Here is a 53857-nt window from a genome sequence, read left to right as displayed (position 1 = left end):
TGGCTTGCTGGTGGGACACGACACCCACTGCCAGGGCGTAGTAGCCCAACACACCCTGCGCTGGATCGGCCGCCACAAAGGTGCGGCTGGCGCCGCTGACCTGCTTGACCATCGCGCGACGCTTGAGCCATTCATCCAGCACCGGCTCGCCGCAATGCCCAGCAATTGCGCCGCGTGTTCGATGAGGTCACGTTGCTCGGGCAGTGCACGGAGATTGATGGCAGCGACACGCATGGCAGCTTTCTGGTGTCATCACAACAGAAATACAAATGCTGGCTGGAGCGTGTATCTGTTGTCAATACAAGTGAGATGGGCCTGAGTGGGTGACGAGCGGTGCGCGCGACCGCCCTACGCCACTGTGCGTATGGCCTCCCTTCAGGGTTCCCCCTAGGCTTGAGCCTGTTGATGTCAGACCTCAGCAGACCTCTTGTCCTCACTCTTGGAGCCCTCCTCATCATGATCAAGCTGTCCCGTCGTTCCCTCACCACCCTGGCCGCTGCCGCTTGCACCCTGGGGTTCACCTCGCTGGCCCAGGCGGCCGACACCATCAAGGTTGGCGTGCTGCACTCGCTGTCCGGCACCATGGCCATCTCGGAGACGGTGTTGAAGGACACCGTGTTGATGGCGATTGATGAGATCAATGCCAAGGGCGGTGTGCTGGGCAAAAAGCTCGAACCCGTGGTGGTGGACCCGGCGTCCAACTGGCCGTTGTTTGCCGAGAAGGCCAAGCAGCTGATCGACCAAGACAAGGTGGCTGTGGTGTTTGGCTGCTGGACCTCGGTGTCGCGCAAGAGCGTGCTGCCGGTGTTTGAAGAAAAGAACTCGCTGCTGTTCTACCCTGTGCAGTACGAAGGTGAAGAGCTGAGCAAGAACGTGTTCTACACCGGTGCGGCGCCCAACCAGCAGGCCATTCCCGCGGTGGAATACCTGATGAGCAAAGACGGCGGCTCGGCCAAGCGCTTTGTGCTGCTGGGCACCGACTATGTCTACCCCCGCACCACCAACAAAATCTTGCGCGCCTTTTTGAAGAGCAAGGGCGTGGTGGAGGCCGACATCATCGAGGAGTACACGCCCTTCGGCCACTCCGACTATCAATCCATCATCGCCAAGGTCAAGAAGTTTGCCTCTGAAGGCAAGAAGACGGCGGTGATCTCCACCATCAACGGCGACTCCAACGTGCCCTTCTACAAGGAGCTGGGCAACCAAGGCCTGAAGGCCACCGATGTGCCCGTGGTGGCCTTCAGCGTGGGTGAAGAAGAGCTGCGCGGCGTGGACACCAAGCCCCTGGTCGGCCACCTCGCAGCCTGGAACTACTTCATGAGCGTGAAGAACCCGGCCAACACCGAGTTCGTCAAGAAGTGGAGTGCCTATGCCAAAGCCAAGGGCATTGCGGGCCACAAGGACAAGCCGCTGACCAATGACCCGATGGAGGCCACCTACATCGGCATCAATATGTGGGCGCAGGCCGTGACCAAGGCCAAGAGCACCGACACCGACAAGGTCATCGCCGCGATGGCCGGCCAGACCTTCACCGCCCCCGGCGGCTTCACCTCCACCATGGACAAAGAAAACCACCACCTGCACAAGCCCGTGTTCATCGGCGAGGTGAAGGCCGATGGCCAGTTCAACGTGGTCTGGAAGACCCCAGGCCCCGTGGTGGCGGACCCTTGGAGCGACTACATCGCCGAGAACAAGGGCAAGAAGAACGTTCCGGAAAAGAAGTAAGTCGTCACCACTGGCCCTGAGTCTGTCCCGCCTCCGTTCGCCCTGAGCTTGTCGAAGGGCAGGGCTTCGACAGGCTCAGCCCGGAACGGCCCCACGACGCTTCACTGGATCATTCATGTTCAAACGACTTGTGTGGGCCGCCGCCTTGCTGTTGGCGGCCTGGGCCCCCGCGCAGGCCCTGACCCCCGACCAAGCCCGCGCCATCGCGGCAGGCGACACCGACAGCCGCCTGGCCGCGCTGGCCGAGGCCTCGGCCCAAGCCGATGCGGGCCTGCCCCGCTTGGTGCAGGCCTTGCTGGACGATGCGGTCAAGCTCACACCCACGCAGGTGCTGATCGTCAAGCCCGACGGGCAAGCGGTGGAGGCCAGCAGCGGTGCGCCTGCCAGCCTCCCCGCTGATGCCCAAGACGTGATCAACAACAACCGCCTGCGCTCGGCTCTGCAAGCCGTGCAGGCTGCGCTGCAACTGCTGGCGCCAGACCTGGCTCAGCGGCGCGCTGCCTTGACCTCTTTGCAAGGGGAAGCTTTGACCCCCGCGCAAGCGCCCCTGATCGATAAAGCCTGGGCCCAAGAAACCAACCCTGCGCAGAAGGCGGAGTTGGCCGAGCTGCGTGCGGCCCTGCAGCTCAGCGACCCTGCCCCCGAGCTGCGCAAGGCGGCCATCGCCACCTTGGCCCTGAGCGACCGAGCCCAGGTGCGCAGCCTGCTGCAAGAGCGCTTGGACCCGAGCGCAGAGAGCCTGCCCGAGCTGCGCTCGGCGCTGCGCCGGGCCATTTCAGACATTGAAGATCGCCTGGCCTGGGGCGAGCGTTTGGGCGTCTTGTTCACCGGCCTCTCGCTAGGCTCCATCTTGCTGCTGGTGGCGCTGGGCCTGGCCATCACCTACGGGCTGATGGGTGTGATCAATATGGCCCATGGCGAGCTGATGATGATTGGCGCCTACGCCACCTATGTGGTGCAAAACCTGACCCGCCAATTCGCACCGGCGGCCTTTGACCACTACCTCTGGCTGGCCGTGCCGGCCTCCTTTTTGACGGCCGCCCTGGTGGGCGCGGTGCTGGAGCGCACGGTGATCCGCTGGCTCTATGGTCGCCCCTTAGAAACGCTGTTAGCCACCTGGGGCATCAGCCTGGTGCTGATGCAGGCCGTGCGCTCGCTGTTTGGGGCCCAAAACGTGCCCGTGGAAAACCCCGCTTGGCTCAGCGGCGGTGTCGCCGTGGCCAGCAACCTGACGCTGCCCTACAACCGCATCGCCATCATCGTGTTTGCGGTGGGGGTGCTGGCGGGTGTGGCGCTGCTGATGGCCAAGACACGCTTGGGCCTGTTTGTGCGCGGCGTCACCCAGAACCGCCGCATGGCGGCCTGCGTGGGCATTCCCACCGCGCGCATCGACACCTATGCCTTTGCGCTGGGGGCGGGCCTGGCCGGCTTGGCGGGCTGCGCCCTGAGCCAAGTAGGCAATGTCGGGCCTGATCTGGGCCAGACCTACATCGTCGACAGCTTCATGGTCGTGGTGCTGGGCGGCGTGGGCCAACTCGCAGGCACGGTGGTGGCGGCGCTGGGCTTGGGCGTGATCAACAAGGTGCTGGAAGGTTTGGCCGGTGCGGTGCTGGCCAAGATCATGGTGCTGGTGTTCATCGTGATCTTCATTCAAAAACGTCCGCAAGGCTTGTTTGCCATGACGGGCCGCAGCGCCGAGGGCCATTGAGATGATGCCAACCCAACCTTTTCTCTCCCGCCCGGCTTGGGGCGCGGTGGTGGCGGCTGTGCTGTGCACCTCGGTGCTGGCGCCGCTGCTGCACCTGGTGGTGCCCGAGGGCAGCGTGTTTCACCTCAGCGACTATGCGCTGGGCCTGACGGCCAAGATCATGTGCTACGCCATCTGCGCGCTGGCCATGGACTTGATTTGGGGCTTCACCGGCATCTTGTCGCTGGGCCATGGCCTGTTCTTTGCGTTGGGTGGCTATGCCATGGGCATGGGCCTGATGCGCGAGATTGGCCGCGAGGGCAATTACAAGAGCGACTTGCCCGACTTCATGGTCTTTCTCGATTGGAAAGAAATGCCCTGGCATTGGGCCTGGTCTGACAGCTTTGCATTGCAGCTGCTGCTGGCGGTGGCCGTGCCCGGCGCGCTGGCCTGGGTGTTTGGCTATTTCGCCTTTCGCTCGCGCATCAAGGGCGTGTACTTCAGCATCATCACCCAGGCCATGACCTTTGCGGCCATGCTGCTGTTCTTCCGCAATGAAACCGGTTTTGGCGGCAACAACGGCTTCACCGACTTCAAGCGCATCCTGGGCTTCTCGCTGTCGCACCCGGGCACCCGCACCGTGCTGTTTGTGCTGACGGGGCTCACGCTGGTGGGCTTCTTCTTGCTGGCCCGCTGGCTCACGCGCAGCAAGTTTGGCCGGGTGCTGCAGGCCATTCGTGATGCCGAGACGCGGGTCATGTTCACCGGCTACGACCCCATCGCCTACAAGCTGGCCATTTGGACCTTGAGTGCGGTGATGTGCGGCATTGCCGGCGCGCTGTATGTGCCGCAGGTCGGCATCATCAACCCCAGTGAGATGAGCCCGGCCGCCAGCATCGAGATGGCCATTTGGGCGGCAGTGGGGGGGCGCGGCACCTTGATCGGCCCCATTGTGGGCGCCTTCTTCGTCAATGGCGCCAAGAGCTGGTTCACCCAAGTGGTGCCTGAATTCTGGCTGTATTTCTTGGGGGCCTTGTTCATTGCCGTGACCTTGTTCTTGCCACAGGGATTGATGGGCTTGTGGCAGAGCCTGCAGCACAAGTGGCGAGGCCGATCTGCGGCCAGCGCTGAGCCCGCAAGGACCGACGCCAGCCCGGAGAGCCGCGCATGACCCCCGAACTCTTGGAAGCCGGTGCCCGCCAGCGCGAGGCCCATTCGGCGGCCATGCCGCCCAAAGCCACGCGCTCGGGTGACCGCGAGGCCGCCTTTGGCCGCGTGCTGGCCAGCGGGCAGCCTGACTTTGCGCATGGTGTGGCGCTCTACCTGGAAGACATCACCGTCAGCTTCGACGGCTTCAAGGCGCTGAACCAACTGAGCCTGACGGTGGACGTGGGCGAGCTGCGTTGCATCATCGGCCCCAATGGCGCGGGCAAGACCACGATGATGGATGTGATCACCGGCAAGACTCGGCCCCAACAAGGCAGTGCCAGCTTCGGCGCCAACATCGATTTGCTGCGCTTGCGCGAGAACGAGATCGCGCAGATCGGCATTGGCCGCAAGTTTCAGAAGCCCACGGTCTTTGAGCCACTCAGTGTGTTTGAGAACCTGGAGCTGGCCCTCAAAGCCGACCGTCGTGCGCGGGCCAGCTTGCGCGCCAAGCTCAACAGTGCGGATCTCGACCGCATGGCCGAGGTGCTGCAGCTCACCCACCTGCGCCGCTTGGCGGACCTGCAAGCCGGACTCTTGAGCCACGGCCAAAAGCAGTGGCTGGAGATCGGCATGCTGCTGATGCAAGAGCCCAAGCTGCTGCTGCTGGATGAGCCGGTGGCTGGCATGACCGATGAAGAAACCGAACGCACGGCCGAGCTGTTCTTGACCCTGGAAGGCAAGCACTCCTTGGTGGTGGTGGAGCACGACATGAGCTTTGTCGCCACGCTGACCCAGGGCTTCAAAAAGGTCACGGTGCTGCACGAGGGCAGCGTGCTGGCCGAGGGGCGGTTGGACCAAGTGCAGGCCAACGACAAGGTCGTCGAAGTCTATTTGGGGAGATGACGCAGCATGCTCAAGGTCGAACAACTTCACCAGTATTACGGCGGCTCGCACATCCTGCGTGGTGTGAGCCTGGAGGCCCCGGCCGGCGCCATCACCGTCATTTTGGGCCGCAATGGCGTGGGCAAAACCACGCTGCTCAAAAGCCTGATGGGCGTGGTGCCCGTCAAGAGCGGCAGTGTGCGCTTAGGCCAACGCGACATCACCCATGCGCCACCCTATGAGCGCGCCCGCGCCGGTGTGGGCTATGTGCCCCAAGGCCGCGAGATCTTTGGCCGCCTCACGGTCGAAGAGAACCTGCGCATGGGCCTGGCCCCCAAGTCAGGCCGCGAGCCGATTCCGCATGAGCTGTTTGAGCTGTTCCCGGTGTTGAAGCAGATGTTGCACCGCCGCGGCGGCGATCTCTCTGGCGGCCAGCAGCAGCAGCTCGCCATTGCCCGCGCCTTGGCCGCCGGGCCCCGGGTGTTGATCTTGGATGAGCCCACCGAAGGCATCCAGCCCAGCATCATCAAGGACATCGGCCGCGTGCTGCGCCGCTTGGCCGATGTGGGCTGGCGCGGCGAGCGCATGGCCGTGGTGCTGGTGGAGCAGTTCTACGACTTCGCCGCCGAGCTGGCCGACCACTACCTGGTGATGGAGCGTGGCGAGGTGGTGCAGCGCGGCCGGGGCCGGGACATGGAGGCCGAAGGGGTGCGGGGGCGCTTGGCAATTTGAAGGGCGAGATCCCTTAAGGCGGGGTGTAGGCGGGCAAAATCACCACTCCAAAACAGAGGAGGTTGGTGATGAGGTTTTCGTTTGTTGCGTTGGGCGTGTCTGTCGTGTTGATGGGAGGGTGTGCCAGCCTTGGCGGCCCGATGAATGACAGCAATCGTCCGGGTTGTCGTGCCGGGACGATCAATGATGTGGCCTTAGAGGAAAGCTTGGCCAAGTCGAAGCCTTGCTGTACGTCTTATGCAGGCATGAGCTTCACCAAGCCCAAGCCGTCCGAGCCCCTGACAGTCGGGCCTGAAGCGCCCAGCTATGACTTTCCAACGGGCCGCAGCCGCTTTGCAGCGCTCGATCTGACCGAGTTCAAGCAGAAGCAGCTCGTCTTGATGCCGGCCAATGCGGGGGACGGGCATCGGCGTGACTCTGAGTGCCGCACAGGCATCTATTCACCTCAATCGCCCTTTGGTGAGAAACGGGTGATTGCGCCGCGCTTGGTCTGGTTGGATGCCGCTAAACAAGTGCTGGCCGAGGGTGTGGCGGCGCGGCCGGTGGTGTTTCGCGAAGGCGGCGAGTTTCAGGAGGTGGGCTGGGTCGCCCGGCGGCCTGCGGGGGCGAGCTATGCCGTGCTCTATGCCGATGCCAGCCAGTTTGGCATGCCGGTGACGATCAATGCGCGCAAGGGCAAGACGCTGGTGATGGTGGGTGTTGGACTGATGGTCCCCGCTGACGCGGGTGGGCCGCGGACGTTTTTGCAGTCCTCAACAGGTCAGTTTGACCCCTTGATGTATGCCCCCAACAGCGGCTTAGTGGCTGCGCAATGCCGTGCGAACCCGGGGTCACCGGCCTGTGAAAACCGTCCTGAGTTCACCTGGGCAGAGGCTCAAGGCGTGAAGGAGCCCTGAGGGGGCACCGGCTTTTCACATCCGCCACACCCGCGGCTCCACCGCCGCCCGCCCCAGCGCCATGGGCCGCCAGGCCAGGCGCACGGCGCGCAGGGCGTTCATCAGGGGCTCGACTTGGTGAGCCACGGCGCGCAGCACGATGAGGCGCGGGTCGGGCGAGGTGGCGCCACACAGAAGGCTGCTGTGCGGCGCTTGGCCCAACACGCTGCGGGCAGCGTCCAACAGGGCTTCGCGCTCGGCCTCGGTCCAGGGGCTGCCGCTGGCCAGCCACAAGGTGCCCAGGGTGCTGTGGCCGGCCAAGCCGGTGGGGCCGTGCATCAGGGCCTGGTCCTGGGCGTTGATCTGGCCATGCTCCAGCCACACGCCGGGCCACTGCAGATGCTGGTGGATGTCGCCGTGGAGAAAGGGCTGCTCGGCGGCCGGCAGGCCCAGGGCCAGCACGTCCCAGCCCAGCAGGCGCGCACCGGGGGCCAGGTGCATGGTCAGCGCGTTGCGGCCCTTGCAGCCAGGGTAGGCCAGGGTCTCCATGGGCAGCCACTCCAGCTGCGCGCCCTCGGCCAGGTGCAGGTGCACGGCTTGCAGGGCGGGCTCGCCCTCGCTGCGATAAAAACGCGCCGCCCCTGGCGTCGTGATCAGCGCTTGGCTCTGGGCGGCCAGGTGCACGCTCAGGGTCAGGCTGTCGCCTGCCACCAGGCCGCCGGGCGGGTGCAGCAGCACATGCTGGGCCAGGGCCGGGCCTTCTGGGTAGAGGCGTTGCAACACCCGCATCGGGCCGCTGTGTTGCTCTTGGCTGATGGTGCGGCCTTGGGCGTCCAGGGTGTAGCGCAGGTCGAGGGTGGCGAGCCAGGGCATAGAGGTCAGCGCAGGGGCCGGAGGGAATCGTTGAAGAACTTGGGCATGGGAAGCTCAGGCCATTAGAATCCTATGCAACTTTCGTGCCTTACCCATTTTCATGACCCGCCCATCCTCTCGCTTGTTGCTGGCCTTGGCTGTCTGGACCGCTGCTGCGGGCTCAGCCTGGGCTGAAAAGGCCGACCGCACCAAGCCCTTGGTGGTGGAGAGCGACAACCAGAAGGCCGTGTCGGTGGACTTGGCCAAGAAGACCACCACCTTGCAGGGCAATGTCTCGGTCAGCCAAGGCACGCTCTTGATCCGTGCAGACCGCATGGAAATCAAAGAAGACGCCGCCGGGCGCTACCTGGCCACCGCCCAAGCAGGCTCGGGCCGTTTGGCGGTGTTCCGCCAAAAGCGCGACAAGGTTGAAGAGTTCATCGAAGGCCAGGCCGACCGCATTGAATACGACGGCGCCACCGAGCGCGTGCGCCTGATCGGCAATGCCAAGCTGCGTCTGCTGCGCGCTGGGGCGGCGTCGGACGAGGCCAGTGCCTCGGCCATCGTCTATGACCAGCGGGCCGACACCATCACCTTTGAAGGCGGCACCACGGCCACAGGCGCACCGGGCCGAGCCCGGTTGGTGTTTGTGCCGCGGGAGTCTCCCGCCGAGCCTGCGGCCTCTGCAGCCTCTGGGGCCTCACGATGAGCACCGCGCCGGCAGCAGCCCCCAGCCTCTTGCGGGCCGAGGGGCTGAGGAAGAGCTATGGCGCCCGCACGGTGGTGCAAAAGGTGCATCTGGAAGTGGGTGCGGGTGAGGTGGTTGGCTTGCTGGGCCCCAACGGCGCAGGCAAGACCACCACCTTCTACATGGTGGTGGGCTTGGTGCGCTGTGATGCCGGCACCATCCATATTGACGGCACGCCGGTGCACCGCATGCCCATCCACCAGCGCTCGCGCTTGGGGCTGTCTTACCTGCCGCAAGAGGCCTCGATCTTTCGCAAGCTGACGGTGGATGAAAACATCCGCGCGGTGCTGGAGTTGCAGATTGGCCCCAATGGCCGGCCGCTGCCCGCGGCTGAGATTCAAGCCCAGTTGGATGGCCTGCTCCACGACCTGAGCCTGACGGGCCTGCGCGACTCCCCCGCGCCTGCGCTCTCTGGTGGTGAGCGCCGCCGCGTGGAGATTGCCCGGGCGCTCGCCACCCAGCCGCGCTTCATCTTGCTGGACGAGCCTTTTGCCGGCGTCGACCCGATTGCGGTGATCGAGATCCAACGCATCATCGGCTTTCTCAAAGCGCGCGGCATTGGCGTGCTGATCACCGACCACAACGTGCGCGAGACCCTGGGCATCTGCGACCGCGCCTACATCATCAGCGAAGGCGCGGTGCTGGCCGAGGGCACGCCGGACGTCATCATCGAGAACCCGGACGTGCGCCGCGTGTACCTCGGTGAACACTTCCGCATGTGACATGAGCGCCCCCCGGTCCAACCTTGTTGTCCCGGCCCCCCGAGGGGGCCAGCGCCTTGCTTGGGGGCGGCCCGGCGCTGCGGCGCTGTTGTCTGCCCCCCGCTTCAACGCTGTGGCATCTGACCTCGCTGTTTGTAGGTCGCATCGCTCATGAAGCCCACCTTACAGGTCCGCCTGTCTCAGCATCTGGCGCTGACGCCGCAGTTGCAGCAGTCGATTCGGCTGTTGCAGCTCAGCACGCTGGAGCTGCACCAAGAGGTGGAGCAGATGCTGGAGCAAAACCCGTTTTTGGAGCCGGACGACGAAGGCCCGGTGCAAGACTACACGCCTGCCGCGCCCAGCGCCCCCAGCAGCGAAGAGCGGCGCGATGAAAGCGCGGGCGAGGCCGTGGGCAGCGAGCCCACCGCCAGCGGCAGCGACGATGGCGGCATTGACAGCGCCGACTTTGGCACCACCAGCCGCGACGACTGGGAAAACGGCACCGAGCGCGACGACTTTGATGGCATTCGCGAGCTGCCCAGCAACGCTGGCAGCGGCTCGGGTGATGACGACTTCGAGCCCACCGAGCGCGACCATTCAGGCCCCACGCTGCAAGACCATCTGCGCCTGCAGCTGCGCGGCATGCGCCTGGATGCTGAAGACGCCGCCGCGGTGGAGGTGCTGATTGAGTCGCTCGATGAAGACGGCTACTTAGATGGATCGTTAGAAGACATTGCCGAGCGCGTCGCCAACTACTTGGAGATTACCGACGAAGAGGGCCGCGACAACCTCCTGAGCCAATTGCGCTGCGGCCTGAAGTGGCTGCAAAGCATGGAGCCCTGCGGCGTGGGCGCGGCTAACCTGGCCGAGTGCTTGAAGCTGCAACTGTTGCAACACCCGCCCAGCGGGCCGCGTGCCTGTGCGCTGAAGATTGCGGCCGAACACTTGGAGCTGCTGGCCCGCCGCGACTTGAAAAAGCTGGCCGCCGCCACCGGCGTGGACGAGGCCACCGTGAAGGCCGCGCAGCAGCTCATCGTGCATTGCGAGCCCAAGCCCGGCCGCCCCTTTGTGCCGGCCGAAAGCTTGGTGGTCATCCCGGACGTGATCGTGGTCAAGGCCGGCCGCCAGTGGCGCGTGATGCTCAACCCCGACGTGATGCCCAAGCTTCGCATCAGCGACCTCTATGCCCAGGCCATCCGCGGCCAGCGCGGCGGCAACAACAGCGGCTTGGCCACGCGCTTGCAAGAAGCACGCTGGTTCATCCGCAATATCCAGCAGCGTTTTGAGACCATTCAGCGCGTCAGCCAAGCCATTGTCGAGCGGCAGAAGAACTTCTTCACCCATGGCGAAATCGCCATGAAGCCCCTGGTGCTGCGCGAGATTGCCGATGAGCTGGGCCTGCATGAGTCCACCGTCTCGCGCGTGACCACGGCCAAATACATGGCCACGCCTCAAGGCACGTTTGAGCTGAAGTACTTCTTCGGCTCTTCGCTCAACACCGAGGCCGGTGGCAATGCGTCCAGCACGGCGGTGCGGGCGCTGATCAAGCAGTTCGTGGCCTCCGAGTCGCCCACCAAGCCGCTCTCCGACAGCCAGATCGCCGACATGCTCGAAGAGCAAGGCATCCAGGTCGCCCGCCGCACCGTGGCCAAATACCGCGAGGCGCTGAAGATTGCGCCCGCCAACCTGCGCAAGGCTCTTTGAGCCACGCTACCTCGACATGACCGCACCTCCTACCCGCCCGCCCGGTGGCCCCCGCCGCATTCCCCGCGAGGCTAACGCGCCCGGCTCCTACCGCCCAGAGCGGGTCGAGCCGCCGCCCGGGGGCTCGCTGTTCCTGCCCTGTGCGGCCGGTGTCGAGCCTTTCTTGGCGGAAGAGTGCGCGCGCCTCTTGCCCCAAGGCATGGTGATCGAAGCCAGCCGGGGCGGGGTCTACATCGACCCACCCGCCAGCGCGGCCGTTGAGACCGCCATGCGCCTGAACCTCGGCAGCCGCCTGGCCCAGCGCGTGCTGTGGCAAGTGGCTTCGGGCCGCTATGAAGACGAGCACCACCTCTACGACATCGCGCGTGGTGTGCGCTGGGAGGCCTGGATCACCCCGCGCCAAACCCTGCGTGTGGACACCTCGGCCTATCGCTCGCCGCTGCGCAGCCTGAACTTTGCGTCGCTGCGCATCAAAGACGCGGTCTGCGACCACCTGCGCGAGCTGTGCGGCGAGCGCCCCAGCGTGGACACCTACCGGCCCGATTTATCGCTGGTGCTGCACCTCGGCCCCGAGCACGCCACCTTGAGCGTGGACCTCTCAGGCGAGGCCTTGTTCAAGCGAGGCTGGCGCGAAGTCAAAGGCGAGGCCCCACTCAAAGAAACCCTGGCTGCCGCCATGCTGGCTGCGGCGGGCTGGCACGGCCGCGAACAAGACGGCGGCCTGCTCGACCCCTGCTGCGGTGCCGGCACCATTGCCATCGAAGCCGCCCAAGTGGCCTGCGGCATTGCCCCCGGCCTGAACCGCGCTTTCGCGTTTGAGCGCCTGCTGCCCTTCCGCGAGCACCTGCCCGCCTGGCGACGCCTGCGCGAGCAAGCGCAAGACGCCATCCACGCCCCCGCCGTGCCCATCTGGGCCGGTGATGTCAGCTTCCGCATGACCGACTTTGCCACCCGCAACGCCGAGCGCGCTGGGGTAGCCGGGGCCATCGAGTTCAAAACGGCCGACGCCTTGCAGCGCCCCTGCCCTGCCGAGCGCGGCACCCTGCTGATGAACCCACCCTACGGCGAGCGCATTGCGCCCAAGGGCCAAGGCTCACAAGCCTATGCGCCGCGTGAAGAGGATCGTTATGGCGACCGCTATGCCCGCGAGCGCCAACCCGCACCGCGTCAAGACGGCGGCGAAGCCTTCGAAGGCGCAGCCGACGCCAGCGACTTCTACGCCCGCCTTGCGGCCCACTGGAAAAAGCAATACACCGGCTGGACCGCGTGGGTGCTGACGCCAGAGCCCAAGCTGCCCAGCCTGATGCGCCTCAAAGAAAGCCGCCGCGTGCCCTTGTGGAACGGCGCCATCGAATGCCGCATGTTCCGCTTTGACATGGTGGCGGGGGGCAATCGCAAGGGTGGAGAAGACGGGGCGCAGTGAAGGGCGCTCAGCGTCCGTGTCTTCATGCTGGGGTGGAGCAGCGCAGTAGCGCTGCGTAAACGGCCCCTTTATCCCGACACGCCTTAGCGACACGCATCCAAAGGGTCTTGCAGGGGACTGTCTTCAAAGCCTGTTGCGATTCAATGGTGTTCAGTCCCCTTGTGCCACGAGGACATCCCAGCGTTGGGTGCGGATCAGCATCTCTAGCTGATCAGCAGCAGCTTCCACGGTGGTCTGCTGAGCTTCTGGCAGTTCGTTGGCGGTGAAGCATCTGAAGAATCCGATGCACCGCCGCGTTCTCCGGTAGTTCAACATTTGCTCTAGGCCAAAGCGGGCCATGAGTGCGTCGCCAATGAAGGACACGGCACCAGTCGGCACCCCGATGTTCTTTGCTACTTTTGAGAAGCCCGGAGAGTCGAGCCATCGGTCGAATTGGGCTGGGTATTGGCTCGGTGAGGCCAACATCTGTGTAAGCGCTTGGATATGCTGTTGCCTATACAGCCCATCCGCATTGTTCAGTCCCTCAATCCGCGTCATGATGATCCCGGTCGACGGTGCCCCTGGTTTGCTGAGATTCTTCAGCGCATCAAAGAAGCCGCTTGCGTCACCCGTGCTGCAAAGCCTTTTCATCTGACTTCTCGCTGCCGTCCGGCGCTCCAATATCTTCTTGGCCTGATCAGCTTGTAAACCATAGGAGGTCATCAAGTCCTCCTCAGACACTGGAGCATTCGCCTCGCCGAATGCGAATCCCGAGCAATGCGAGCCTACCCAGAAAGCTAACGCTCGATCATCTGGGTTCTTGGCCTCTAGCGCCTGCCGGAACAACTCTGCCAGGTTCTCATTGAGCAGGTCTTTGCGGCCGCCCTGCGTAGGAGGTGCCGTTGGTGTACTCGGGGTGGGGCCTGTTGTCAGCGCCAGGTCCGTTGCGCTTGCAGTCGGAACAGGGGACGGTCTCACATCAAGAGAAGGTTCAATGGATGGGCTGCTTTGCGGCAGCGTGGTCGATGCCGTCCCGCTGGGTCTCGTTGCAAGATATGCGACGGTAAGGCAGCCAAAAAGCAAGGCCACAAGGGCTAGTCGGACCCATGGTTTCGTTTTTGCACGCTGTTGTGTCTGCATAGACCGCTTCAATCTTTGTGACATCGCTTATGCGTAGTGCGGGGGGCCATTCATCAGGGTGGGGATGACGCGGCTCCATGAGCGTCGCTCAGTGATAGTCCTCTTCACGCTGATGCCGCAGCGCCAAGATGCTCACCGTGTGAGCGTCTTCAATCTCAAATAGAGCGACATAGCCTCCGCGCCGAAACGGGATAATCAGTTCCCTTAAAAACGGGTTATCTCCGACTTTGCGGCAGATAAAGGGGTGATGACTCAAGTGCTGCTCCACCTCTCGGCGCAAGGCGTCGATGGTGGATTGGGCGGCGTCGAAGTCTTCAGCCGTTTGGGCGCGGTCCAGCAAGAAGTCGTAGAGCCTGAACAGGTCGTCGCGCGCTGCGGCGCTGTAGCGCACCGCAATGGGGCCCTTCATCCCAGCACCTTTTTGCGCCGTGCGTCCAAGCGCTCTTGCAGCGCTTGGTGCACCTCGGCCGCTTCAAAGTAAAGGCCGCTGCCGCGAGCCTCTTCACGCGCTTGCAGCCCCCTTGCAATGAAGGCGGCCTGAGCCTGCCGACGGTAGATGGTCTCTCGCACGGCGGTTTCGATCAGGCTGCTGAGCGACTCACCTTCTTGCAGCACGCCTTCGGCCGCTTCACGCAAGGCGGCATCGACGCGCAAGGAGGGCAGGGTGGCGGATTTCATGGCGTTGCGTTGCAATTGCGATGCATCACTGTAGCGGCTCGCGACCGTTGAGGCAAGGTGCCCATGGGCCAAATCCAGCTATCCTGAGGCGCCCATCAAGTTTCAATCCTGTGCCTCTCAACACCCACCTCAGCCCCGCCTTCGCCCGCCTGCTCTGGAGCGACGCGCTGATGGTGCTGGCCCTGATGGTGGGGCCGGTGGTCATTCCGTGGTGGATCGTGCATGAAGGCGGCGCGGCAGACCTCGCCACTTATGGCGTGGTGGTCTCGGCGGTGTCCTTGCTGGCCATTCCTTTGCTCTCGCCCTTGGGTGACCGTTATGAAAAGCGGCGGCTCATTGCCTGGGGCTTGGCAGCCTTTGCCCTGGCGGCCGCAGGCACGGCCAGCTTGGCCAGCCTGGGCCACTACCAGTTGTGGGCGCTGCTGGGCTTTGAGGTGGTGCCCGTGATGGCCATGGCGGTGATTGCGCCGGCCTCGGCCAGCTTTGTGGCCGAGTTGGTGCCGCCCACGCGCATGGCCGAAGCGCTGTCGCGCCAGCAAACCGCTCAGGCCTTGGGTCGCATGGTCGGCCCGGCTTTAGGCGGCATGGTCTTGGCCGCCACCAGCACGGCCCTGACCTTGTGGATGTATTGCGGCTTGCTGGTGAGCGCAGCGGCTTTGGCTCGGCAGTTGCCTGCCAGCGGCGTGCAGCACCAACAGCCCGCCACGCGCGCGCAATGGTGGGCCGACATGCGCGCCGGTGTGCGGGCCAACTGGGCGGTGCCGGTGGAGCGTGGCTGGACCTTGGTCAACGCCGTCTCATGGGTCTTCCTCTTTCCGACCTTTACGCTCTTGGTGCCGCTCAAAGTGCAGTCGCTGGGCCTGTCGGCCCTGTGGTTGGGCTTGTGCGAGGCCTCATTGTCTTTGGGCATGTTGCTGGGCTCGCTGTGGCTGGCCAAGCACTGGGTGGCTTGGCAAGGCCGCTATGCCACCCGCATCACCGCGGCCCTGGTGCAAGGCCTCGCTTTGGCCCTGGCAGGCTGGGCCAGCGAGCCGCTGCTCCTGCTGCCAGCCTTTGCGGTGGCTGGCCTGTGCAATGCCGCCATGGTGCTGGTGGGCATGACCCACCGCATGCTGGCACGGCCCGTGGCCTTCCGCGCCCGCATGACCGCCGGCGCCATGATGACCACCAAGTTGGCTGCCACCTTGGGCCCGGCCTTGGCCGGCATCGCCCTGCTGCAATGGAGCGTGGCCACGGTCTACATCAGCTTCGGCCTGATGGGTGCGCTGGCCTCGCTGGCGCTGATGGCCGTGCCGGGCTACAAAGCCTTTATGGCGCTGGAGCACCACGAGATTGAAGGCTGGTATCAGCGGGCATATCCAAAGGCGTTTGAGACGGCTTCATCATGACCACCTTCCACACCCCAGGCTTCTTGGCCCGCCCACTGCGGCGTGACGAGATCCCCACGCTGCAAGCGCTGTTCGACGCCAGCCCTGAGTACTTTCAGACCGTCAATGGTCGAAACGCCAACCCCGATGAAGCCGCTGAAGAGTTTGACGAGTTGCCGCCCCCCGACATGCCGTTCGGGGGCCGTTGGTGCCTAGGCCTCTATACCGACAAAGATGAGCTGATCGGCGTAGCCATTGGCCTGTCGGACTTTTTGGCGCCCCAAGTGTGGCACCTGAGCTTGTTTTGGTTGGCAACGCCATGCCACGGCCGCGGCGTCGCCGCTGCGCTCTACAGCGCCTTGGAAGCCTGGGCTCAAAGCAGTGGTGCCTGCTGGATGCGCTTGGGCGCCGTGGTGGGCAACGCCCGCGCCGAAGCCTTTTGGCTGCGCATGGGCTATGTGGAGGTCAGGCGCCGCGAGGCAGTGGACACCGGCGGGCGGCTGAATGATCTGCGAGTGATGGTGAAGCCGCTGGCGGAGGGGGCGACGCTGGTGGACTATCTTGAACGGGTGGCGCGCGACCGTCCAGAGGGTTGGGGAACGCCGTCCATCTGCCCTTGAAACTCTGACCTCCACGCACTCGGCGTCACCCCAAACCGCTGCCTGAAATGCTGCCGCAAGGACAGCGCGGTGCCAAAGCCGGCCAAGGTGGCGATGTGTTCGATGGGTTGCTGGGTTTGTTCCAGCAGGCGCTGGGCCAGGCTCAAGCGTTCGGCCAGCAGCCAGTCGAGCACGCTGGTGCCGGTCAGGGCTTTGAAGTGGCGGGTCAGGCTGCGGCGGCTCATGGCGGCGTGTTGAGCCAGACTGTCGAGGCTGTGGGGCGCGTCCAAGTGCGCACGCACATGGTCGATCAGCGCGGTGAGGCGGTGGCCGCTGGCGGTTTGCGGCAGCGGCTGTTCAATGAACTGGGCCTGGCCGCCTTGGCGGTGCGGCGGCACCACCAGGCGGCGGGCCACGCGGTTGGCCACCTCAGCGCCTAAGCGCTCGCGCAGCAGGTGCAAGCAGCAGTCGATGCCGGCGGCGGTGCCGGCCGAGGTGAGCAAGCGGCCTTGCTGCACGTAGAGCACGTCGGGGTCGAGGTCGACGGCGGGGAAGCGCTTGGCAAAGTCAGCGGCGGCGCTCCAGTGGGTGGTGGCGCGCAGGCCATCCAGCAGGCCGGCCGCGGCCAGCACATAGGCGCCCAGGCACAGGCCCACGATGTGGGCGCCGCGGGCATGAGCGGCGCGCAGCGCCCGCAGCAAGGCGGCGGGTGGCGGCTCATTCACATCGCGCCAACTCGGCACGATGATGGCGTCGGCCTGCTGCAGGGCGCGCAAGCTGGCCAAGCCCGAAATCTCGAAGCCGGCGGTGCTGCGCAAGGGCTGGGGGTCGGCGCTGCAGACCTGCACTTGGAAGTGACCGGGCTCGGGCAAGGCCTCACCAAACACCACGCAGGGCACGGAGAGGTGAAAGGGGCTGATGCGGTCGAAAGCGACTACGGCGATGCGGCAGGGGCGGGCGCTGTTGGGGGCCATGGCAACGATGAGAGTTTGGCCCGATGTTATCGAGGTTGGTTGTTCAGGCCACTGGTTGATCCAGCACCTGAAGCCAAGAATTCGTCCATCGCAACCCCTTTTGAATTGGAGCTTTGGATGAGCCACCCCGCTTTGATCGTGATCGACCTGCAGAACGACTATTTCCCCGGCGGCGCTTTTGCGCTGGCCAACACCGAGGCCACCCTGGACCAGGTTGAAGCGGCGATTGCCGCTGCCCGTGCCAAGGGCGTGCCCGTGGTGCATGTGCAGCATGTGGCCGACCCGGCAGCGGGTTTGTCGCCCTTCTTCAATGCCGACACACCGGGGGTACAGATTCACCCTCGCGTGCTGGCCGCAGCCCCCGAGGCGCCGGTGGTGGTGAAGCACTTTGCCGACAGCTTTGAGCGCACCACGCTCAAGGCCACGCTGGACAAGCTGGGCGTGGACGAGTTGATCGTCTGCGGCATGATGACCCAGAACTGCGTCACCCACACGGCCATCAGCAAGCAGGCGGAAGGCTATGCCCAGGTCACGGTCTTGGGTGACGCCAGCACCACCGTCAGCGAGATGCTGCATGCCATTGCGCTGCATGCTCTGTCGACCCGGGTGCGGGTGGCCACGGTGGCTGAAGCGCTGGGCTGAGGCCTTTCAGCAGGGCTTCATCGGCAGCGGGTCTAATAGCGTTTGCCGCCATGAGACCCTGCCATGAACATCACCCCGCCTTTTGACGAACCCGAAGACGACGAGCACAGCCCGGCCGAGCGCGCAGCAGCGGCCTCGCGCAGCACCTGGATCAGCGTCTGGGTGAACCTGGTGCTGACGGCCGTGCAGATCACCGCCGGCGTGATGACCAAGTCGCAAGCCTTGGTGGCTGACGGTATCCACTCGCTGTCCGACTTGGTGGCGGACTTTGTGGTGCTGTTCGCCAGCCACCATGCCAAGAAGGACGCCGACGAGGACCATCCTTATGGCCACCACCGCTACGAGACAGCGGCCTCGCTGGTGCTGGGCGGCCTGCTGCTGGCGGTGGGTGTGGGCATGGTCTGGTCGGCCGCGCAGAAGCTGCAGCACCCCGAGGCGGCCCAGACCGTGCATATCGCGGCACTGTGGGTGGCCGGGGGCACGCTGGTGGCCAAGGAATTGCTGTTCCGCTACATGCTGGCTGTGGCCAAGCGGGTGCGCTCCAGCATGTTGGTGGCCAATGCTTGGCATGCTCGCTCAGACGCGGCCTCGTCCTTGGTGGTAGGTTTGGGTTTGATCGGCAACCTGGCGGGCTACCCCATCCTCGACCCGGTGGCGGCCTTGATCGTCGGCTTCATGGTCGGCAAGATGGGCTGGGAGTTCGGCTGGGACGCGCTGCACGACCTGATGGACCGTGCGGCCGATGACGAAGAGGTCGCCGCGATCCGTGCCACTTTGCTGGAGACCCCCGGCGTGCGCGGCGTGCATGACCTGCACACCCGCAAGATGGGCGACATGATCGTGGTCGATGCCCACCTGGAGGTGGATGCCGAGCTGACCATTGAGGCTGGCCATGACATTGCTGTGGAGGCCCGCCACCGTGTGATGCAGCGCCACCGCGTGCTCAATTTGATGACCCACTTGGACCCCTGGCAGAAACATGATGGGGATCATGTGACACCCCCGTTACCGGTTTAAGGTGAATCTCCCCTGGGGGTATGCGCCAATAGGGCTTTAGGAGGGAAGTTCATGAAGTCCATCGTATTGACGGCTGCCTTGCTGGCTGCACCCTTGGCCGCCTCGGCGGTGCAAGAGACCTTTACCGACGCCGGCCCGCTCAATTGCACGGCCCTCAAGACCTGCACCCAGACCACCTCAGATGGTCTGTTCGCGCTGCGCTTCAAGCCGGCTTTTCCGTGGTCGGCGCCCTCGCCCAACGGCTTTGAAGTGCGCCAGCCCAGCGTCGAGCTGCGCAATGCCAACGGCGGCCTGCTGGATCTGGGCAGCATGAGCGTCAGCCTGAGTGGCTCCAACAGCTACAACGGCAGCAACTTCATCGGCGCGGTGCGCCTGGATGTGCAAGATGCCAGCGGCGCCTGGAGCACCGCGTCGCAGTGGTCCTCCTGGATCAATTCGCCCATGGGCATCTATGTGATCTTCAATGGCAACAACGCCCAATCTCCCCTGGTGCGTAACGTCAAAGCCATTCGGCTCACCGGGGTCAACGGCACCACCGGGTTTCGCATCGGCATGATGAACCTCACGGCGCACTGAGCGCCTGCGGCCCGCCCAGCTTTGGGGCAACAATAGCGGTCTCTGCCGCCCTGCTTGCCCCATGCGTTGTCTGACCCTCTTCATCCTTTGTTGCTGCTGCTGGGGCGCGCCACGCAGCCTGCTGGCCCAAACCGCCACAGCGCCTGCAGTGCAGCGCTTTGGCCTGGTCTTGCTGCAGCCCGATGCGCAGATGCAAGAGCGCGTGCAGAACATGGATGCGATGGCCAGCTACCTCAAAGCGGTGGAGGCGGCGGTGGCCCGCGTCACCGCGCAGGCCGGGTGGGCCCCGAATGCCGGCTTCGTGGTGCTGGTGGTGCGGCCCGGGCCTGAGGCTCGGGTGTGGTGGGATGGGCAGCAGCCCTTGCCCGCAGCGCAGCAGCAAGCCTTGGTGGCGGCCGTGGCCGCGCTGCAGCCCTTTGTGGTGCGCCGAGGGCCGGTGGTGGTGGCGCTCAAGCTGGGTTGGGGCGGTGCGCCTGAGCCCCAGCGCCGCGCCCCAGCGCCGCCTGAGTGGAAGGCTGTGGCCCAGGCGGCGGGCCGCGCCCTGCCTTTAGAGGACTTGGTCGCCGCCGCTTGGCCCTCTGCGCCCTTTCAATCCGCCTCAGCCGCCTCAGCCGCCGCAGCCGGATCAGCACCATGAGCCCGTCCTTCGTGATCCACCTGGCCGACAGCGAAGTGGCGCGCATCGAGCCTCAGGGCGCCGCCTTGCAGCTGGTGTTTTCGGCCGCCACCGCGCAGGCGCAGGAGCCCGGCCAGGCGCCGCTGGCCGGCAGCTTGCTGGGCTTGACCTTGGTGGTCGACCAAGCCCATGCCCAAGGCATGGCCGTGCTGGGCGACGGCTTGGGCCGCTTGCGCAGTGCCGTGCTGCACGCCGGCGGCCAGCGCCTCACCGGCTGGGCGCTGCCCTGGGCGGGCGTGGCGGAAGGCACCCTGGCGCTGGAGTTTGCGAACGGCAGCCAGGTCAGCATCACGGGCCGAGACTGGCGCCTGCTCACGCCGCAGCCCCTGCGCTTCATGCCCTCATACGCATGTTGATGAAGTGGCTCGCCTTCGGGCTCTTGATCTACCTGCTGCTGGCCGCAGCGGTGTGGGCGTTTCAGCGCGCCTTGCTCTACCACCCGCAGCCTCAAGGCGTGGTGGTCCCTACCGTGCGGGTTCAGGGCGCCACGGCCACGGTGCATGCGGCGGTGCGCCAGCCAGAACAGCACCAGGCGGTGGTGTATTTCGGCGGGAATGCGGAAGATGTCGCCCAGACCTTGCCGAGCTTGGCCCTTGCCTTCCCCGACCGCGCGATCTATGCCTTGCATTACCGGGGATTTGGCCCTAGCCAAGGGCAGCCGACGGAGTCCGACCTGGTGGCCGATGCGCTGGCACTGGCACAGCAGGTCTTGGGCTCCCACCGCTCACTTACCCTGGTGGGCCGCAGCCTGGGCTCGGGCGTGGCCGTGCAAGTGGCGGCGGCCTTGGCTGCTGAGCCCAGGCTGGAGAGATTGGTCTTGGTGACGCCCTACGACAGCATGGCGATGGTGGCGCAAGGCCACTACCCATGGCTGCCGGCGCGCTGGCTCATCAAAGACAAGTTTGATTCCGCCGCTCATGCGCCGCAGGTGCGGGTGCCGACCCTGTTGCTGGTGGCCGAGCAGGACGTGGTGGTGCCCAAAGCGCGGGCGCAGGGGCTGATGCAGGCCTTCAAGCCCGGGCTCGCCCGCTGGGAGGAATTGCCCGGCACCGACCACAACACCATCGGCGCGCACCCGCGCTATGCCTCTTTGCTGGGAGCCTCCCATGGACTTTGACAAAGTGCATGCCAAGTGCTTTGCGGCACTGCCCAAGATCGCCAAGGGCGACCTCCCGCCCAAGTTGGCCAAGCATGCCCAGGCCCATCTGGCCGAGTGCGATGAGTGCCGCGAAGAGCTGGCCCGACTGAGGGCCGGTGGAGAGGCCCTCGCCCGCGAGCGCAAGCCACCGCCCAGCACCTTGACGGCCTTGCCCTCGGGCCACATCCCTGTCACCGCCGGGGTGCCCAGCCCACCCACGCCCTTGGTGAACAGCGTCGAGCCTTCGGGCTGGCTGCGCTGGGGCCCGGTGCTGGCGGGCGTGCTGGTGTTAGAGACCGCGCTGCTGGGCTGGATCCTGTTCCAATCGGGGCAGCCTGCCTCAGCCTTGATCCGCTGTTTGGGCGGCGGCTGAGCGCAGGATTGCGTCAGCAAATCACACCCACTGAGGGCCTGCTCAGCGCACAATCTTGGGCTGTCTGCGCCCTACTGGGGTGGCGCAAAGAAAGGGTGAAGAACATGTCCATGACCAAGGCGATGCTGCTGTGCGGTTTGGCTCTGGCCCTGTGCGGCGTGCAGGCTGGAGAGCTCTATAAATGGACGGATGCCCAAGGCAAAGTGCATTTCAGTGACAAGCCGCCCAAGCCCAGCGTGGCCACGGCCAAGACGGTAGAGGTCAAAGTCCAGCCGGTGACGGAGGCTCAGCGTCAGGAGGCCCAGGCGCGGCTGGCCCGGCTCAAGGCCATTGCTGATCAGCCCCCCCTGCTGGGCGGCACCGGGCCAGACGCGATGATCCCGCCCGACGCGCGCCAGCCTCAAGGCCCCACGGGTGGCACGGCCTGTGAGCGTGCTTGGCGCGAGTACAACGAGAGCGTGGCCTGTTTTTCTGCCAACCGTGGCGCGGGCAACCGGATCAGCGCCGAGGGCTTTGAGAAGTGCAAAGCCGTGGCCGAGCCCGCGCCCTGCAAGTGAGCCAGCCCGACACTCGCGCCACAGGCTGACTGCTGGCGCCGGGCACAGACGCTTGGTCGCAAGGCGCTGGCTTGTGCCTGCCGAGGCCGGCACAGTGCGCTGCATCGCGACGGAGGTCGCTTGAGTTGAAGGACAGCGCCATGTGGTCACACATCCCCGTTTGGGTCTTTGCCATCTTGTTGGGCCTGATCGCCATCGGCCTGCGCCAGACGCGCACGCGCGTGGTCAAGCCCACCGTCCTGGTCAGCGTGGCCGCAGGCCTGTTGGTCTATTCCGCCTGGGGCGTGACCAGCGCCTTTGGTATGCAGTGGGCCCCTCTCCTGGCCTGGGCCGTGGGGCTGAGTGCCGCGCTGGTGGGGCTGATGCGCTGGGTCGCGCCTCAGGGCTTGGTGCGCCAAGGCCGCGCGGTGCAAGTGCCCGGTAGCTGGTTGCCCATGGCGCTGCTGCTGAGCATCTTCTTGGCCAAGTTTGCGCTGGGCATGGCCCATGGCCTGGGCGCCAGCTTTGCGCACGCCACGTGGTTTGTGCTGCTGGCCAGCGCCGTCTTCGGCCTGCTCAGCGGCAGCTTCGCCGCCCGGGCTTGGGCGGTGCGGCGCTTTGCGCGGGGCTGAGGCTCAGGCCGTCACCATCAGGCTCAAGCCCAGCTCGCGCATCATCAACTCGCGCATCACAAACTTCTGCGGCTTGCCCGTCACGGTAATGGGCAGCTCATCGACAAAGCGGATGTAGCGCGGTACTTTGTAATGGGCGATGTTCTCGCGGCAAAAGGCGCGGATCTCGTCCTCGGTGCAGGCCACGCCAGGTTTGGTGATGATCCAGGTGCACAGCTCTTCGCCGTAGCGCTCGTCGGGCACGCCAAAGACCTGCACCGCAGCCACTTTGGGGTGGCGGAACAAGAACTCTTCGACCTCGCGTGGATAGATGTTCTCACCGCCCCGGATCACCATGTCCTTGACCCGACCAACGATATTGCAATAGCCTTGCTCGTCCAGCGTGGCGAGGTCACCGGTGTGCATCCAGCCATCGCGCACCGTATCGGCCGTGCGTTCCGGGTCGTCCCAATAGCCCTGCATCACGGAGTAGCCCTTGGTGCACAGCTCGCCCTTTTGGCCCACGGGCACGATGCGGCCCTGGTCGTCAACAATCTTCACTTCCAGGTGGGGCAGCACCCGGCCCACGGTGGTCACGCGCTTGTCCAGCGGGTCGTCGGTGGCGCTCTGGAAGGACACCGGGCTGGTCTCGGTCATGCCATAGGCAATCGTCACCTCGGTCATGTGCATCTCAGCCTGCACGCGGCGCATCACCTCGATGGGGCAGGGCGCGCCCGCCATGATGCCGGTGCGCAGGCTGCGCAGATCAAACTGGCTGAAGTCGGGGTGGTCCAACTCGGCGATGAACATGGTGGGCACGCCATGCAAGGCGGTGCAGCGCTCGGCTTGCACGGCCGCCAGGGTGTCGCGCGGCTCAAAGCCCTCGCCAGGGAAGACCATGGCGGCGCCGCGCACGGTGCAGGCCAGCACCGCCAGCACCATGCCAAAGCAGTGGTACAGCGGCACGGGAATGCACAGGCGGTCCAGCTCGCTGAAGCGCATGCAGTCGGCCACGGCCATGGCGTTGTTGACGATGTTGTGGTGGGTCAGCGTGGCGCCTTTGGGGGCGCCTGTGGTGCCGCTGGTGAACTGGATGTTGATGGCCTGGTGGCAGTTCAAAGCCTCCAGCGGTGGCAAGGCTTGGCCGGCCGCCAGGGCGCGCTGGCCCTGGGCCATCACTTGCTCCCAATTGAGCATGCCGGCCGTGGCTTCATGGCCCATGCGGATGACCTGCCGCAACTGGGGCAGGCGCTGCGGTGCTTCCGGGTGCCCCACGCCCAGGTTTTGCAGCATGCCTAAGTAATTGCTGCTCTTGAAGGCCGCGGCGCTGACCAGCACGCTGACCCCGGCCTTGTTCAGCGCGTACTCCAGCTCGGCCAGGCGGTAAGCCGGGTTGATGTTGACCAAGATCGCGCCCAAGCGCGCGGTGGCGAACTGGGTCAGCAGCCACTCTGGTCGGTTGGGCGCCCAGATCCCGACCCGGTCGCCCTGCCGCACGCCCAGCGCTTGCAGGCCTGCAGCGCAGGCCTCGACCTCCTGCAGCAGCTCGACCCAGGTGCAGCGCCAACCGACTTGGCTGAAGATGGCGGCATCTCGGTGGGGATAGCGCTGGGCACTGCGGGCCAACACGTCAAAAATGGTGGCGGTGCTCAGCGGCTGCAGAGCCACACCCCGAACCCAGGATTGGCCAGCAGAGGGAAGACGGGGGTCAAGGTCGTTCATGACGAGGCTGGGGTCAACAAAAGTGGGTGGCCCGGCGCACAAAGGCGTGGGTGCTTCAAAACAAGATGGGGCCAGCGTGCGGGTGGACGGCCTTCACGGTGTCGGAGGGCAGCTCTTCAAACATCAGCTTGTAATGCCGGGTGAAATGGCTGGCGCTGGAGAAGCCCAAGTCGGAGGCAATGGCGGTGATGGGCTTGTCTTGGTGCAGCTTGAGCGCCCGGCGCGCCTCATTCAGGCGCAAAGCCCGCAGATAGGCTTGGGGCGTGGTTTGCAAGAACTCTTCAAAGCAGTACTGCAGGCTGCGTCGGCTGGCAAAGGCGGCGGCACAGATTTCGGGCACGCCGATCTCTTCTTGCAAGTGCTGGCGCATGAAGTCAATGGCGCGCTTGACCACTTTGAGGCGCGTGTCGGCGCGGCGAGGAATGGTCTGCGCCTGGTGAAACTCCTCGCTGTGCATGGCCAGGATCACGGTCTGGGTCAGGGTGGCGGTCAGCAACTCTTCAGTTTGCCCCCGGTGCTCCAGGCGGCTCAAGGCGCCCTCTTCCTCGGTCTGGCTCGTGACCGCCAGCAGCATCTGCCGAATGGCACTGGCCGTTTCCGGGGAGAGGCCCAGATTGCGTTCGCGCTGGGCCCGCTCCAGCCATTCCACTTTGGAGGGGGCCAGCCCCGCCAGCGTGTCCCGGTGCACGGACAGGCCGATCAGGTCCAGCTCACCCGCCGAGACCAGGTCGTACTCTTCATCCGGCCCAAAGACCATCAGCGACTCACGCTCCAGCGGCCGCCCGCCAAAGCTCGAGCCCGGCATCACGGCCAGTGGAATGGCCAGCACCAAGTGGTCTGGCGGAGGGGTGATTTGCTCTCGCAGGTGGCGGTTGGTGTGCTCACGCAGCAGCGTGCCCTCATCCATCACCAGTTGCCACGCGCGGCCCTCAAAGCGCCCAGCACTGAGTTGCTCATAGCGCTGCTGCCAGCCATCCAGGGCCTGGGCTTGGTCGTCCACATCGCGGGACTGGTGTTCAACGATCTTGGCCATGCTCTGTATCCATCATCGGGGCATCGTTCAGTGTGGAATGCGCCGTGCGTCTCCACCATGCAGATTTGCCCGGGCTCAAGGCGCCGTGGCCAAGGCCACACCGCGTCGGCGAGCCTCGCTCACCAAGCGCTGGCGCTCGGCCGCCACGTCCAGCAGTGGGCTGGCGCGGGCTTGTTGGATCTCGTCCGCCGTGTAGGCGCGGTGGCCGGGCGGCTGGGAGGGTGCGGCCAAGGTCGCCAGCACCCAGTTGGTGACGGCAGCGACCTGGGCATCGTCCAGGCCGGAGCCCATCACGCCCGGCACCTTGACGATGAACTCGCGCCCGCCGGGCAGTTGCAAGAAGTCCCCCACGCGCCGCATGTCGGGCACTCGGCCCAGCGCGGAGCCACTGGCATCCATGCCGTGGCAGCCGGCACAGTGCAGCACATAGATGCTTCGGGCGCCGCCTTGCAGCGGTGCGACGGCGGGTGCATCGGGGCGCAGCACGATCTGGCGGCCCGTCACCGTTGGGGTGTCGCCATGCACGCCGCCACCACCGGCCCCTGCCCATCCGCTCATCAGGGCGCAGGCCAACAGAGTCAAAGCGCGGCGCATGGGTGTCACCCTTACTTCAGCAATTGAGTGCGGCGCTCGCGCGACTGCGGCGGGCTGCCACCGGCGTCACGCGCGGCCTTGAGCTCTGCGGCCGTGTAGGCCTCGCCAGGGCGGCCTTGCAAGCTCATCACATGGGTGGCCACAGCAGCCAGTTGCGCGTCGTCCAACTGGCCCGCAAAGGCCGGCATGCTGCCGATGAAGCGCTGGCCGTTGACCATGATGGGGCCGGAGAGACCGTGCTGAAGCACCCCCGCCATATAGCTTCGATCGGCCCCCAGCCGCGCCCAATGCTCGCCTTTGAGCGACGGCGCCAGACCCACCGTGCCGCTGCCGTCCGCCTGATGGCAGGTGGCGCAGTGCTGCGCATAGAGCGCGCTGCCTTCGGGGGCGGCCTGGGCCAGACCGCTGGTCAACAGCAGCAGCGCAACCACCAGCTTCATGCGGCCCCCACGATGATGGAGGTGGTGCAATGAAACATGGAGCTGGTGTTGGCCATGCACCAGTTGATGTCGTTGTGCACGCCCAGGCGGTAGCCCGGTCGCTCACGTTCGTTGTTATTGCACAGGCACTCGCCGCACGAGCCCTTGCCGCAGCAGTCGTTGTAAGAGACCAGGTAGTGGCGGCCGTCCTGAGGGTTCAGGCAGGTGCCCACCCAGCTGACTTTGGAGGCCTCAGTGCCCGGCGGGCATTGGGTCAGCGAGCCACCGCAGCAGGTGCACAGAAAGCCATCAAAGGCACAGTAGCGCCAGTACTCGCACTGGGTCGGGTCTTGGCTTTTGTCCGGGGCTTTGGCCTTGGCGCCGCCGCTGGAGCCCGCCGCCATGGCACTGCCAAACTGGCCGCTGCGGTCAAAGGGCAGCATGGGCAGAACGGCCCCACCCACCAGGGCTGTGCCCAGACGGGTGACAAAGCTGCGACGGCCATGCACATGCGCTGTTTGGCGCACCCGGCGCTCGGTGACGCGGTCGATCAAAGAGAGTAACCAGTTCATGAGCGGCTCCTCAGTGGGCGTGCTGGGCAGGGTCGCCCAGGTACTGCTGGATGGTGGGGGTGCCCATGTCCTGGGCATTGAGCAGGCTGTCAAGCTGCTCGCGGGAGTTCACCAAGCCCTTGGCCGTGACGGTGCCTTGGCGGTCCATCAGCACCGCATAAGGAAGGCGCGAGACCCGGTAGCTCATGCCCAGCTCGGTGGACAGCACATAGGGCAGATGCGTCAGCCCCTGCTCGCGGATGAACTGCAGGTGGTCGGCATCGCCGTCGCTGGCCAACACCACCCGCAGGCCTTTGTCTTCATCACGGGCCAAGGCTTTGAGGATGGGGATCAGCTTTTTGCACACCGGGCAGGTCGGCGCCAAGAAGAACAGCAGCGTGGGCTGGGCCTGTGGGCCGCCGATGGGCACATGCTCCGACTGCAAGCCCGTCAAGGCCAGCACGGGTGAGGGCGCACCCACGGCCGGCCCGGCATCGGTGACCAAGGCGCCCATGGGCGCCACGCGTTCAAACAGCACGCCGACCTGGCGCGACAGCGCCCACAGCATCAGCCCCAGGGCCAGCACGGCGGCCCACAGCAGGATCACGGAGATTGTCAAAGCGTCCATCAGTGTTTCTCCACAAAGCGGGTCGGGCGCTGCTGGCGCAGCACTTGGTGAAAAGCGGCCCACAGCAGGCTGCCCAGCAGCACGGCTGCCGCGGTGACTGCGTGGTCGGCCAAGGTCATGGTGCGATCAGCCGGCGTGAGGCTGGCAGCCACCGCCAGCGCCATCAAGCCGAGGTTGCGGCCCACCAGGGCCCAGCTCAGGGGCAAGGGCTCGCCGCCGCAGCCGCAATCGAGCCGACGCCCCGCGCGCAAATGCGTGGCCATCGCCGCGGCATAGGTGGCCAGCAGCCCTGCGGCGCCTAATGATCCAAGTGAGCGCCACGGCGAGAGCAATAAGGCCGCCACCGCCAATTCGGCCAAGGGCAGGCCATGCTGCAGCAGGCCCAGGGCGCGATCTGGCACTCGATAGGCGCCCAGGTGCTGTAGGAACATGGGACTGTCCAGCAGCTTGCTGAGCCCCGCATGGGCGAACAAGGCAGCCAGCCACGCGGCGGGGATCCACACCAGCAGGGGGTCGACCGCGTCCAGAGTGGGGGTGGCCATCAGTCGTTACTCTCAAGGTGCAGGGCGGCTTCACCGGCCTTGGCCACGCTGGTCAAGGGCTTGAGGCTGCCGCCCGCGCCCACGCGCCAGACGTTCAGCGCGCCGGTCATGCCGTCCAGCGCCTGCAGGCGCTCGCCATTGCGTGAAAAGGTCAGCGAGGCCGTGCCTTTGCCAGGGTGCGTGGCCAAACGCTTGCCGCTGGCCAGGTCGACCACCCACAGCTGCTCTGCCGGCCGCTTGTGCGAGCCCTCGGCGCCCTTGCTGTGCATGGCCGCCACCAAGCGGCTGCCGCTGGGGTCGACGGCAAAGTTTTGGTAGCCGCCAGGACGCCAGCCGTTCTTTTTGTCCTTGGCACTGACCAAGGAGATCTGGCCCGTCCGCTGAGCCACGGGGCCGCCCAGGTTCAGCTCTGTGACTTGGCCCTGGAAGGACACGAACCAGTAGCGGTCACCCACCCGCTCGGCATGGTGGAACCAGGCGTCTTGGTCGGCGTCAAACAGCTTGTCGCTGAGTTGACGATCGGCCACTTGTCCTTGCTCATTGAGCGTGATCGTGGCGACCTTGCCATCCCCGCACAGCATGGAGAAGCGCGCGCCTTGTGCGGCCGGCATGCTGCCCCAGCAACCAGGGGTTTGCACCTCGCTGGCGACTTGGCGGGTTTGTAGATTGACCACTGTCACCGAGGTGGCCGGTGTGGCGTTCATCACCAGCACAAATTGGCCGTTACCCGTGACGCTGACCAGGCCTCGGTAGTTCAGGGCTTGGGCCCGCTTGGTGGGCAGCAGGACTTCGTACTTGAAGCCCAAGGTCTGGGTGTCGTGCACCTCCAGCACATCGCTGCGCTCACCCCGTGAGCCGCGCGCCAGATAGCTGGTGGCCACATACAGCTCATTGGCCGCAGGGCTGACGGCAAAGTTGCCCGCGTAGCCGGTGGAGATCAGGCCCAGAAAGCGGCCCTTCTCGGCGTCAAAGACGCGGATGCGGCCGTCGGAGATATGGCTGATGGCCACGTCGGCCACATAGACGCGGGCCGCAGAGGTGCCAGCCAGGGTGCCGACGCCCAAGGTCTCGGCCGGCAGCTCAGGGGGCGGGGTTTTGGCTGGCGCCGCCAGGGTTAGGCCGCAGGCCAGACAAAGGCCCAGCAGCAGGGGTGGACGCACCGTCGCAGAATGCATAGAGCTCTCCTCGCGATGCCAAGATGAGCCAAACGCAGAGCGTGCGCGGCCTCATCAGCATCATGGGAGTCGATTCTGGGAAAGTGCGCCGACGCCGACTATCACGATTCGGCAAACCGGCCCTGGGGTCTCCCCGTACTCGGAGCGTGGGCGGCAGAAGGAACATCTGCTGCAACGACCGAGAAACCCCCGGTGAGCGTCACTTCAGCAAGGAGCCCAGCAGGCTGCCCAAGTCAGGCTGAGCGCCTGCCGGAGGCAGCTGACCATTGGGGGTCATTTGGTCGATGACTTGCGGCAGCAGTTGCGAGAGCTGGCCCATCAGGTCGCCTTGGCTGAGCCCAGTTTGCTCGGCCACACCGGCCAGGGCGCTGTGGCCGCCCAGCACCGATTGCAACTGTTCAGCGGAGATCGGCAGATTCTGACCTGTAGACACCCAGGACGAGACCACGTCGCCCAAGCCGCCTTGCTGGAACTGTTGCACCAGGCCGGCCAAGCCGCCGCCTTGCCCGCCTTGGCTCAGCAAGGTGGTGACGACATTGATCAATGCAGCTTGACCGCCACCTTGACCACCTTGGCCCAACATCCCGACAACAGAATCCAGCAATCCCATGGCAGCTCTCCCTCAAAAGTAACGTGTGACAGCGAAGGCTCGCAGCATGCCTGAGCAGGGCTTGGCGCGGGGGATGATGAGGGTCTGATCGTGCATTGCTGAGAGCGGGCGTCGCAATCACGTCACAGGTGAGGAGCGTGGGCGACAGAAATTCAGGCCCGCGTTGAGACTGCACCCACAAGCCGCCTCAACCCAGAGGGCCGAGGTCACAGATTCACTGTGCAGAGTACGGAGATACCGGCCAGGGTAGCCAGCGGGGCAGTGTCGGCACGCAGCACGCGCGGGCCCAGGCTCAGCGGCACAAAGCCGCGGCTGCGAGCCAGCGCCTCTTCTTTGGGGTCCAGCCCGCCCTCCGGGCCGCTGAGCAAGGTGATGTGCTGAGGCAGGCGCCCAGCCCAGGCGGAGAGGGGGCGTGCGTCGGGCGCAAAGCTCAGCAGCCAGCGCTCGCCGTCAGCGGCCTCGGGGCTGAGGCTGCCCAGCCAGTCGGCAAGGTTTTGCACCGGAGTGATCTGGGGCACGGTGGTCCTGCCGCTTTGCTCGGCGGCGGCCTGGGCCACCCCTTGCCAATGGCTGCGGCGGCGTTCCGCCCGCTCGCCTTGCAGGCGCAAGACCGAGCGGGCGCTGTGCAGCGGCTGCACGGCGACGGCGCCCAATTCGGTGGCCTTTTCGATCAATGCATCCATGCGCTCATTGGCGGGCATGCCCAGGGCCAAGCTCACGGCCACCGGCAGCTCGCGGCTGCAGGCCTGGTGGGCCTCGATGCGGACATCGACGTCTTGCCGGCCCATGCGGGTCACGCTGGCGGTCCATTCACCGCCCTGGCCATTGAAGAGTGTCACTGCATTGCCGGGCTGCAGGCGCAGCACCTGAATATGGCGCGAGGCGTCAGCGGGCAGGGTGAGTTCAGCGCCGTCCTGCAGCGGCGCATCCAGGTACAAACGAGGCGGCATGGGCGAGAGTGTGCCTCAGGCCAGCAGACGGTAGAGCTCTTGCACAGCCCCCATGCCTCGGCTGGCCTTGACCTCCGAGGCAAACTGCAGCGCCAGTTTGCGCAGGCCCTCCACGCCGTCGGCCTTCTCCAGCTCCAGCACAAGGCGGTAGCCCTTCATCACGCCCAGTTGCGCCTTGGCTTGGGCCGTCAAGGCGGTGTAGAGCTGGTCGTAAGTGGCGGCATCGATGCGTTTGCTCAGGGCCTGCCAAGCCATTTGTTCAGGGCTGACAACCGGGGCGGACGGCGTCGCGTCAGGGGCCAGCAGGCCCAATTCCAGCAGATAGGCCAAGTCTTCACTGCTCACCCCCTGCAGCGCTTGCAGCCATTCCTGGGCTGTCTTGCTGGCATTGATGACCAACAGCAAATTGCGCGCGGCCCGAGACAGGCCCAGGGTTCGCCCGCCAATCTCGGCTTGGCCTGCGGCGGTGCGCACATAGCGCGCGGACAATCCAACTTCAATCATCAAGCGCCCTCAATACAGCCAGCGCAGCAGCATCGCCATTGGGGGGCTGAGCCCCCTGGGTGGCGCGGCTCTCACCGCGCCAGTGTGCCCGCGGGGGGCACGTTGCCGGATTACCGAGCGCTGGGCTTGTCGCGCAGCTCCCGGCGCAGCACCTTGCCGACCGGCGTCTTGGGCAAGTCCGCACGGAACTCCACCACCTTGGGCCGCTTGTAGCCGGTCAGGTTGGCTTCGCACCAGGCGCGCACGTCTTGCTCGGTCAGCGCCGGGTCTTTCTTGACGATGACCACCTTCACGGCCTCGCCGGCTTTGTCGTCGGGCACGCCCACGGCGGCGCACTCCAGCACACCGGGCAATTGGGTGAGCACGTCTTCGACTTCATTGGGGTACACATTGAAGCCGGAGACCAGGATCATGTCTTTCTTGCGGTCGACGATCTTGAAGAAGCCGCGCTCGTCCATCACGCCAATGTCGCCGGTGCGGAAGAAGCCGTCGGCCGTCATGACCTTGGCGGTTTCGTCCGGGCGCTGCCAATAGCCGGCCATCACCTGCGGGCCTTTGATGGCGATCTCGCCGGCTTGGCCCATGGGCACTGCGTTGCCGTCATCGTCCAGCAGCTTCATCTCGGTGTTGGAGACGGGGATGCCGATGGTGCCGCTGTAGGCGTCGGTGTCCACCCGGTTGCACGAGGCCACGGGCGAGGTCTCTGAGAGGCCATAGCCTTCGCAGATGGGGCAGCCGGTCTTCTCCAGCCACAGACGCGCGGTGGCTTGCTGCACGGCCATGCCACCGCCCACGGAGATCTTCAGGTGGCTCCAGTCCACTTTGTCAAAGTCGGGGTGGTTGGCCATGGCGTTGAACAAGGTGTTCACCGCCGGCAGGCTGTGGAAGCGCTCGCGGCTCAGCTCTTTGAACAAGGCCGGCAGGTCGCGCGGGTTGGCGATCAGGATGTTGCAGCCGCCCATGCGCAGGCCCAGCATCATGTTCGTGTTAAAGCCGAAGATGTGATAGATCGGCAGGGCGCAGATGGTGGTGATCTGCTCGCCCTTGGGGATTTTTTTCAGCGCTGGCTGATACCAGGCTTCAGACTGCAGGACATTGGCCACCAGGTTGCGGTGCAGCAGCACTGCGCCCTTGCTGACGCCGGTGGTGCCACCGGTGTACTGCAGCACGGCGATGTCGTCGGCGCCGACCACCGGCGCGGTGAAGGGCTTGCGGCGGCCGAGCGAGATGGCGTCGTTGAAGCGCACCGGTGCGGCCAGCGTGTAGGCCGGCACCATCTTTTTGACCTTGCGCACCACGTGGTTGATGATCGCGCCCTTGAGGAAGCCCATCAGGTCGCCCATGGCGGCCAGCACCACATGCTTGGTGGGCACGGCGTCGGCCACTTGCTGCAGCGTGGTGGCAAAGTTCTCCAGGATCACGATGGCCTTGGCACCCGAGTCCTTGAGCTGATGCTCCAGCTCGCGGGGGGTGTAGAGCGGGTTGACGTTCACCACCACCAAGCCGGCCCGCAGGATGCCTGCCACCGCCACTGGGTACTGCGGCACATTGGGCAGCATCACCGCCACCCGATCACCCTTGACCAAGCCCAGGCTTTGCAGATAGGCCGCAAAGGCGCGCGACAGGTCGTCGATCAGCTCAAAGTTGAAGGCCTTGCCCATGAACCGGTAAGCCGGCAGGCCCTGATGCTTGCGGAAGCTCTCTTCCAACAAGGCCACCAAAGAGGGGTAGACATCTGTCTGCACCTCTGCCGGCACGCCATCGGGATATTGCTTCAGCCAAATCTTTTCCATGGATCCTCTCCGAGAACGGAAGCGCGATTCTCCCTGCTGCGGCGGGCCGTCAGCATCAGGGGATTCGATAGCGGGTTTTGGGGGAATGCCCCTAAGGGTCAAGCCGGGGTGCGCAAGGCTTTCAGCACGATATCGCGGGCCATCTCGGCCGCCACATCGGCCAAAAAGCGCTCAAAGTCCACGTGGGCGTGGTCATCCGCCCGGTCGGATACGGTGCGCAGTACGGCGAAGGGACGGTCGAAGTCGGCACAGACCTGGGCCACTGCCGCCCCCTCCATCTCCACCGCCAGTGCGTCGGGCAACACGGCGCGCAAGGCTTGGCTCTCTGCCGTGGTGGAGACAAAGCGGTCGCCACTGATGATCAAGCCCTGATGGCACTGTGGCGCGTGCAAGCCAAAGGCGGCCAAGCCTTGCGCCAGCTCAGGCTCGGGCTGGGCCAGCACAGCGGCTGCGGCCTGCCGCAGGCGTTCGCTCCAGTGCGGGTCCGGGGCGAAGCGGTCTTTGCCCGCGCCTGGCACCACCCAGCGCGGGAACAGCGGGGAGACATCCAGGTCATGCTGCAGCAGGGCGTCGGCCACCACCACATCACCCACCTTCACGCCGGCCCCCAGGCCGCCCGCCACGCCGGTGAACAGCAAGGCGCTGGCCTGAAAGTGCTGGCACAGCACAGCCGCTGTGGCCGCTGCCGCCACCTTGCCAATGCCGGTGAGCGCCAGCACCACGTCTTGCCCGGCGAGCTGGCCTTGGTGAAAGCGGCGCCCGGCCACGGTGGTGATCTGGTCGGTCGGCATCAAGGCCTTGAGGGCGGCCAACTCCGGCGGCATGGCCGAGACAATGGCCAACATCAGCGTCGCTCCGTCACATAAGTGGGCAGCTCCCACGCGCCACCCGCAAACCCGCGGCACAGCCCGGTGCTGCTTTCGCTCAGCAGCTCAAAGCGCTCACCCGTCCAGCCCCATTCGGCGCTGGACCAGCAGTCCCCCACGCCCCGGCCTTTGGCCGCGCTGCTGATCAGGCCATGACCTATCTCCAAGTTCACCAGCTCATTCAGGGTTTCGCCCTTCTGGCTGGTCGGAAAGCTGACCGGCTTGGGCCGATAGGGCGGTGTCGTGGACACCAACCAGGCCATGGACCCGCCTTGGTAGGCGCCGCGCGAGCATTCGCGCACCAAGAGCCAGGTGCGGCTGTCCAGGCGCTCGGCGGCTCGGCTGGGGCTTTCGCTGTCGGGCAGGCTCTCCCAGCAGCCCCGCTCACGCACGGCGGCCCACATCAGTGGGAGCGTGCTCGCGTCCGCGGCTTGGGCGCTCAGTGCGGCCAGCACACGCGGCCGCGGCGCGGGCAAGGCGGGCGGCACTTCGGCTTCGGCGCGGCTGCCCTTACGCACCGTGGCGCCCGGCGTGTCCAGCCGGCCCTGGGCTTCGTCCATTTTCAGCATCACGGCCTTGAGGCCGCTCAGGGGCAGGCGCCAGCGGCTGCCCGCTTTCTCGAAGCCCAGGTGTGGCGCATTGAGCATGGCGGCCACCAGCTTGGCCGAGTCTTCCGCACCCAGCGTGGGCTGGCTGGCCTTGAGGCTCAGCGCACCGGCCTTGAGCTGCACGGGCGGGCGGATTTCCTCGGCGGCGGACTCCCCCACCTCCACCTTCCAACTCAGGCTCAGCGGCGTGCCAGGGCCTGCGGTGCGCTCAATCAGCACCGTGGATCGAAGCGTGGCGGACTCGGTGGTGTAACCGGCGGCGCGGCAGGTGCGGGTGTTGTCACACACCAGTTGCCAGTCGCCGTGGGCCCAAGCGAGCTGGGCCTGGGCGCCGGTGGCGCTGGCCAGCAAGGCCAGGGCCGCCACAGGGCGCATCGTGAACAGTGAAGAGGTCATGCGCCGATGATGCCATCGGCGCGCCCCTCTTCTGCCGCGTTTACTCGACGGCCTTGACCATGTCCTCGACCACCTTCTTGGCGTCGCCAAACACCATCATGGTCTTGTCCATGTAGAACAGCTCGTTGTCCAGGCCGGCGTAGCCCGCTGCCATGGAGCGCTTGTTGACGATGATGGTCTTGGCCTTGTAGGCCTCCAAGATGGGCATGCCGTAGATGGGGCTGCCCTTGGTCAGCGCAGCCGGGTTGACCACGTCATTGGCGCCCAAGATGATGGCCACATCCGCCTGCCCGAACTCGCCGTTGATGTCTTCCATCTCGAAGACTTGGTCATAAGGCACTTCGGCTTCGGCCAGCAGCACATTCATGTGGCCGGGCATGCGGCCCGCCACCGGGTGGATGGCGTACTTGACGGTGATGCCCTTGTGCGTGAGCTTCTCGGCCAGCTCCTTGACCGCATGCTGGGCACGGGCCACGGCCAGGCCGTAGCCGGGGACGATGACCACGGTTTCGGCATTGCCCAGGATGAAGGCGGCATCGTCGGCGCTGCCGCTTTTAACGCTGCGCTGCTGCTGAGCGCCACCCGTGGCCGCCGTGGCATCACCGCCAAAGCCGCCCAAGATGACGTTGAAGAAGCTGCGATTCATGGCCTTGCACATGATGTAGCTCAGGATGGCGCCCGAGCTGCCCACCAGCGAGCCGGCAATGATCAGCATGCTGTTGTTCAGCGAGAAGCCAATGCCCGCCGCCGCCCAGCCCGAATAGCTGTTGAGCATGGACACCACCACCGGCATGTCGGCACCGCCAATCGGGATGATGATGAGCACGCCCATCACAAAACCGAGGGCGCAGATCAGCGCGAAGTCCATCGGGCTTTGCGAGTGCCAAAAGCCGAAGATGAAGAACAGCGAGGCCAGGCCCAGTGCAGCATTGAGCTTGTGCTGGCCGGCAAAGACCACCGGCGCGCCCTGGAACAGGCGGAACTTGTACTTGCCGCTGAGCTTGCCAAAGGCGATCACCGAGCCCGAGAAGGTCACCGCGCCAATGAAGGCACCCAGCGCCAGTTCAATGCGGTTGCCACCGGGGATCTCCCCGCCCTTGGGCGAGATCTGGAAGGCCCAAGGCTCAGCCACGGCTGCCACGGCGATGAAGACCGCCGCCAAGCCAATCATGCTGTGCATGAAGGCCACGAGTTCGGGCATCTTGGTCATCTCCACGCGCTGGGCCATCACGGCGCCAGCGCCACCGCCCACGACCAAGCCCAGCAGCACCCAGACCAGGCCGCTGGCGCTGCCCGAGAGCTTGATGATCAAGGCGGTGGTGGTGAGCACGGCAATGGTCATGCCGACCATGCCAAACACATTGCCGCGGATGGAGGTGGTGGGATGGGACAGGCCTTTCAAGGCCTGGATGAAGCAGACGCTCGCGATGAGGTACAGCAGGACAACAAGGTTCATGGACATCATGCGGCTCCTGTCCCGTTGGCTTTGTCAGCGGCGGGCTTTTTGTCTTTCTTCTTGAACATCTCCAGCATGCGGCGGGTCACCAGAAACCCCCCGAACACATTGACAGCGGCCAGGGCCACCGCCAGCACGCCAAAGGTGCGCGCAAAGGTGGTTTCGGTCAGCGCGGCGGCCAGCATGGCGCCGATGATGACGATGGCGGAGATGGCGTTGGTCACGGCCATCAGCGGGGTGTGCAGGGCGGGGGTCACGGTCCAGACCACGTGGTAGCCCACGTAGATGGCCAGCACAAAAATGATCAGGTTGATCAGGGTGGGGGATACAGCATCCATATCGGTCTCCTCGGTCTTGGGCGCGGTCTGCGGTGAATCAGGTGCGCTTGACTTGGCCGGCTTGCGTCATCAGGCAAGCGGTCACGATGTCGTCGTCGGTGGGCATCTCAAAGCGGGCGTCCTTGGTCAATACCAGCTTGAGGAAGTCCAGCACATTGCGGGCGTAAAGGGCCGAGGCGTCAGCGGCCACCAAGGCGGGCAAGTTGGTCTCGCCCACGATGTGCACGCCATGCTTGGTCACGGTCTTGCCGGCTTCGGTCAGCGGGCAGTTGCCGTCGTGGCCATTCGGGCCTTTGCCCGCAGCAATGTCGATGATGACCGAGCCCGGCTTCATGGCTTTGACCATGTCCTCGGTGACCAGCACCGGCGCGGCGCGGCCGGGGATCAGTGCGGTACTGATGACCACATCGGCGGCGGCCACGCGCTTGGCGACTTCCACCTTTTGGCGGTCCAGCCAGCTCTGCGGCATGGGGCGGGCATAGCCGCCCACGCCTTCGGCGGCTTCTTTTTCTTCGGCGGTCTCGTAGGGCACGTCGATGAACTTGGCGCCCAAAGACTCGACCTGCTCCTTGACGGAGGGGCGAACGTCCGAGGCCTCAATCACCGCACCCAGGCGCTTGGCCGTGGCGATGGCCTGCAAGCCGGCCACGCCCACGCCCAGGATGACCACGCGCGCGGCTTTGACCGTGCCCGCTGCCGTCATCAGCATGGGGAAGAATTTTTGATAGCGGTCGGCCGCCATGATGACGGCCTTGTAACCGGCAATATTGGCCTGGCTGGACAGCACGTCCATGCTTTGCGCGCGGGTGGTGCGGGGGGCGGCTTCCAGGGCAAAGCTGGTCAAGCCGGCGTTCGCCATCTGGCTCAAACCGTCTTTATCAAAGGGATTGAGCATGCCCACCAGCACCGCGCCCGGCTTCATCAGCGCCAGCTCGTCGGCGGACGGCCGCTGGACCTTGAGCACCAGCTCGGCGCCGAGTGCGGCGTTGCGATCAACGATGGTGGCGCCGACGGCTTCAAAAGCCGCATCGGTGATGCTGGCCGCGACACCCGCACCGGATTGCACCTGAACCGTGTGGCCCTGAGCCACATACTTCTTCGCGGTCTCTGGGGTGACGGCAACGCGCGTCTCGCCCGCCGCTGTCTCCAGCGGAACACCTATCAGCATGAACTGTCTCCTCTTGGTACATCGGGCCGGGTGGCCTGTATCAGCTTGCGCCGATGCTCGACAAAGCTTAACTGCAAAGCCTGGTAAAGCAGGCAACGTGCCCGGTCGCGTTGCGCGGGGGCTGCATTCAGCGTGTTTCAACAGGCGTAACATCCCGCGCTATGGGAGAAGAACGCTGGAAACCAAGCGTCACCGTGGCGGCCGTTGTTCACCGCGCGGGGCACTATTTATTGGTCGAGGAGATGACCTCCGACGGCCTGAAGCTGAACAACCCGGCGGGCCACCTTGACCCCGGCGAGTCGCTGCTGGCCGGGGCCTGCCGCGAAACCCTGGAAGAAACCGCCTGCCCCTTCGTGCCAGAGGCGCTGGTGGGGGTGTATTTGGCACGCTTGCACCGGGCGCAATCCAACGAAGACATCACCTATTTGCGCTTCGCGTTTTGCGGTGATGTGGGCGACCGCATTGCGGGGCAAGCACTGGACCACCCCGTGGTGCGCACGCTGTGGATGAGCTTGGCCGAAGTGCGCGCCAGCGTGGACCGCCACCGCAGCCCTTTGGTGCTGCTGAGCATTGAAGACCACCACGCCGGAAAGCGCTTCCCCTTGGCGCTTTTGAGTACTCACCCTAGCGTGGAGCTGCTGCAAAAGTAGGCAATGCCGGTTTTGCTTTTTGCAATCCGGAATGCGCCTCCATGCGGCGTCATGCAGAGGGGGGGTGACGCAGGCGCTGCAGCAACGCGTCCAAGGTCTCGAGGCGCACCGGTTTGGCAATGTGCTCGTCCATGCCGGCGGCCAGGGCCATTTGCCGGTCTTCATCAGAGGCGCAGGCCGTCAGCGCGCAGATGAAGACCCGGTGGGGCTGGGCCAAGGCCGCTTCGCGGCGGCGCAGGCCTTCGGCCACGCTCAGGCCGCTGAGGCCGGGCATGTTCAGGTCCATCAGCACCAGGTCGTAATCCAGCGGCACGGGCAGCGCCAGGGCAGATTCACCATCCTCCACCACCGACACCTCGCAGCCCAGATGCTCCAACTGGGCGCGGGCGACCACCTGATTGACCGGGTTGTCTTCCACCACCAAAACGCGCAAGCCGCCGCGCGGCGCGTCATTCGCTGCAGGCAGCATGCTGCTGGCTTGAGCTTGTGGCGCGGCTTCTGCGGCCACCTGCCCCAGCCGCACCGTGAAGCTGAACTCGCTGCCCTCGCCCAGGCGAGAGTCCAGGCACATGGTGCCCTCCATGAGGTGGACCAAGTTGGCGCTGATGGCCAGTCCCAGCCCGGTGCCGCCATGGCGCCGGGTGATGGAGCCGTCGGCCTGCTGGAAAGGTTGGAAGATGCGGTCGCGGTCAGCATCGGGAATGCCTGGGCCGGTGTCACGCACGCTGCCGTGCAGCAGATAGGGCGCGTCGGCGCCCTCGCCCAGCACGCTGCCGGACAAAGTCACCACGACGTGGCCGCGGTCGGTGAACTTGACTGCATTGCCGATCAAATTAAGCAAGATCTGGCGCAGCCGCCCGGCATCGCCCAGCAGCCAAGGCGGCAGGTCGGGCGCCAGATGGCAGCGCAATTGCAGGCCTTTGCGGTCGGCATCGCCTTGCAGCAGCACCATCACATCGCGCATCAACTCCCGCACGGAGAAGGGTTCACGCTCCAAGCGCACGCGGCGTGCGTCGGCCTGCGCCCAATCCAGCAGGTCGCTGATGATGGCTTGCAGCGCCCGGGTGGAGCGGTCCATCACTTCCAGGCGAGCGCGGTCGGCGTCACTCAAGGAGGACCCCATCAGCATGAGCTGGGTCATGCCGGCCAAGCCATTGACCGGCGTGCGCAGCTCGTGGCTGACATTGGCCAGAAAGCGTGATTTGGCGGCATTGGCCTGCTCGGCCACATCACGCGCGGCGTTCAGCTCCGCCGAGCTGAGCTCCAGGCTGCGCTGCACCAGGGCCAAGTCGCGTTCCATGTCCAGGTAGGCGGTATCGACTCGTTCCAGCAACGCGGGCAGCCGGGCGGCGAGATGGCGCAATTCGTCCAGGCTGGCCTCGGGGCCGAACTGTGCGGCCAAGGCCTCACGGCTGGGCGCACCCAAAGTGGCGCGCAGTTGCCGCGCCAACAGCTTGGAAGTTTTGTGGGGGTCAGACATCAGGCCACGGGGCGTTCACACAGGCCCAGAATCGTCATGGTCTGGTTGTTCAGGCTGCAAATGCTGGACGCATCATGCCCCAAGGGGGCGATCTCGCCATAGGAATAAAAGCCCGCCAAGGCCGCTTGATGGCCCAGGCTACCGTGCACGGCTTCAAGCTCCTCCTCGACCCGCTCGCCCATCACCAGCTTGCGGCCCACGCAGCTCACCAGCAAGGCCAACTCGGCCGGCGCGGGCAAGGCCTGGTGCACATGCTCGGCGGCGGTTTGGGCGCCGTCGACCAGGGCGTCGGTGCTGGCATACATCAGGCGCAGCATGCTGTGGTGGGGCAGGTCACCGGCCAGGGTCAGCGAGCCGCTCTCTGCGTCGATGCCCAAAATGGTGCGCACCAGGCCGGTGGGCTGCAATTGCTCATCCAGCACTTCAAAGGGAAACAGCAAGCCCGAGGCGGGCAGGTCTTGGGCGTGGTCGCCCAAATAGCGGCGATAGAGCTCCAAGGCCGGCTCGCCATCCAGCTCATACAGGCGCGAGCCGTCGACGCGCGTGGCTCGGCGCGCCATGCCAAAGGGCTTCCAGCCGCCGTAAGCGGCCTGGCCGAAGCACAGCGATTCGCCGTAGAGGCCGATGCCCACCACATGCTCTGCGCTGGGGCCTTCTTCACTCAAGACCCAGGTCCGGGCAAAAGCGCCGTCGTCGCCCGCCAAGCCACCGGCCACCACCACCTGAGCGGGCAAGCCTGACTGCAGGCCTTCGATCAGACAGCTGCCATTGATGTTGACGCCCTGTGCGAGCACGATGACGCCGCGAGGGGCGGTATCCGCCTGCGCGGTGAGGGTGCGCGCCAGGGCCTTGCCGGCGTCGCGGGAGCCCTCCAGCCCGTTCAGAGGCACGCGTGCGACCTGGACTTGGGCCTGTTCAAAGCGCACTGCCGTCAAGACACCGCCGTGGGCATGGACCGTCTCTCCTTGGATCTGACCTGCCGTAGAACACCCGGCCAGGGATGCGGTGGGCCAGGTCTCGCGCAGGGTTGAGAGCCAAGCGGCGTCATGCAGCAGGGCGGCGTCGCCAAAGAGCAGCACCAGGTCGGGGGACTCGGCCATCAGGCCCCGCAGGGCGGCGGCGGTGGGCCGCTCTTGCGGCGAAACGTTGAGTTGGGCGACTTGCATCAATACTCCTCTGCACCTTGCCCTGGGCATAGCCAAGCCACTCTAGCAGAGGGGCGCTGTGCAGGCTTCCTAAAATGGGGGCGGCATGAACTCAAAAAACCCACTCCAACGCGTCGTGGTCGGACTCTCCGGCGGTGTCGACTCGGCTGTCTCGGCCTGGCTGCTCAAGCAGCAAGGGCACGAGGTGGTCGGCATCTTCATGAAGAACTGGGAGGATGACGACGACAGCGAATTTTGCTCGTCCAACATCGATTTTGTGGACGCAGCGGCCGTTGCAGACGTCATCGGCATCGAGATCGAGCATGTGAACTTCGCGGCCGACTACAAAGACCGGGTATTTGCGGAATTCTTGCGCGAATACGAGGCGGGGCGTACCCCCAACCCGGATGTGCTGTGCAACGCCGAGATCAAGTTCAAGGCCTTTTTGGATCATGCCTTTGCGCGCGGGGCCGACAAGATTGCCACTGGCCACTATGCGCGGGTGCGGCAGCACGACGGCGCCTTTCAGCTGCTCAAAGGCCTGGACCCGCTGAAAGACCAGAGCTACTTCTTGCACCGCTTGAACCAGGCGCAACTGGCACGCACGCTCTTTCCGGTGGGCGAGTTGCCCAAAACAGAAGTGCGGCGCTTGGCCGAAGAGATCGGCTTGCCCAATGCCAAGAAGAAGGACTCCACCGGCATTTGCTTCATCGGCGAGCGGCCCTTCAGAGAGTTTCTGAACCGCTATCTGAAGCACCAGCCCGGCCCCATCGTGGATGAGCGGGGCCGCAAACTCGGCCAGCATGTGGGCCTGAGCTTCTACACCCTGGGCCAGCGCCAGGGCTTGGGCATTGGCGGCGTCAAGGAGAAGAAAGCGCCGCGCGGCGGGGGTGAGCACCAGCCTTGGTTTGTGGCGCGCAAAGACCTGGAGCGCAACGCGCTGGTGGTGGTGCAAGGCCATGACCACCCGGCGCTGCAATACCAATGGCTGGAGGCAGACAACGCGAGCTGGGTGGCGGGCGTGCCGCCCACGGCGGCCACCTATGGCACCAAGAGCCGCTATCGCCAGGCGGACTCACCCGGCGCCTTGAGCGCGGCACTCGGGCCGAACTTCAGGCTGGACTTTGCGCAGGCGCAATGGGCCGTGACGCCCGGGCAATCCGCCGTGCTCTATGACGGCGAGGTCTGCCTGGGCGGTGGGGTGATCAGCGCCGCCGCATGAAGGCGCGGATGGCGCCACGGATCAGGCCCATCACCACGCCCATCAGCAGGCCTTGCACCAGGCCTTTGTTGCCCAGGGAGCCGCGCAGGGCACCGTTGAGCCCGCCCCGTGCGGCGCCACGCGCAGCACCCCGACCCACACCACCAAATCGTTTCATAGTCCCACCAGGTTAGCGATTTCATCGGCGCTGATCGCGCCCTCGGTGCGCCCATGGGCGCCGGTCTTGCCGTTGCGATAAATGATCAGCGGCACGCTCTCCGAGCGCAGGCTCAAGAAGAGGTCGGTGTTGGCCTTGAGCTTGGCCTTGGCCTCTTCGGGCACGGTCTCGGGCAAGGTCATGGTGCCGGTGCGGGCCAGCATCTTGCTCTCGTGCTCTTCCATGGCGTCAGCGGGCGAGGGGGCCGACAAGATGGCCGCGCCCACCTCGATGGACTTGGGCCGCAGCCAGCCGACGGGGATCCAGACAATGCGCAGCTTTTTCGCCAGCGGCTTGGCATTCGCCCAGAGCTGAGCGCAGTGGGGGCAGGCCGGGTCGAAAAACACATACAGGGTTTGCGACGCCATCACCGGCCCGGTGCTGAAGCCGTGGGCTTTGGCGGCTTTTTGGTAGGCCTCGATGTCCACCGGCTTGCCGGTGGCGGCAACAGGAGCGGTGTTGGCCGCGTCAGAGCAGGCCATCAGGGGCAAACCCACAAAGAGGGTCAGGGCAAGGGAGCGACGCAGCATGAGCGGGCTTTCAGTGGACACAGGACGCTATGGTAGCCAAGCTCAGCGGGAGCGGTGCAAGGGCGGGCTATTCAGCGCACGCCGCGCCGCTGCGCCATCTCTTGGCCCATGGCGTGGGCATGGTCGGTGGACAGCTGTGTGCGCACCCAGGGGTAGACCACCGCATCCTCCCACGCGGCATGAGCCCTGAGCGCCTGGGCCCACTGCGCCCACTGGGCTTGAAGGGCGGCAGCCTCGGTCTCGGCTGGCCACACGCCCTCGCTGACCTTCACCAGGGCGATGCGTGCGTTCAACCACAAGGGGGCCAGCTGCGCATGGTCGCTCAACAATTGTTCAGCCCAGGCGCGGGTGCTGGGGTCGCGCTGCAGCAGTGGCACCAGGTGCAACTCCTCGTCCTGGTGGTGATGGGGCGCGGCCAGGTCAAAGTAGCGCAGCACATCGCGGGCGGCCTCTTGGGCGGCTTGATCTGCGCCGTGGGCCGTCAGATGCGCGCTGAGGCGCTCCAAAAGCGCCAAGCTGCGGCGCAGGCGCTCATGGCAGCCGTCCAGCATGTCTAGAGGTTGATCAAAGCCCGCTGCGGGGCTGGGCTGCAAAGCCAAGAGCGCATCACTCATGCGCGCACGATAGCCGGACTTCCTCGGATGCGCCTTGCGCCGGAACATACCCACAATCGGGTATGCGCTGGCCCCACATCACCCGTCGAGACTTTCTGGAGGGCGTGGCCCTGGGCGCTGCCGCCCCCGCGCTCCTGGCGCAGGAGCGCCAAGAGCCCCTCGTGCGCGAAGAGGGCCAGACAGACGCCGCCCGCCATCAAGCCCACCGCTGGCGCGATGCGCCTGAAGCCCACCGCGCGGCGCCCGCGCTGGCCGAAGACGGCATGGAAGACCTGGTGGTGGTGGGGGCGGGCTTGTCGGGCTTGGCCGGCGCCTGGTGGTTCCAGCAGCTTGAACGCCGCCAAGGGCGCGAGCCCCGCATCTTGCTCTTGGATGCCGCCGAGCACCTCGGCGGCCATGCCCACCGCAATGAGTTTCTCAGCCGCAGCGGTGAGCGCTTGGTGGGCTATGGCGGCTCACAGTCTTTGGACAGCCCCGGGCTTTTCTCGCCGGCCGTGAACGCCGTGTTGCAAGGTGTGGGCATTGATTTGAAGCGCTTTGACAGCGAGTTCTTTGACCACGGCTGGCATGAGCGCCATGGCTTGAAGGGCCATGCCCTGGTGTTTGAGCCGGGCGTTTGGCCCCAGGCGGCCCAGCCCACGGTGCTGCCGCCGCGCCGCGCCCAAGCCCAACGCCTGTGGGCTGCCGCCTTGCCCATGGCGCCCAGCGCCCAGGCCGACTTGCTGCGCCTGCTCAACAGTGTGGAGGACGTCCTGCCCCAAGCGCGCAGCCCTCGCCAACGCCGGGACGCCCTGGCGCGCATCAGCTATCGCCAGTTCCTGCTGCGTGTCTGGCGCCTGCATCCCCAGGTGGCGCAGTACTTTCAGCAAGACACCGAGGCCTACTTTGGCGTGGGCATTGACCAAGTCAACGCCCTGGATGCCTGGGCGGCGGGCATGCCAGGGTTTGCCGGGCTGCCACTGGGCGAGCAGCCCGAGCCGCGCCTCTCGCCCAGCGCCCAGCAACTGCTGCAAGGTGCCGATCGCTACATCTACCACTTCCCTGATGGCAACCACGGGGTGGTGCGGGCGCTGCTGCGCAGCCTGAACCCCGCCGCTCTGCCGGGCCAGGGCCTGGAGAGCTTGGTGGATACGCCGCTGAACATGGCCGCGCTGCAGGCGCCGGCCTCTGCCGTGCGCCTGCGCTTGCAGCACACGGTGGTGCAGGTGCAGCACGACGGCCCGGTGGCCTCCGCGCCCAGCGTGCGCTTGGAGGTATTGGATGGACAAGGCCAGCGGCGCCAAGTTCGGGCGCGGCGGGTGGTGCTGGCTTGCTGGCACCGGGCCGTTGCCAGGATGAGCGAGGAGATCCCGCCCGCGCAGCGCCAAGCGCTGGCCGACCAGGTCAAGACGCCGCTGATCTATGCCAACGTGTTGTTGTCGAACTGGCGTCCGTTTGCTCGTGCGGGCTGGAGCGGCTTGCGCTCGGTGGGTGGCTTCTGGCCCGAGGCCAGCCTGGACTTTCCGGTCAATATGGGCGCTGCCCGCGCCTCACCCGGGCCGGACCACCCCATCTTGCTGCACCTGGCCAAAGTGGTGCTGCCCACCGAGGCGCAAGGGCTGCCACCGCGCCAGCAAGCCCACCTCGGCCGCCAGCAACTTCAGGCCTGGCGCACCGAGGACCTGCTGGCCCCCGCCATGCACCTGCTGCGCAGCGCCCTGGGGCCTTATGGCTTCCAAGACCAAGATGTCGAGGCCGTGACCTTCAACCGCTGGGCCCACGGCTATGCCTACGAGTACATGCACGGCGCCGACGCCTATTGGCCCCAAGGCCCCTTGCCCTGCGAGCTGGCGCGCCAGGGCTGGGGCCGCGTGGCCATTGCCAACAGCGACGCCGGCGCCTTTGCCTATGCCCACAGCGCCATCGACCAAGCCACCCGCGCGATCAGCGAATTGCTGCCTGAGGCGCAGCTCCCGCGCTGGGCGCAGCGGCCGGGGCCGTACCGGGCGGCGACATGAATGACACCTCATCCTTCGCCAGCCTGCCCAACCTTGGCCCTGCCTCTGCGGAGATGTTGCGGGCTGCAGGCATTGCAGACCTGCCGCGTCTGCGTGCCTTGGGCGCGGTGCATGCCTTTGCACAGGTGCGCCGCAGCCAGCCCAAAGCCAGCTTGAATTTGCTGTGGGCCTTGGAGGGCGCACTCACCGGCTTGCCTTGGCTGCAAGTGGCTCGGGACCACCGCACCAGCTTGCTGCTGGCGCTGGAAGACGCCGAGCGTTTGTCTATAAAGGAGTCTTCGTCATGAACTCACTCGTGTTGCACCTGCGTCGCCTGAGCTTGCTGGGCGTGAGCGCCGCAGCGCTGTGCTTGGCCGGCTTCGCGCAAGCGCAAACTGCAACGCCTCCTGCTCCCACGTCCACGTCCACTCCAGCCAAAGCCATGAGCCGCCCCACCTTTCTTTATGTCCTCCGCCTCGCCCCGACCCTGCATCAAGACAGCGGCTGGACCGACCGCGAGCGCGGCTTGGTGGGGGCGCACTTCCAATATCTGAAAGCCGCCACCGAAGCCGGCCAGGTGCTGCTGGCCGGCCGCACCAACGAGCCGCTCGACAAGACCTTTGGCTTGGTGATCTTCGAGGCCGACGACGAAGCTGCCGCGCGCCGCTTCATGGAGGGCGACCCAGCGGTCAAGGCAGGGGTGATGCTGGCCACGCTCCATCCTTATGGGGTGGCGTTGAAGCGGTAAGCCCTTGAATCGCTGCTGGGTTGGGGGCATTCCGTCGGCACAGGCCTTTGGGTGAGCACATTTTCCTGTCACGCCATTGGGTTGGTGCTCGCTGGCCCTGGCGCGGGGCAGGCCCCAGGGCTCATGGAGAGGCGGTCGGCCAAAGCCGACTCCCTTGCGGTGCTCGCGCTGGGCTGGGCGCTGCAGAACTCGCTCCACTCACTGCGTTCGTTACGCTCAATCATCTGCTGCGAGTCAGAGATTGATGCGCGCTCCGCGCGCCCCAGCCCACCCCTGCGCTCCTCAGCGCCTCTCAAATCGCCCTGGGGCCTACCTCGCGCCGGGGCGGTTGGTGAAGTGGCACGCTGTGAATACAAGCGTGCCAAGCTGTTGACTTCTGCATGAGGTGTGGGTCGCCGTTCCGTGGGGGCAATCTGACCCCAAAGCTGAATCTTCGAACACTATGACTTGCTTGTCTGCAAGGTGCAGCTTTCCGCGAAGGCATCCAACTCTTGACAGTATAAAAATCAACTACGTATGTAAAACGCTTCTGAAAATCGCTTGGCCGCATGCTTCCCGCCATAGGCACCTATCCACGATGCGTGAGCATCAAAGCTGAAGTGCTCAGACTCGCCGCGCAACGACAGAACATGAAGAGGACTGCCCGGATGGAGCGGCTCACTAGTTCTAGCGATAGTCACAGAAACCGGCAAGGCCAGCTCAAAGCTATGCATTGAGTCATCGAGTACCGGGTCGAGCATGGGCATGCCGATCATGCTGTTGAGACGCTCCAGCGATATACACAAGGCGAGGTCGAGTTTCCGTGCTCCACCTCTTTCCCCGCTAGCGGGCACATGGTCCGGCAGGCCTGTAACTGCCCCAAAAATCCAAAGGCTGGCGCAGCGTGCGTGGAACGCGGAAATGCGGTACTCACACAACGGAGGAACCCAACCACGTGAGGGGCCGAGTACGGATTCTGGAGACGCCGTGTGATTAAGCCAATGCTCTGGAGATGCCGCTGCGCTTGAGATGGTCATGCTTTGCTGCAAGGGGGTCTATCGTTGATCTATTGCTTGGCGACAGTGTGTATCAGAGTTATGGGGCTTCGCAAAGTAGACCAGCAGCGCGGCAAACGGCAGTGGGGCTTGGGGGTGTGGTGTAGCGAAGTTAAGGAGGAGGACGCGTCAGCGTCCGGGGGACATGAGCGGAATCACGCCCCCAAGCTCCATTGCAAGCATCAACAGTGGCAAGCACTGAGCACAGCCGTCAATCGCAGCTCCCCGCCCTACATCACCACATCAAACTGCGGCAACGCCTTGCCCCAAAACTCCAGGCGATAGCGGCGGGCGTGGGCTTGTTGGTAGGGGTCGAGGGCGATCAGTTCTTCGGCGCGTTCGCGGCTGGCGACCTCGAAGATCCAGAGGCCGCCGGTGTAGGCGCCGCCGGGTTCTTGGCGCAGGCCGCCGGCCATCGGGATCTCGCTGCGGTAACGTTCTAAAAAAGCCAGATGTTCCGGCTCCAAGCGTTGGCGCACGGCGGCCATGTCGGGGGTGTCGTCAAACACAACCATGTAGCGCATTGATGGGCTCGCTTTCAGAGGGGGCGCTCAAGGCGCGGAGGCTGGCCTGGCGGGTGGGTCTTCTGGCGCCGGCGCAGAGGCGCCCGACGCTGCGGGCTCGGGCGGTGGCAGGCCCACGCTGCGGACAAAGCCGCCGTCGGCCCACTCGACATAGCGCCAGTCGTGGTCGGCGCGCATCACACCGGCCGGCGGGCTCAAGTCTTGCACGGGCACGGTCTTCAAGGCCTTCTCCATATAGGCGATCCACACAGGCAAGGCCAGGCCACCGCCGCTCTCGCGCTGGCCCAGGCTGCGCGGCTCGTCGTGGCCGATCCACACGGCGGCGGCAATGCTGGGCTGGAAGCCCACAAACCAGGCGTCGACCGCGTCATTGGTGGTGCCGGTCTTGCCAAACAAGTCGGGCCGTTTGAGCTGGGCCTGGGCTTTGGCGGCGGTGCCGACGCGCGTCACGTCTTGCAGCAGGCTGCTGGTGAGAAAAGCGTTGCGGGCCGGGATCACGCGCACCGCGGGCTGCTCAGCGCCAGAGGCGGCGGGGGCGGCGGCCGGCGGCGCGGGCATGGGCACTTGGTACAGATCGGCGGGGCTGCTGGCTGCGGCGGCGGCGGGGTCCGCGCTGCCGTCTGCAGGGAGGGCGGAGGAGGCGGCGGCCGTGGGTGCGTCCGCCAATGGCGCAATGGCCGGCGCTTCCCACAACACCTGCCCCTTGGCGTCGGTGATGCGTTCAATCACGCGGGGCGTGACGCGCCAGCCGCCATTGGCCAGCACGCCATAGGCCTGGGCCATTTGCAGCGGCGTGACGCTGCCTGCGCCCAAGGCCACGGTGAGGTTGTCGGGCTGCTTTTTGGCGTCCAGGCCAAAGCGCTCGGCCCATTGCCGCACCGGCTCCACGCCCATGTGCTGGGCCACGCGGGCGCTGACCAGGTTCTTAGATTTGGTCAGCGCGGTGCGCAGGGTCACCGGGCCGTCGGTGGAGCCGTCGGAGTTTTGCGGGTCCCAGTTGCCGACGTTCTCCAGCGGCATGTCGTTGACCAGGGTTTCGGGCATCAGGCCTTGCTCCAGGGCTGCCGAGTACAGCAGGGGCTTGAAGCTGGAGCCGGGCTGGCGCCAAGCCTGGGTCACATGGTTGAAGGGCTGGCGCTGGAAGTCAAAGCCGCCCACCAAGGCGCGGATGCGGCCGGTTTGCGGCTCCAGGGCGACAAAAGCGCCTTGCACATCAGGCCATTGGCTGACCAGCCATTGCGGCTTCTCTGGGGTGGACTTCGGCCCCTTGGCCAAGCGGATGATGGCACCACGCTTGAGCGCAATGGCCTTGGGCGCGTTGGGGGCCAGGGCCGGCTGGGCCCAGCGCAAGGCCTCGCCGCTCAGGCGCAGCAGCTCGCCGGTGGCCAGGCGGGCTTGCACTTCTTTGGGGCTGGCTTGCATGACGATGGCCACACGCAGGTCTTCGTCGTCGCGGTGCTCTTTGAGCAATTGGCCCGCGGCTAACTCGGCAGCGTCTTCGTCCTCAGGCAGGTCTTCGCTGTCTTCGGGGCCACGCCAGGCTTGCTTGCGGTCATAGTCCATCAGGTTTTTGCGCAGGGCGGCGAAGGCGGCGCGCTGCTCTTCGGCCACCAAGGTGGTGGTGACGGTCAGCCCGCGCTGGTAGGCCTCCTCGCCAAAGCGCTCGACTACCACTTGGCGGGCCATCTCGGCGACATACTCCGCATGCACGGGCACGTCCAGCGCCGAGCGCAGCTTCAGCACCTCGGCACGCGCGGCCGCGTGTTCTTCTTCAGTGATCACGCCGGTATCCCGCATGCGCATCAGCACCACGCGCTGGCGGTTCTGGGCCTTGGCAAAGTTGGTGCGTGGGTTGTGGAAGGCCGGGTTTTGCGGCAGCCCGGCCAGCATGGCGCATTCGGCAATGCTGAGCTGGTCCAGCGTCTTGCCAAAGTAGACCTGAGCGGCAGCACCAAAACCATAGGCGCGGTGGCCCAGGTAGATCTGGTTCATATAGAGCTCCAGGATCTGGTCCTTGGTCAGCGCCTCTTCCATCTTCAGGGCCAGCAGAGCCTCCTTGATCTTGCGGTCAAACGTGCGTCGATTGCTCAAGAAAAAGTTCTTGGCGACTTGCTGGGTGATGGTGGACGCACCCTGGCGCATGCCGCCGGTGAGGTTGGAGAACAAGGCGCGTGCCACGCCGCGAAAGTCAATGCCGCGGTGCTCGCGAAAGCGGCTGTCCTCCACCGCCAGCACCGCGTCCTGCATACGGGCCGGAATCTGCGCAATCGGCACAAAAACCCGCTTCTCGGCGCCAAAGAGGGCGATCTCCACACCGTCTCGCGTCTGCACCTTGAGCGGCAGTTGCGGGTTGTAGTCGGTGACCTTGTCCAGCGCGGGCAGTTGGGGGGTGTAGATGGCGGCCACCACCGCCACCGCCAGCACGGCCAGCAGGCCCAGCACGCCCACGGCCAGCAGCAGGGTGTTGAGCTTGCGGCGCCAGCTTGGCGTTTCAGAGGAGGAGTGGGCAGGCATCCAGCGGGTACAAAAGGGCGAAGGCCCCTATGGTAGTGGGCTTCTGTGAGCTGGGTGTGAAGCCCCATTTGCGGGGCAAACCCCCTGCAACTTCAACGCTTCGGGGCGGCGGCCTCGTCCTAGCATCGACGCTCGATCTACGTTTGTAGGGGATGACGCCATGCCTGCTTGGCTGATTGCATTGGATAGGCACCTGCCCATCCGCTACCTGACCATGCTGTCTTTCTGCACCCTGGCCATGGCGGGTGCCGTGGCATGGGCGGTGTGGGGCGTGGGGGCGTGGGCGGTGGCGCTGGGCGCCGCAGGCTTTGCGCTGGGCGTGCGCGACATGGCTCAAAGCAAGCGCGCCGTGCTGCGCAACTACCCCGTCATTGGCCACATGCGCTATTTGCTGGAATTCATCCGGCCAGAGATTCGCCAATACTTCATCGAGAGCGACCATGAGGCCGCACCCTTCTCGCGCGAGCAGCGCTCCATGGTCTACCAGCGTGCCAAAGGCGAGCCCGACAAGCGGCCGTTCGGCACCCAAGTGGATGTGCACCGCGAGGGTTATGAGTGGATCAACCACTCGTTGGCGCCCACCACGCTCGATTCGCACGACTTTCGCATCACCATTGGTGGTGCCTGTGCCCAGCCCTATAGCGCGAGCGTGTTCAACATCTCGGCCATGAGCTTTGGGGCGCTGTCGGCCAATGCCATCCGAGCGCTCAATGCCGGCGCCAAAAAAGGCGGCTTCATGCACGACACGGGCGAGGGCTCGATCAGCCAGCACCACCGCGCGCCCGGCGGCGACCTGGTATGGGAGATTGGCTCAGGCTACTTCGGCTGCCGCGACGCCCAGGGCCGCTTCAGCGAAGAAGCCTTTGTGCGCAATGCCAATGAGCCCCAGGTCAAGCTCATCGAGGTCAAGCTCTCTCAAGGCGCCAAGCCGGGCCACGGTGGCGTGCTGCCCGGCCCCAAGGTCACCCAGGAAATTGCCGAGGCCCGGGGTGTGGCGGTGGGGCAAGACTGTGTCTCACCCGCAGCGCACACGGCGTTCTCGACGCCCCTGGAGTTGATCGACTTCATGGCGCGGCTGCGGCGGCTGTCCAACGGCAAGCCCGTGGGTTTCAAGTTCTGTGTCGGCCATCCCTGGGAGTGGTTCGGCATTTGCAAGGCCATGCTGGAGACGGGCCAAACGCCAGACTTCATCGTGGTCGATGGGGCCGAAGGTGGCACCGGGGCGGCTCCGGTGGAGTTTGCCGACCACATGGGCGCGCCGCTGCAAGAAGGCCTGCTGCTGGTGCACAACACGCTGGTGGGCTTGGGCCTGCGAGACCGCATCCGTTTGGGCGCCTCGGGCAAGATCGTCAGCGCCTTTGACATCGCCCGCGCCATCGCTTTGGGGGCCGATTGGTGCAACTCGGCGCGTGGCTTTATGTTTGCGCTGGGCTGTATCCAAGCCCAGCATTGCCACACCGGCGCTTGCCCCACCGGCGTGGCCACCCAAGACCCGGTGCGCCAGCGCGCCCTGGTGGTGAGCGACAAGACCGAGCGGGTCTACCGCTTCCATGACAACACCTTGCATGCGCTCAAAGAGCTGGTGCAGGCCGCGGGGCTGAAGCACCCCGGTGAGCTGAGCGCGCGGCACATCGTGCGCCGCATCGGCAATGACGAAGTGCGGCTGCTGCAAGACCAGTTTGATTTTCTGCAGCCCGGTGAGCTGCTGGCCGCCATTCGCGGCGAGACGCCGTGGTCGCACGAAGTCTATCGGCGCTACTGGCCGCTGGCCCGAGCCAACAGCTTCCAGCCGCTGCGCGACGATGGCGGCGAGCCGCCTTTGGTTCAGACCGGCGGGGCGGTGTCGGCAAAGCTGGGCCTGGCCGAGAGCTTGTCGTAGAGCTTGTGCAGATTGGGATAGTCGCTGCGCCAGTCAATGTGCGGGAAGCGGAAGTCCAAGTAGCCCAGGGCCACGCCCACCGAGATGTCGGCCAGGGACATGTAAATGCCCACGCAAAACGCTTTGTCGCCCAGGCCGTGGCTCATGGCCTTCAAGGCGCTGTGCACCCGGCTCATTTGGCGATCCACCCAAGCCTGTGAGCGCTCGGCCTCGCTGCGGCCGGGCCAGGTTTGCTCCAGGCGGGCCAAGATGGCGGCGTCCAGCAGGCCATCAGCCAGGGCTTCCCAGGTGCGCACTTCCACTCGCTCACGCCCGCTGGCAGGCAGCAGCTTGCCCACCGGCGAGAGGGTGTCCACGTACTCCACGATCACGCGCGAATCAAAAATGGCTTCGCCGCCCTCCATCACCAAGCAAGGCACCTTGCCCAGCGGGTTGGAGGTCAGGACAGCATCCGTGGCCCAGACATCCTCGAGCACCAACTGGTAGTCGAGCTTTTTCTCGGCCAGCACAACGCGAACCTTGCGAACGTAGGGGCTGGTGAGTGAAGCGATCAGTTTCATGCGATGCACGCCGCGGGGTCACCGCAACGAGTGTCCAAAGAGGGGATGAAGACCAGAAGTGTTTTTTTGATTCTGGCGGCGATTCTATCGAAGCGCCTGTGGGTGTGCAGGCGGGGGAGGCTCTGGCGGGGTCGTAAAATGCGGCGCCCTTCTTGGGTCGGTCCGGCGCAGCGTCACTGCGAGTGCCCAAGACGCCTCCCTGCCTGGCTTTCGCAGCGCTTGGCTGCGCTGCGAAAGCTGTGTGCCCCTCTCTTCTCTTGCTGCTAGCACCGCAATGACACTCTCTCCGCTGATGGCTCTCTCTCCCTTGGATGGGCGATACGCCGCCAAGGTCTCTGCCCTGCGCCCCTTGCTCTCCGAGTTCGGCCTGATGCACCGTCGCGTGCAGGTCGAGGTCGAATGGTTCATTGCTTTGTCCGATGCCGGCTTGCCCGGTTTTGCGCCGTTCTCTGAGGCCTCGCGCGGCCTGCTGCGGGGTGTGGTGGCGCGTTTCAATGAGGCGGACGCCCAGGGCATCAAAGACATTGAGAAGACCACCAACCATGATGTGAAGGCGGTGGAGTACTGGCTGAAGTCGCGCTTGGCGAGCCAGCCTGAATTGGTCGCAGCCCAAGAGTTTGTGCACTTCGCCTGCACCAGCGAAGACAT

General features: G+C 65.5%; 59 protein-coding genes and 2 pseudogenes (2 of these 61 cut by a window edge). 28 read left to right on the top strand and 33 right to left on the bottom strand.

Annotation, left to right across the window (positions count from 1 at the left end; all coding sequences use genetic code 11):
* Together KAK11_RS02285 and KAK11_RS22125 are read right to left on the bottom strand one after the other, a co-directional pair.
* A pseudogene (locus tag KAK11_RS02285) lies at positions 1–112 on the bottom strand (GNAT family N-acetyltransferase) (its annotated part extends 215 nt beyond the left edge of the window); the annotation flags it as partial.
* Between the two features lie 44 nt (positions 113–156).
* Positions 157–234, bottom strand: a pseudogene (locus KAK11_RS22125) (type II toxin-antitoxin system TacA family antitoxin); the annotation flags it as partial.
* 222 nt (positions 235–456) lie between these two features.
* Between KAK11_RS22125 and urtA the strand changes: the two are divergent.
* From urtA to KAK11_RS02255, 6 genes are all read left to right on the top strand, one after another.
* The gene (urtA, locus tag KAK11_RS02280) at positions 457–1725 is read left to right on the top strand and encodes an urea ABC transporter substrate-binding protein (protein ID WP_375140659.1); all 1269 of its coding nucleotides are present in this window, start codon (positions 457–459) and stop codon (positions 1723–1725) included.
* Between the two features lie 115 nt (positions 1726–1840).
* Positions 1841–3433, top strand: a complete 1593-nt coding sequence (gene urtB, locus KAK11_RS02275; RefSeq protein WP_210805725.1) for an urea ABC transporter permease subunit UrtB — start codon at positions 1841–1843, stop codon at positions 3431–3433.
* A gap of 1 nt (position 3434) precedes the next feature.
* Entirely contained in the window at positions 3435–4583 is a 1149-nt protein-coding gene (gene urtC, locus KAK11_RS02270; protein WP_210805723.1) for an urea ABC transporter permease subunit UrtC, read from the top strand.
* Positions 4580–5464, top strand: a complete 885-nt coding sequence (gene urtD, locus KAK11_RS02265) for an urea ABC transporter ATP-binding protein UrtD (protein WP_210805721.1) — start codon at positions 4580–4582, stop codon at positions 5462–5464. The genes urtC and urtD overlap by 4 nt, the downstream gene beginning before the upstream one ends.
* A 6-nt stretch (positions 5465–5470) precedes the next feature.
* Complete coding sequence (gene urtE, locus KAK11_RS02260) at positions 5471–6175, top strand: urea ABC transporter ATP-binding subunit UrtE (RefSeq protein ID WP_210805719.1); 705 nt, start codon at positions 5471–5473, stop codon at positions 6173–6175.
* Positions 6176–6420: 245 nt separating this feature from the next.
* Positions 6421–7071: a hypothetical protein gene (locus tag KAK11_RS02255; RefSeq protein WP_210805717.1), complete on the top strand. Its 651-nt coding sequence runs from the start codon at positions 6421–6423 to the stop codon at positions 7069–7071.
* A 15-nt stretch (positions 7072–7086) separates the two neighbouring features.
* On the opposite strand, the gene KAK11_RS02250 is transcribed toward KAK11_RS02255, so the two are convergent.
* Positions 7087–7923, bottom strand: coding sequence for an urease accessory protein UreD (locus tag KAK11_RS02250; protein ID WP_210805715.1), 837 nt, complete (start codon positions 7921–7923; stop codon positions 7087–7089).
* Between the two features lie 100 nt (positions 7924–8023).
* Here KAK11_RS02250 and lptA point away from each other — a divergent pair, with 100 nt between their 5' ends.
* The 4 genes from lptA (at position 8024) to KAK11_RS02230 (ending at position 12478) form a co-directional block, all read left to right on the top strand.
* On the top strand, positions 8024–8611 hold the full coding sequence (gene lptA, locus KAK11_RS02245; protein WP_210805713.1) for a lipopolysaccharide transport periplasmic protein LptA: 588 nt from the start codon (positions 8024–8026) through the stop codon (positions 8609–8611).
* Positions 8608–9372, top strand: a complete 765-nt coding sequence (gene lptB / locus KAK11_RS02240) for an LPS export ABC transporter ATP-binding protein (protein ID WP_210805711.1) — start codon at positions 8608–8610, stop codon at positions 9370–9372. The genes lptA and lptB overlap by 4 nt, the downstream gene beginning before the upstream one ends.
* Before the next feature lie 150 nt (positions 9373–9522).
* Complete coding sequence (locus KAK11_RS02235; RefSeq protein ID WP_210805709.1) at positions 9523–11055, top strand: RNA polymerase factor sigma-54; 1533 nt, start codon at positions 9523–9525, stop codon at positions 11053–11055.
* 16 nt (positions 11056–11071) lie between these two features.
* Positions 11072–12478, top strand: a complete 1407-nt coding sequence (locus KAK11_RS02230) for a THUMP domain-containing class I SAM-dependent RNA methyltransferase (protein ID WP_210805707.1) — start codon at positions 11072–11074, stop codon at positions 12476–12478.
* Between the two features lie 150 nt (positions 12479–12628).
* On the opposite strand, the gene KAK11_RS02225 is transcribed toward KAK11_RS02230, so the two are convergent.
* From KAK11_RS02225 to KAK11_RS02215, 3 genes are all read right to left on the bottom strand, one after another.
* Entirely contained in the window at positions 12629–13180 is a 552-nt protein-coding gene (locus KAK11_RS02225) for a hypothetical protein (protein ID WP_210805705.1), read from the bottom strand.
* A 505-nt stretch (positions 13181–13685) separates the two neighbouring features.
* The gene (locus KAK11_RS02220) at positions 13686–14006 is read right to left on the bottom strand and encodes a type II toxin-antitoxin system RelE/ParE family toxin (protein WP_210805704.1); all 321 of its coding nucleotides are present in this window, start codon (positions 14004–14006) and stop codon (positions 13686–13688) included.
* Complete coding sequence (locus KAK11_RS02215; RefSeq protein WP_210805702.1) at positions 14003–14275, bottom strand: YlcI/YnfO family protein; 273 nt, start codon at positions 14273–14275, stop codon at positions 14003–14005. Before KAK11_RS02215 ends, KAK11_RS02220 begins: the two co-directional genes overlap by 4 nt.
* Positions 14276–14385: 110 nt before the next feature.
* On the opposite strand from KAK11_RS02215, the gene KAK11_RS02210 reads away from it, so the two are divergent.
* Positions 14386–15663 (top strand): MFS transporter, encoded by a 1278-nt coding sequence (locus tag KAK11_RS02210; RefSeq protein ID WP_310737728.1) that lies wholly within the window; start codon positions 14386–14388, stop codon positions 15661–15663.
* Positions 15660–16262 (top strand): GNAT family N-acetyltransferase, encoded by a 603-nt coding sequence (locus KAK11_RS02205; RefSeq protein ID WP_210805700.1) that lies wholly within the window; start codon positions 15660–15662, stop codon positions 16260–16262. Before KAK11_RS02210 ends, KAK11_RS02205 begins: the two co-directional genes overlap by 4 nt.
* Here the strand turns inward: KAK11_RS02205 and KAK11_RS02200 are convergent.
* Positions 16199–17215, bottom strand: a complete 1017-nt coding sequence (locus KAK11_RS02200; protein ID WP_210805698.1) for a GlxA family transcriptional regulator — start codon at positions 17213–17215, stop codon at positions 16199–16201. The genes KAK11_RS02205 and KAK11_RS02200 overlap by 64 nt on opposite strands.
* Before the next feature lie 117 nt (positions 17216–17332).
* Between KAK11_RS02200 and KAK11_RS02195 the strand changes: the two genes are divergently transcribed.
* From KAK11_RS02195 to KAK11_RS02155, 9 genes are all read left to right on the top strand, one after another.
* Complete coding sequence (locus KAK11_RS02195; RefSeq protein ID WP_210805696.1) at positions 17333–17857, top strand: isochorismatase family protein; 525 nt, start codon at positions 17333–17335, stop codon at positions 17855–17857.
* A 63-nt stretch (positions 17858–17920) separates the two neighbouring features.
* Positions 17921–18874, top strand: coding sequence for a cation diffusion facilitator family transporter (locus KAK11_RS02190; RefSeq protein ID WP_210805694.1), 954 nt, complete (start codon positions 17921–17923; stop codon positions 18872–18874).
* A 51-nt stretch (positions 18875–18925) separates the two neighbouring features.
* A complete protein-coding gene (locus KAK11_RS02185; RefSeq protein ID WP_210805692.1) occupies positions 18926–19450 on the top strand; it encodes a hypothetical protein in 525 nt (174 codons plus the stop codon).
* 61 nt (positions 19451–19511) lie between these two features.
* Entirely contained in the window at positions 19512–20087 is a 576-nt protein-coding gene (locus KAK11_RS02180) for a hypothetical protein (RefSeq protein ID WP_210805690.1), read from the top strand.
* A complete protein-coding gene (locus tag KAK11_RS02175) occupies positions 20084–20482 on the top strand; it encodes a hypothetical protein (protein WP_210805688.1) in 399 nt (132 codons plus the stop codon). The genes KAK11_RS02180 and KAK11_RS02175 overlap by 4 nt, the downstream gene beginning before the upstream one ends.
* Positions 20482–21243 (top strand): alpha/beta hydrolase, encoded by a 762-nt coding sequence (locus KAK11_RS02170; protein WP_246498224.1) that lies wholly within the window; start codon positions 20482–20484, stop codon positions 21241–21243. The genes KAK11_RS02175 and KAK11_RS02170 overlap by 1 nt, the downstream gene beginning before the upstream one ends.
* Positions 21233–21637: a hypothetical protein gene (locus tag KAK11_RS02165; protein ID WP_210805684.1), complete on the top strand. Its 405-nt coding sequence runs from the start codon at positions 21233–21235 to the stop codon at positions 21635–21637. The genes KAK11_RS02170 and KAK11_RS02165 overlap by 11 nt, the downstream gene beginning before the upstream one ends.
* 104 nt (positions 21638–21741) lie before the next feature.
* Complete coding sequence (locus tag KAK11_RS02160; protein ID WP_210805682.1) at positions 21742–22194, top strand: DUF4124 domain-containing protein; 453 nt, start codon at positions 21742–21744, stop codon at positions 22192–22194.
* 140 nt (positions 22195–22334) lie between these two features.
* A complete protein-coding gene (locus KAK11_RS02155) occupies positions 22335–22805 on the top strand; it encodes a DUF6622 family protein (RefSeq protein WP_210805680.1) in 471 nt (156 codons plus the stop codon).
* A 3-nt stretch (positions 22806–22808) separates the two neighbouring features.
* On the opposite strand, the gene KAK11_RS02150 is transcribed toward KAK11_RS02155, so the two are convergent.
* From KAK11_RS02150 to KAK11_RS02070, 17 genes are all read right to left on the bottom strand, one after another.
* Positions 22809–24506: an AMP-binding protein gene (locus tag KAK11_RS02150; RefSeq protein ID WP_210805678.1), complete on the bottom strand. Its 1698-nt coding sequence runs from the start codon at positions 24504–24506 to the stop codon at positions 22809–22811.
* A 55-nt stretch (positions 24507–24561) separates the two neighbouring features.
* Positions 24562–25539 (bottom strand): AraC family transcriptional regulator, encoded by a 978-nt coding sequence (locus KAK11_RS02145; RefSeq protein WP_210805676.1) that lies wholly within the window; start codon positions 25537–25539, stop codon positions 24562–24564.
* Between the two features lie 75 nt (positions 25540–25614).
* Complete coding sequence (locus tag KAK11_RS02140) at positions 25615–26133, bottom strand: c-type cytochrome (RefSeq protein ID WP_210805674.1); 519 nt, start codon at positions 26131–26133, stop codon at positions 25615–25617.
* Between the two features lie 11 nt (positions 26134–26144).
* Positions 26145–26573: a c-type cytochrome gene (locus KAK11_RS02135; RefSeq protein WP_210805672.1), complete on the bottom strand. Its 429-nt coding sequence runs from the start codon at positions 26571–26573 to the stop codon at positions 26145–26147.
* Entirely contained in the window at positions 26570–27124 is a 555-nt protein-coding gene (locus KAK11_RS02130; protein ID WP_210805670.1) for a methylamine dehydrogenase light chain, read from the bottom strand. Before KAK11_RS02130 ends, KAK11_RS02135 begins: the two co-directional genes overlap by 4 nt.
* 10 nt (positions 27125–27134) lie before the next feature.
* Positions 27135–27731: a methylamine dehydrogenase accessory protein MauD gene (gene mauD, locus KAK11_RS02125; RefSeq protein ID WP_210805668.1), complete on the bottom strand. Its 597-nt coding sequence runs from the start codon at positions 27729–27731 to the stop codon at positions 27135–27137.
* Positions 27731–28273: a MauE/DoxX family redox-associated membrane protein gene (locus tag KAK11_RS02120; protein WP_210805666.1), complete on the bottom strand. Its 543-nt coding sequence runs from the start codon at positions 28271–28273 to the stop codon at positions 27731–27733. Before KAK11_RS02120 ends, mauD begins: the two co-directional genes overlap by 1 nt.
* Positions 28273–29448 (bottom strand): amine dehydrogenase large subunit, encoded by a 1176-nt coding sequence (locus KAK11_RS02115; RefSeq protein WP_210805664.1) that lies wholly within the window; start codon positions 29446–29448, stop codon positions 28273–28275. Before KAK11_RS02115 ends, KAK11_RS02120 begins: the two co-directional genes overlap by 1 nt.
* Before the next feature lie 199 nt (positions 29449–29647).
* The gene (locus KAK11_RS02110; RefSeq protein ID WP_210805662.1) at positions 29648–30058 is read right to left on the bottom strand and encodes a YidB family protein; all 411 of its coding nucleotides are present in this window, start codon (positions 30056–30058) and stop codon (positions 29648–29650) included.
* Positions 30059–30264: 206 nt separating this feature from the next.
* Positions 30265–31008, bottom strand: a complete 744-nt coding sequence (locus KAK11_RS02105) for a 16S rRNA (uracil(1498)-N(3))-methyltransferase (RefSeq protein ID WP_210805660.1) — start codon at positions 31006–31008, stop codon at positions 30265–30267.
* Between the two features lie 15 nt (positions 31009–31023).
* Positions 31024–31512, bottom strand: coding sequence for a hypothetical protein (locus tag KAK11_RS02100; RefSeq protein WP_210805658.1), 489 nt, complete (start codon positions 31510–31512; stop codon positions 31024–31026).
* A 110-nt stretch (positions 31513–31622) separates the two neighbouring features.
* The gene (locus tag KAK11_RS02095) at positions 31623–33305 is read right to left on the bottom strand and encodes a long-chain-fatty-acid--CoA ligase (protein WP_210805656.1); all 1683 of its coding nucleotides are present in this window, start codon (positions 33303–33305) and stop codon (positions 31623–31625) included.
* A gap of 98 nt (positions 33306–33403) precedes the next feature.
* Positions 33404–34150, bottom strand: a complete 747-nt coding sequence (locus KAK11_RS02090; protein ID WP_210805654.1) for a 5'-methylthioadenosine/adenosylhomocysteine nucleosidase — start codon at positions 34148–34150, stop codon at positions 33404–33406.
* Positions 34150–35175, bottom strand: coding sequence for a DUF1176 domain-containing protein (locus KAK11_RS02085; protein ID WP_210805652.1), 1026 nt, complete (start codon positions 35173–35175; stop codon positions 34150–34152). The genes KAK11_RS02090 and KAK11_RS02085 overlap by 1 nt, the downstream gene beginning before the upstream one ends.
* 40 nt (positions 35176–35215) lie before the next feature.
* Entirely contained in the window at positions 35216–36637 is a 1422-nt protein-coding gene (locus tag KAK11_RS02080) for an NAD(P)(+) transhydrogenase (Re/Si-specific) subunit beta (protein ID WP_210805650.1), read from the bottom strand.
* A complete protein-coding gene (locus KAK11_RS02075) occupies positions 36637–36969 on the bottom strand; it encodes an NAD(P) transhydrogenase subunit alpha part 2 (protein ID WP_210805648.1) in 333 nt (110 codons plus the stop codon). Before KAK11_RS02075 ends, KAK11_RS02080 begins: the two co-directional genes overlap by 1 nt.
* Before the next feature lie 37 nt (positions 36970–37006).
* Positions 37007–38137: an NAD(P) transhydrogenase subunit alpha gene (locus KAK11_RS02070; RefSeq protein ID WP_210805646.1), complete on the bottom strand. Its 1131-nt coding sequence runs from the start codon at positions 38135–38137 to the stop codon at positions 37007–37009.
* Positions 38138–38298: 161 nt separating this feature from the next.
* Here KAK11_RS02070 and KAK11_RS02065 point away from each other — a divergent pair, with 161 nt between their 5' ends.
* Complete coding sequence (locus KAK11_RS02065; protein WP_210805644.1) at positions 38299–38787, top strand: NUDIX hydrolase; 489 nt, start codon at positions 38299–38301, stop codon at positions 38785–38787.
* Between the two features lie 49 nt (positions 38788–38836).
* Here the strand turns inward: KAK11_RS02065 and KAK11_RS02060 are convergent, their stop codons facing one another.
* Positions 38837–40267: an ATP-binding protein gene (locus KAK11_RS02060; protein ID WP_210805642.1), complete on the bottom strand. Its 1431-nt coding sequence runs from the start codon at positions 40265–40267 to the stop codon at positions 38837–38839.
* Positions 40267–41433, bottom strand: coding sequence for an FIST signal transduction protein (locus tag KAK11_RS02055; RefSeq protein ID WP_210805640.1), 1167 nt, complete (start codon positions 41431–41433; stop codon positions 40267–40269). Before KAK11_RS02055 ends, KAK11_RS02060 begins: the two co-directional genes overlap by 1 nt.
* An 85-nt stretch (positions 41434–41518) precedes the next feature.
* On the opposite strand from KAK11_RS02055, the gene mnmA reads away from it, so the two are divergent.
* Positions 41519–42634, top strand: coding sequence for a tRNA 2-thiouridine(34) synthase MnmA (mnmA, locus tag KAK11_RS02050; protein WP_210805638.1), 1116 nt, complete (start codon positions 41519–41521; stop codon positions 42632–42634).
* On the opposite strand, the gene KAK11_RS02045 is transcribed toward mnmA, so the two are convergent.
* The 3 genes from KAK11_RS02045 to KAK11_RS02035 form a co-directional block, all read right to left on the bottom strand.
* A complete protein-coding gene (locus KAK11_RS02045) occupies positions 42618–42791 on the bottom strand; it encodes a hypothetical protein (RefSeq protein WP_210805636.1) in 174 nt (57 codons plus the stop codon). The genes mnmA and KAK11_RS02045 overlap by 17 nt on opposite strands.
* The gene (locus KAK11_RS02040) at positions 42788–43360 is read right to left on the bottom strand and encodes a thioredoxin fold domain-containing protein (RefSeq protein WP_210805634.1); all 573 of its coding nucleotides are present in this window, start codon (positions 43358–43360) and stop codon (positions 42788–42790) included. The genes KAK11_RS02045 and KAK11_RS02040 overlap by 4 nt, the downstream gene beginning before the upstream one ends.
* Before the next feature lie 71 nt (positions 43361–43431).
* Positions 43432–43974 carry a hemerythrin domain-containing protein gene (locus KAK11_RS02035; RefSeq protein ID WP_210805632.1) on the bottom strand — a complete coding sequence of 181 codons (543 nt, stop codon included), beginning with the start codon at positions 43972–43974 and terminating at the stop codon, positions 43432–43434.
* 62 nt (positions 43975–44036) lie between these two features.
* Between KAK11_RS02035 and KAK11_RS02030 the strand changes: the two genes are divergently transcribed.
* The 3 genes from KAK11_RS02030 to KAK11_RS02020 are packed head-to-tail and all read left to right on the top strand — an operon-like array spanning position 44037 to position 46698.
* The gene (locus tag KAK11_RS02030) at positions 44037–45971 is read left to right on the top strand and encodes an NAD(P)-binding protein (RefSeq protein ID WP_210805630.1); all 1935 of its coding nucleotides are present in this window, start codon (positions 44037–44039) and stop codon (positions 45969–45971) included.
* On the top strand, positions 45968–46258 hold the full coding sequence (locus tag KAK11_RS02025) for a TfoX/Sxy family protein (protein ID WP_210805629.1): 291 nt from the start codon (positions 45968–45970) through the stop codon (positions 46256–46258). Before KAK11_RS02030 ends, KAK11_RS02025 begins: the two co-directional genes overlap by 4 nt.
* Positions 46255–46698, top strand: coding sequence for a YciI family protein (locus KAK11_RS02020; protein ID WP_210805627.1), 444 nt, complete (start codon positions 46255–46257; stop codon positions 46696–46698). Before KAK11_RS02025 ends, KAK11_RS02020 begins: the two co-directional genes overlap by 4 nt.
* Before the next feature lie 506 nt (positions 46699–47204).
* On the opposite strand, the gene KAK11_RS02015 is transcribed toward KAK11_RS02020, so the two are convergent.
* From KAK11_RS02015 to KAK11_RS02005, 3 genes are all read right to left on the bottom strand, one after another.
* Positions 47205–47453 carry a hypothetical protein gene (locus tag KAK11_RS02015; RefSeq protein ID WP_210805625.1) on the bottom strand — a complete coding sequence of 83 codons (249 nt, stop codon included), beginning with the start codon at positions 47451–47453 and terminating at the stop codon, positions 47205–47207.
* Positions 47454–47962: 509 nt separating this feature from the next.
* On the bottom strand, positions 47963–48256 hold the full coding sequence (locus KAK11_RS02010) for a YciI family protein (protein WP_210805623.1): 294 nt from the start codon (positions 48254–48256) through the stop codon (positions 47963–47965).
* 27 nt (positions 48257–48283) lie between these two features.
* Entirely contained in the window at positions 48284–50770 is a 2487-nt protein-coding gene (locus tag KAK11_RS02005) for a penicillin-binding protein 1A (RefSeq protein WP_210805621.1), read from the bottom strand.
* Between the two features lie 160 nt (positions 50771–50930).
* Between KAK11_RS02005 and KAK11_RS02000 the strand changes: the two genes are divergently transcribed.
* Complete coding sequence (locus KAK11_RS02000; protein WP_210805619.1) at positions 50931–52649, top strand: FMN-binding glutamate synthase family protein; 1719 nt, start codon at positions 50931–50933, stop codon at positions 52647–52649.
* Here the strand turns inward: KAK11_RS02000 and KAK11_RS01995 are convergent.
* The gene (locus tag KAK11_RS01995; protein WP_210805617.1) at positions 52595–53209 is read right to left on the bottom strand and encodes a glutathione S-transferase family protein; all 615 of its coding nucleotides are present in this window, start codon (positions 53207–53209) and stop codon (positions 52595–52597) included. The genes KAK11_RS02000 and KAK11_RS01995 overlap by 55 nt on opposite strands.
* Before the next feature lie 274 nt (positions 53210–53483).
* Here KAK11_RS01995 and purB point away from each other — a divergent pair, with 274 nt between their 5' ends.
* Positions 53484–53857 carry the 5' portion of an adenylosuccinate lyase gene (gene purB, locus KAK11_RS01990; RefSeq protein ID WP_210805615.1) on the top strand. The gene runs 1006 nt beyond the window's last position, so 374 of the gene's 1380 nt are visible here — the first part of the coding sequence; the start codon lies at positions 53484–53486; the stop codon falls past the right edge of the window.

It is taken from the genome of Ideonella paludis, assembly GCF_018069865.1.
GTDB classification, from domain to species: Bacteria; Pseudomonadota; Gammaproteobacteria; order Burkholderiales; family Burkholderiaceae_C; genus Ideonella; species Ideonella paludis.
Note: the sequence above shows the minus strand (reverse complement) of the source record. Positions and strands in the feature narration are given on the sequence as shown.

Coding starts and splice junctions, on each gene's coding strand:
- urtA (WP_375140659.1), top strand. CDS start 457: ATGATCAAGCTGTCCCGTCGTTCCCTCACCACCCTGGCCGCTGCCGCT.
- urtB (WP_210805725.1), top strand. CDS start 1,841: ATGTTCAAACGACTTGTGTGGGCCGCCGCCTTGCTGTTGGCGGCCTGG.
- urtC (WP_210805723.1), top strand. CDS start 3,435: ATGATGCCAACCCAACCTTTTCTCTCCCGCCCGGCTTGGGGCGCGGTG.
- urtD (WP_210805721.1), top strand. CDS start 4,580: ATGACCCCCGAACTCTTGGAAGCCGGTGCCCGCCAGCGCGAGGCCCAT.
- urtE (WP_210805719.1), top strand. CDS start 5,471: ATGCTCAAGGTCGAACAACTTCACCAGTATTACGGCGGCTCGCACATC.
- KAK11_RS02255 (WP_210805717.1), top strand. CDS start 6,421: ATGAGCTTCACCAAGCCCAAGCCGTCCGAGCCCCTGACAGTCGGGCCT.
- KAK11_RS02250 (WP_210805715.1), bottom strand. CDS start 7,923: ATGCCCTGGCTCGCCACCCTCGACCTGCGCTACACCCTGGACGCCCAA.
- lptA (WP_210805713.1), top strand. CDS start 8,024: ATGACCCGCCCATCCTCTCGCTTGTTGCTGGCCTTGGCTGTCTGGACC.
- lptB (WP_210805711.1), top strand. CDS start 8,608: ATGAGCACCGCGCCGGCAGCAGCCCCCAGCCTCTTGCGGGCCGAGGGG.
- KAK11_RS02235 (WP_210805709.1), top strand. CDS start 9,523: ATGAAGCCCACCTTACAGGTCCGCCTGTCTCAGCATCTGGCGCTGACG.
- KAK11_RS02230 (WP_210805707.1), top strand. CDS start 11,072: ATGACCGCACCTCCTACCCGCCCGCCCGGTGGCCCCCGCCGCATTCCC.
- KAK11_RS02225 (WP_210805705.1), bottom strand. CDS start 13,180: ATGACCTCCTATGGTTTACAAGCTGATCAGGCCAAGAAGATATTGGAG.
- KAK11_RS02220 (WP_210805704.1), bottom strand. CDS start 14,006: ATGAAGGGCCCCATTGCGGTGCGCTACAGCGCCGCAGCGCGCGACGAC.
- KAK11_RS02215 (WP_210805702.1), bottom strand. CDS start 14,275: ATGAAATCCGCCACCCTGCCCTCCTTGCGCGTCGATGCCGCCTTGCGT.
- KAK11_RS02205 (WP_210805700.1), top strand. CDS start 15,660: ATGACCACCTTCCACACCCCAGGCTTCTTGGCCCGCCCACTGCGGCGT.
- KAK11_RS02200 (WP_210805698.1), bottom strand. CDS start 17,215: ATGGCCCCCAACAGCGCCCGCCCCTGCCGCATCGCCGTAGTCGCTTTC.
- KAK11_RS02195 (WP_210805696.1), top strand. CDS start 17,333: ATGAGCCACCCCGCTTTGATCGTGATCGACCTGCAGAACGACTATTTC.
- KAK11_RS02190 (WP_210805694.1), top strand. CDS start 17,921: ATGAACATCACCCCGCCTTTTGACGAACCCGAAGACGACGAGCACAGC.
- KAK11_RS02185 (WP_210805692.1), top strand. CDS start 18,926: ATGAAGTCCATCGTATTGACGGCTGCCTTGCTGGCTGCACCCTTGGCC.
- KAK11_RS02180 (WP_210805690.1), top strand. CDS start 19,512: ATGCGTTGTCTGACCCTCTTCATCCTTTGTTGCTGCTGCTGGGGCGCG.
- KAK11_RS02175 (WP_210805688.1), top strand. CDS start 20,084: ATGAGCCCGTCCTTCGTGATCCACCTGGCCGACAGCGAAGTGGCGCGC.
- KAK11_RS02170 (WP_246498224.1), top strand. CDS start 20,482: ATGAAGTGGCTCGCCTTCGGGCTCTTGATCTACCTGCTGCTGGCCGCA.
- KAK11_RS02165 (WP_210805684.1), top strand. CDS start 21,233: ATGGACTTTGACAAAGTGCATGCCAAGTGCTTTGCGGCACTGCCCAAG.
- KAK11_RS02160 (WP_210805682.1), top strand. CDS start 21,742: ATGTCCATGACCAAGGCGATGCTGCTGTGCGGTTTGGCTCTGGCCCTG.
- KAK11_RS02155 (WP_210805680.1), top strand. CDS start 22,335: ATGTGGTCACACATCCCCGTTTGGGTCTTTGCCATCTTGTTGGGCCTG.
- KAK11_RS02150 (WP_210805678.1), bottom strand. CDS start 24,506: ATGAACGACCTTGACCCCCGTCTTCCCTCTGCTGGCCAATCCTGGGTT.
- KAK11_RS02145 (WP_210805676.1), bottom strand. CDS start 25,539: ATGGCCAAGATCGTTGAACACCAGTCCCGCGATGTGGACGACCAAGCC.
- KAK11_RS02140 (WP_210805674.1), bottom strand. CDS start 26,133: ATGCGCCGCGCTTTGACTCTGTTGGCCTGCGCCCTGATGAGCGGATGG.
- KAK11_RS02135 (WP_210805672.1), bottom strand. CDS start 26,573: ATGAAGCTGGTGGTTGCGCTGCTGCTGTTGACCAGCGGTCTGGCCCAG.
- KAK11_RS02130 (WP_210805670.1), bottom strand. CDS start 27,124: ATGAACTGGTTACTCTCTTTGATCGACCGCGTCACCGAGCGCCGGGTG.
- mauD (WP_210805668.1), bottom strand. CDS start 27,731: ATGGACGCTTTGACAATCTCCGTGATCCTGCTGTGGGCCGCCGTGCTG.
- KAK11_RS02120 (WP_210805666.1), bottom strand. CDS start 28,273: ATGGCCACCCCCACTCTGGACGCGGTCGACCCCCTGCTGGTGTGGATC.
- KAK11_RS02115 (WP_210805664.1), bottom strand. CDS start 29,448: ATGCATTCTGCGACGGTGCGTCCACCCCTGCTGCTGGGCCTTTGTCTG.
- KAK11_RS02110 (WP_210805662.1), bottom strand. CDS start 30,058: ATGGGATTGCTGGATTCTGTTGTCGGGATGTTGGGCCAAGGTGGTCAA.
- KAK11_RS02105 (WP_210805660.1), bottom strand. CDS start 31,008: ATGCCGCCTCGTTTGTACCTGGATGCGCCGCTGCAGGACGGCGCTGAA.
- KAK11_RS02100 (WP_210805658.1), bottom strand. CDS start 31,512: ATGATTGAAGTTGGATTGTCCGCGCGCTATGTGCGCACCGCCGCAGGC.
- KAK11_RS02095 (WP_210805656.1), bottom strand. CDS start 33,305: ATGGAAAAGATTTGGCTGAAGCAATATCCCGATGGCGTGCCGGCAGAG.
- KAK11_RS02090 (WP_210805654.1), bottom strand. CDS start 34,150: ATGTTGGCCATTGTCTCGGCCATGCCGCCGGAGTTGGCCGCCCTCAAG.
- KAK11_RS02085 (WP_210805652.1), bottom strand. CDS start 35,175: ATGACCTCTTCACTGTTCACGATGCGCCCTGTGGCGGCCCTGGCCTTG.
- KAK11_RS02080 (WP_210805650.1), bottom strand. CDS start 36,637: ATGTCCATGAACCTTGTTGTCCTGCTGTACCTCATCGCGAGCGTCTGC.
- KAK11_RS02075 (WP_210805648.1), bottom strand. CDS start 36,969: ATGGATGCTGTATCCCCCACCCTGATCAACCTGATCATTTTTGTGCTG.
- KAK11_RS02070 (WP_210805646.1), bottom strand. CDS start 38,137: ATGCTGATAGGTGTTCCGCTGGAGACAGCGGCGGGCGAGACGCGCGTT.
- KAK11_RS02065 (WP_210805644.1), top strand. CDS start 38,299: ATGGGAGAAGAACGCTGGAAACCAAGCGTCACCGTGGCGGCCGTTGTT.
- KAK11_RS02060 (WP_210805642.1), bottom strand. CDS start 40,267: ATGTCTGACCCCCACAAAACTTCCAAGCTGTTGGCGCGGCAACTGCGC.
- KAK11_RS02055 (WP_210805640.1), bottom strand. CDS start 41,433: ATGCAAGTCGCCCAACTCAACGTTTCGCCGCAAGAGCGGCCCACCGCC.
- mnmA (WP_210805638.1), top strand. CDS start 41,519: ATGAACTCAAAAAACCCACTCCAACGCGTCGTGGTCGGACTCTCCGGC.
- KAK11_RS02045 (WP_210805636.1), bottom strand. CDS start 42,791: ATGAAACGATTTGGTGGTGTGGGTCGGGGTGCTGCGCGTGGCGCCGCA.
- KAK11_RS02040 (WP_210805634.1), bottom strand. CDS start 43,360: ATGCTGCGTCGCTCCCTTGCCCTGACCCTCTTTGTGGGTTTGCCCCTG.
- KAK11_RS02035 (WP_210805632.1), bottom strand. CDS start 43,974: ATGAGTGATGCGCTCTTGGCTTTGCAGCCCAGCCCCGCAGCGGGCTTT.
- KAK11_RS02030 (WP_210805630.1), top strand. CDS start 44,037: ATGCGCTGGCCCCACATCACCCGTCGAGACTTTCTGGAGGGCGTGGCC.
- KAK11_RS02025 (WP_210805629.1), top strand. CDS start 45,968: ATGAATGACACCTCATCCTTCGCCAGCCTGCCCAACCTTGGCCCTGCC.
- KAK11_RS02020 (WP_210805627.1), top strand. CDS start 46,255: ATGAACTCACTCGTGTTGCACCTGCGTCGCCTGAGCTTGCTGGGCGTG.
- KAK11_RS02015 (WP_210805625.1), bottom strand. CDS start 47,453: ATGATCGGCATGCCCATGCTCGACCCGGTACTCGATGACTCAATGCAT.
- KAK11_RS02010 (WP_210805623.1), bottom strand. CDS start 48,256: ATGCGCTACATGGTTGTGTTTGACGACACCCCCGACATGGCCGCCGTG.
- KAK11_RS02005 (WP_210805621.1), bottom strand. CDS start 50,770: ATGCCTGCCCACTCCTCCTCTGAAACGCCAAGCTGGCGCCGCAAGCTC.
- KAK11_RS02000 (WP_210805619.1), top strand. CDS start 50,931: ATGCCTGCTTGGCTGATTGCATTGGATAGGCACCTGCCCATCCGCTAC.
- KAK11_RS01995 (WP_210805617.1), bottom strand. CDS start 53,209: ATGAAACTGATCGCTTCACTCACCAGCCCCTACGTTCGCAAGGTTCGC.